Origin of the sequence: Lentilactobacillus diolivorans DSM 14421 (assembly GCF_001434255.1) — a bacterium.
Taxonomy (GTDB): domain Bacteria; phylum Bacillota; class Bacilli; order Lactobacillales; family Lactobacillaceae; genus Lentilactobacillus; species Lentilactobacillus diolivorans.
The window spans coordinates 173014-230684 of record NZ_AZEY01000020.1 but is presented as its reverse complement, the minus strand read 5'-3'; the positions used below and the strand labels follow the sequence as shown (position 1 = coordinate 230684).

The 57671-nt window shown below is 40.6% G+C and carries 50 protein-coding genes, 1 pseudogene and 1 riboswitch (2 of these 52 only partly in view); of the genes and pseudogenes, 45 read left to right on the top strand and 6 right to left on the bottom strand.

What is annotated here, in order from left to right; all coding sequences use genetic code 11:
* Positions 1-1700, top strand: the 3' portion of a protein-coding gene (locus FC85_RS02460) for an FAD-dependent oxidoreductase (protein WP_057863978.1). The gene continues 619 nt to the left of window position 1, outside the view; 1700 of the gene's 2319 nt are visible here — the last part of the coding sequence; its start codon lies off the left edge, out of view; the stop codon is at positions 1698-1700.
* Positions 1701-1798: 98 nt separating this feature from the next.
* Here the strand turns inward: FC85_RS02460 and pepI are convergent, their stop codons facing one another.
* Positions 1799-2677, bottom strand: a complete 879-nt coding sequence (gene pepI, locus FC85_RS02455) for a proline iminopeptidase (protein WP_057863977.1) — start codon at positions 2675-2677, stop codon at positions 1799-1801.
* A 99-nt stretch (positions 2678-2776) separates the two neighbouring features.
* On the bottom strand, positions 2777-3724 hold the full coding sequence (locus FC85_RS02450; protein WP_057863976.1) for a restriction endonuclease: 948 nt from the start codon (positions 3722-3724) through the stop codon (positions 2777-2779).
* A gap of 474 nt (positions 3725-4198) precedes the next feature.
* Here FC85_RS02450 and FC85_RS02445 point away from each other — a divergent pair, with 474 nt between their 5' ends.
* The 16 genes from FC85_RS02445 to FC85_RS02375 all read left to right on the top strand — a co-directional run bounded on the left by FC85_RS02445 (position 4199) and on the right by FC85_RS02375 (position 20873).
* Positions 4199-5110 (top strand): shikimate dehydrogenase, encoded by a 912-nt coding sequence (locus FC85_RS02445; RefSeq protein ID WP_057863975.1) that lies wholly within the window; start codon positions 4199-4201, stop codon positions 5108-5110.
* Between the two features lie 66 nt (positions 5111-5176).
* A complete protein-coding gene (locus FC85_RS16170; protein ID WP_263862663.1) occupies positions 5177-5311 on the top strand; it encodes a hypothetical protein in 135 nt (44 codons plus the stop codon).
* A gap of 235 nt (positions 5312-5546) precedes the next feature.
* The gene (locus FC85_RS02440) at positions 5547-6770 is read left to right on the top strand and encodes an MFS transporter (protein ID WP_057863974.1); all 1224 of its coding nucleotides are present in this window, start codon (positions 5547-5549) and stop codon (positions 6768-6770) included.
* Between the two features lie 298 nt (positions 6771-7068).
* Entirely contained in the window at positions 7069-7824 is a 756-nt protein-coding gene (locus FC85_RS02435; protein WP_057863973.1) for an SDR family NAD(P)-dependent oxidoreductase, read from the top strand.
* An 18-nt stretch (positions 7825-7842) separates the two neighbouring features.
* Positions 7843-8856 (top strand): 2-keto-3-deoxygluconate permease, encoded by a 1014-nt coding sequence (locus FC85_RS02430; protein ID WP_083484881.1) that lies wholly within the window; start codon positions 7843-7845, stop codon positions 8854-8856.
* A 147-nt stretch (positions 8857-9003) separates the two neighbouring features.
* Positions 9004-9151, top strand: a riboswitch (adenosylcobalamin (AdoCbl) riboswitch).
* Between the two features lie 267 nt (positions 9152-9418).
* Positions 9419-10558, top strand: a complete 1140-nt coding sequence (locus tag FC85_RS02425; protein WP_057863972.1) for a 1-propanol dehydrogenase PduQ — start codon at positions 9419-9421, stop codon at positions 10556-10558.
* A gap of 184 nt (positions 10559-10742) precedes the next feature.
* Entirely contained in the window at positions 10743-11312 is a 570-nt protein-coding gene (locus tag FC85_RS02420; RefSeq protein ID WP_057863971.1) for an ANTAR domain-containing response regulator, read from the top strand.
* The gene (locus FC85_RS02415; protein ID WP_057863970.1) at positions 11312-12751 is read left to right on the top strand and encodes a sensor histidine kinase; all 1440 of its coding nucleotides are present in this window, start codon (positions 11312-11314) and stop codon (positions 12749-12751) included. Before FC85_RS02420 ends, FC85_RS02415 begins: the two co-directional genes overlap by 1 nt.
* A gap of 116 nt (positions 12752-12867) precedes the next feature.
* Entirely contained in the window at positions 12868-14304 is a 1437-nt protein-coding gene (gene eutA, locus FC85_RS02410; RefSeq protein ID WP_057863969.1) for an ethanolamine ammonia-lyase reactivating factor EutA, read from the top strand.
* 33 nt (positions 14305-14337) lie between these two features.
* Positions 14338-15702 (top strand): ethanolamine ammonia-lyase subunit EutB, encoded by a 1365-nt coding sequence (locus FC85_RS02405; RefSeq protein WP_057863968.1) that lies wholly within the window; start codon positions 14338-14340, stop codon positions 15700-15702.
* Between the two features lie 17 nt (positions 15703-15719).
* Complete coding sequence (gene eutC, locus FC85_RS02400; protein ID WP_057863967.1) at positions 15720-16646, top strand: ethanolamine ammonia-lyase subunit EutC; 927 nt, start codon at positions 15720-15722, stop codon at positions 16644-16646.
* Positions 16647-16680: 34 nt separating this feature from the next.
* Positions 16681-17334: an ethanolamine utilization microcompartment protein EutL gene (gene eutL / locus FC85_RS02395; protein WP_057863966.1), complete on the top strand. Its 654-nt coding sequence runs from the start codon at positions 16681-16683 to the stop codon at positions 17332-17334.
* Between the two features lie 47 nt (positions 17335-17381).
* Positions 17382-18854, top strand: coding sequence for an acetaldehyde dehydrogenase (acetylating) (locus FC85_RS02390; RefSeq protein WP_057863965.1), 1473 nt, complete (start codon positions 17382-17384; stop codon positions 18852-18854).
* Positions 18855-18877: 23 nt separating this feature from the next.
* Entirely contained in the window at positions 18878-19186 is a 309-nt protein-coding gene (locus tag FC85_RS02385) for a BMC domain-containing protein (protein ID WP_057863964.1), read from the top strand.
* A 117-nt stretch (positions 19187-19303) separates the two neighbouring features.
* Positions 19304-20440 carry an ethanolamine utilization protein EutH gene (gene eutH / locus FC85_RS02380; protein ID WP_057863963.1) on the top strand — a complete coding sequence of 379 codons (1137 nt, stop codon included), beginning with the start codon at positions 19304-19306 and terminating at the stop codon, positions 20438-20440.
* Positions 20430-20873, top strand: a complete 444-nt coding sequence (locus FC85_RS02375) for a cupin domain-containing protein (protein WP_057863962.1) — start codon at positions 20430-20432, stop codon at positions 20871-20873. Before eutH ends, FC85_RS02375 begins: the two co-directional genes overlap by 11 nt.
* Positions 20874-21034: 161 nt before the next feature.
* Here FC85_RS02375 and FC85_RS02370 read toward each other — a convergent pair whose 3' ends face one another.
* Positions 21035-21799: a M15 family metallopeptidase gene (locus FC85_RS02370; protein WP_083484879.1), complete on the bottom strand. Its 765-nt coding sequence runs from the start codon at positions 21797-21799 to the stop codon at positions 21035-21037.
* Between the two features lies 1 nt (position 21800).
* A complete protein-coding gene (locus tag FC85_RS02365) occupies positions 21801-23237 on the bottom strand; it encodes an APC family permease (RefSeq protein WP_057863961.1) in 1437 nt (478 codons plus the stop codon).
* A 441-nt stretch (positions 23238-23678) separates the two neighbouring features.
* On the opposite strand from FC85_RS02365, the gene eutJ reads away from it, so the two are divergent.
* The 7 genes and pseudogenes from eutJ to FC85_RS02330 all read left to right on the top strand — a co-directional run bounded on the left by eutJ (position 23679) and on the right by FC85_RS02330 (position 32486).
* Positions 23679-24533, top strand: coding sequence for an ethanolamine utilization protein EutJ (eutJ, locus tag FC85_RS02360; protein ID WP_057863960.1), 855 nt, complete (start codon positions 23679-23681; stop codon positions 24531-24533).
* Between the two features lie 329 nt (positions 24534-24862).
* Positions 24863-25708 (top strand): NAD(P)H-dependent oxidoreductase, encoded by an 846-nt coding sequence (locus tag FC85_RS15365; protein ID WP_083484877.1) that lies wholly within the window; start codon positions 24863-24865, stop codon positions 25706-25708.
* 420 nt (positions 25709-26128) lie between these two features.
* Complete coding sequence (locus FC85_RS02350; protein WP_057863959.1) at positions 26129-27076, top strand: L-lactate dehydrogenase; 948 nt, start codon at positions 26129-26131, stop codon at positions 27074-27076.
* A gap of 114 nt (positions 27077-27190) precedes the next feature.
* Positions 27191-28573, top strand: a complete 1383-nt coding sequence (locus FC85_RS02345; RefSeq protein WP_057863958.1) for a class II fumarate hydratase — start codon at positions 27191-27193, stop codon at positions 28571-28573.
* A 65-nt stretch (positions 28574-28638) separates the two neighbouring features.
* The gene (locus FC85_RS02340; protein ID WP_057863957.1) at positions 28639-30036 is read left to right on the top strand and encodes a flavocytochrome c; all 1398 of its coding nucleotides are present in this window, start codon (positions 28639-28641) and stop codon (positions 30034-30036) included.
* A 61-nt stretch (positions 30037-30097) separates the two neighbouring features.
* Positions 30098-31518, top strand: a pseudogene (locus FC85_RS02335) (DASS family sodium-coupled anion symporter).
* 167 nt (positions 31519-31685) lie between these two features.
* Entirely contained in the window at positions 31686-32486 is an 801-nt protein-coding gene (locus tag FC85_RS02330; protein ID WP_057863956.1) for an alpha/beta fold hydrolase, read from the top strand.
* Positions 32487-32541: 55 nt separating this feature from the next.
* Here the strand turns inward: FC85_RS02330 and FC85_RS02325 are convergent, their stop codons facing one another.
* The gene (locus FC85_RS02325) at positions 32542-33507 is read right to left on the bottom strand and encodes a sugar-binding transcriptional regulator (protein WP_057863955.1); all 966 of its coding nucleotides are present in this window, start codon (positions 33505-33507) and stop codon (positions 32542-32544) included.
* Between the two features lie 495 nt (positions 33508-34002).
* Between FC85_RS02325 and FC85_RS02320 the strand changes: the two genes are divergently transcribed.
* The 18 genes from FC85_RS02320 (at position 34003) to FC85_RS02235 (ending at position 53535) form a co-directional block, all read left to right on the top strand.
* Entirely contained in the window at positions 34003-35181 is a 1179-nt protein-coding gene (locus tag FC85_RS02320; RefSeq protein ID WP_057863954.1) for an NAD(P)-dependent malic enzyme, read from the top strand.
* 18 nt (positions 35182-35199) lie between these two features.
* On the top strand, positions 35200-36258 hold the full coding sequence (gene citC / locus FC85_RS02315) for a [citrate (pro-3S)-lyase] ligase (protein ID WP_057863953.1): 1059 nt from the start codon (positions 35200-35202) through the stop codon (positions 36256-36258).
* Positions 36248-36541, top strand: coding sequence for a citrate lyase acyl carrier protein (gene citD, locus FC85_RS02310; protein WP_057863952.1), 294 nt, complete (start codon positions 36248-36250; stop codon positions 36539-36541). The genes citC and citD overlap by 11 nt, the downstream gene beginning before the upstream one ends.
* A gap of 2 nt (positions 36542-36543) precedes the next feature.
* Positions 36544-37458: a citrate (pro-3S)-lyase subunit beta gene (gene citE / locus FC85_RS02305; protein WP_057863951.1), complete on the top strand. Its 915-nt coding sequence runs from the start codon at positions 36544-36546 to the stop codon at positions 37456-37458.
* Positions 37448-38986, top strand: coding sequence for a citrate lyase subunit alpha (citF, locus tag FC85_RS02300; RefSeq protein WP_057863950.1), 1539 nt, complete (start codon positions 37448-37450; stop codon positions 38984-38986). Before citE ends, citF begins: the two co-directional genes overlap by 11 nt.
* A 106-nt stretch (positions 38987-39092) precedes the next feature.
* Entirely contained in the window at positions 39093-39665 is a 573-nt protein-coding gene (gene citX, locus FC85_RS02295; protein WP_083484875.1) for a citrate lyase holo-[acyl-carrier protein] synthase, read from the top strand.
* On the top strand, positions 39655-40545 hold the full coding sequence (gene citG / locus FC85_RS02290; protein WP_057863949.1) for a triphosphoribosyl-dephospho-CoA synthase CitG: 891 nt from the start codon (positions 39655-39657) through the stop codon (positions 40543-40545). Before citX ends, citG begins: the two co-directional genes overlap by 11 nt.
* A gap of 61 nt (positions 40546-40606) precedes the next feature.
* Positions 40607-41884, top strand: a complete 1278-nt coding sequence (locus FC85_RS02285) for a lactate racemase domain-containing protein (protein WP_057863948.1) — start codon at positions 40607-40609, stop codon at positions 41882-41884.
* Positions 41871-42620: a nickel pincer cofactor biosynthesis protein LarB gene (gene larB / locus FC85_RS02280; RefSeq protein ID WP_057863947.1), complete on the top strand. Its 750-nt coding sequence runs from the start codon at positions 41871-41873 to the stop codon at positions 42618-42620. The genes FC85_RS02285 and larB overlap by 14 nt, the downstream gene beginning before the upstream one ends.
* Positions 42621-42673: 53 nt before the next feature.
* Positions 42674-43912 carry a nickel pincer cofactor biosynthesis protein LarC gene (gene larC / locus FC85_RS15360; protein ID WP_083484873.1) on the top strand — a complete coding sequence of 413 codons (1239 nt, stop codon included), beginning with the start codon at positions 42674-42676 and terminating at the stop codon, positions 43910-43912.
* A gap of 68 nt (positions 43913-43980) precedes the next feature.
* Complete coding sequence (larE, locus tag FC85_RS02270; RefSeq protein ID WP_083484883.1) at positions 43981-44808, top strand: ATP-dependent sacrificial sulfur transferase LarE; 828 nt, start codon at positions 43981-43983, stop codon at positions 44806-44808.
* A gap of 18 nt (positions 44809-44826) precedes the next feature.
* Positions 44827-45456: an HAD family hydrolase gene (locus tag FC85_RS02265; protein WP_057863945.1), complete on the top strand. Its 630-nt coding sequence runs from the start codon at positions 44827-44829 to the stop codon at positions 45454-45456.
* 341 nt (positions 45457-45797) lie between these two features.
* Entirely contained in the window at positions 45798-47429 is a 1632-nt protein-coding gene (locus tag FC85_RS02260) for a peptide ABC transporter substrate-binding protein (protein ID WP_057863944.1), read from the top strand.
* Between the two features lie 16 nt (positions 47430-47445).
* Positions 47446-48558, top strand: a complete 1113-nt coding sequence (locus FC85_RS02255; protein ID WP_057863943.1) for an amidohydrolase — start codon at positions 47446-47448, stop codon at positions 48556-48558.
* Between the two features lie 257 nt (positions 48559-48815).
* Positions 48816-49826: a type I glyceraldehyde-3-phosphate dehydrogenase gene (gene gap, locus FC85_RS02250; RefSeq protein WP_057863942.1), complete on the top strand. Its 1011-nt coding sequence runs from the start codon at positions 48816-48818 to the stop codon at positions 49824-49826.
* 278 nt (positions 49827-50104) lie between these two features.
* On the top strand, positions 50105-50440 hold the full coding sequence (locus FC85_RS02245; RefSeq protein WP_057863941.1) for a hypothetical protein: 336 nt from the start codon (positions 50105-50107) through the stop codon (positions 50438-50440).
* Positions 50441-50466: 26 nt separating this feature from the next.
* Positions 50467-51618: a CobW family GTP-binding protein gene (locus FC85_RS15355; protein WP_162255407.1), complete on the top strand. Its 1152-nt coding sequence runs from the start codon at positions 50467-50469 to the stop codon at positions 51616-51618.
* Positions 51619-51870: 252 nt separating this feature from the next.
* Positions 51871-53535, top strand: a complete 1665-nt coding sequence (locus FC85_RS02235) for a peptide ABC transporter substrate-binding protein (protein WP_057863940.1) — start codon at positions 51871-51873, stop codon at positions 53533-53535.
* 153 nt (positions 53536-53688) lie between these two features.
* Here the strand turns inward: FC85_RS02235 and FC85_RS02230 are convergent, their stop codons facing one another.
* Complete coding sequence (locus FC85_RS02230; protein WP_057863939.1) at positions 53689-54036, bottom strand: hypothetical protein; 348 nt, start codon at positions 54034-54036, stop codon at positions 53689-53691.
* A gap of 247 nt (positions 54037-54283) precedes the next feature.
* Here FC85_RS02230 and cobT point away from each other — a divergent pair, with 247 nt between their 5' ends.
* From cobT to FC85_RS02215, 3 genes are all read left to right on the top strand, one after another.
* Entirely contained in the window at positions 54284-55327 is a 1044-nt protein-coding gene (gene cobT / locus FC85_RS02225; protein ID WP_083484863.1) for a nicotinate-nucleotide--dimethylbenzimidazole phosphoribosyltransferase, read from the top strand.
* Positions 55328-55796: 469 nt separating this feature from the next.
* Positions 55797-57077: a hypothetical protein gene (locus FC85_RS02220; RefSeq protein ID WP_057863938.1), complete on the top strand. Its 1281-nt coding sequence runs from the start codon at positions 55797-55799 to the stop codon at positions 57075-57077.
* Positions 57077-57671 carry the 5' portion of a tyrosine-protein phosphatase gene (locus FC85_RS02215; RefSeq protein ID WP_057863937.1) on the top strand. Its footprint extends 158 nt past the window's final position, so only the first 595 of its 753 coding nucleotides appear in the window; its start codon is at positions 57077-57079; its stop codon lies beyond the right edge, outside the window. Before FC85_RS02220 ends, FC85_RS02215 begins: the two co-directional genes overlap by 1 nt.

Below are 57671 nucleotides of genomic sequence, written 5' to 3'. Positions count from 1 at the left end.
TTGATTTTATCAGTGAATTTGCTGGCTTGGACTATCAGAAAGCGCAAACCCAAACTCCGGAACATTCAGTTGAACGTCAAATTGAATTACCAACAGCCAGCTCTTATGAATTCATTCAAAAAGTTTCTAAAGCGTTTGAGGCCAAGGGCGGTAAAATCCTTCTTGGCACCCGAGTTGAAGGATTAACCTTTGATAGCAAGGGGCGAGTTAATGGATTAACTGCTGAAGCTGATAACGAAACGGTTAAGATCAAAGCAGCTTCACTCGTTCTAGCCGCTGGTGGCTATGGTGCCAATAAACAGATGCGTGGTCCTGAAAGCAAGGGGATTGATTACTACGGTCCAATGACGTCGACCGGGGATGCTTATGTCTTTAATGAAGATCTGAATTTAAAGACTCACAACCTGGATTGGTACAAAGTCTATCCACATGGGGTTCAAGTTGAACCGGGAATTGCTAAATTAACCACGTATGCGTCTAAAAAGGCAACCGATATGGGATCCATTTACGTTAACTCAGATGGGAAACGAATTGTTAATGAATCGGATGTTTATACAACCTTTAGGGATGCCATTCTTAACCAATCTGATAAAATTGCATACTTGTTGATGGATGAACGGACTTGGAAAGAAGTCTATCAACTGCTTGTTTTACATGATTTCACGGAAAATGAAATCAAAAAGTTCTTTGAGGATCAAGATAACCGGCCCGTATTTGTTAAAGGATCATTAGACGACGTTGCTAAAAAAGCTGGGATCAATGTTACCAATCTCGAAAGAACCGTTGATAATTATCAAAACTTTGCTAAGGATGGTAAGGACCCCGAATTCGGCCGTGATAAACAATATTTGCACGAATATGAAGGTCACACTTACTATTTGATTGAACAATGTGCCCGATTTGCGACAACCTTGGGTGGGTATTCCGCTGATCCTAAGAATCTTGAACTGATTGACAAGCAAAACCAACCCGTTGCCAACTATTTTGGTGCTGGTGAGGTTGTTGGTGGTGCCAATGGTCATGATTCGATGCCAAGTATGATGAATACATGGGGGATCTCATCCGGATACGTTGCTGGTGCCTCGGCTACGCAAAACGCTAATCAGCATAAGGTTGAAGAGTCTGATGATAAGAAGATTACCGCCATTGTTGGCACTAATGCTTCGAAGTCATATAATCGTCGCTTGTTAAACGCAATGAAGAATTTGTTTGATTCAGAAGCTGATTTTGAAATTCATGAAATCAAAGACATTCCGTTGTTTAATGAAGATCTGATGAATGATGAACCATTGGCTGTCAAGGAACTTGCAAATACAATTGAAGAATCAGACGGCGTTGTCATTGCGGTTCCGGAGTACGACCATGCGATTCCTGCTGCGCTGAAGAGCACGATTGAATGGTTATCATGTGCTGAACATCCATTTAAGGATAAACCAGTTATGATTGTTGGGACGTCATTGGGGATTCAGGGAACCGTTCGAGCTCAGATGAACTTACGTCAGATTTTAGATGCTCCTGGAGTAGATGCAAGTATTATGCCAGGAAACGAATTTATGTTGCCACAGGCTGCCAACCAGTTTGATGAAAATGACAATTTGGTTGATGCAGGCAGTGAAGATTTCTTGAAACAGTGTTTTGACAACTTTATGAAGTACATTGCAGCTTCAGAGGTTGAGGAGAAATCGGTCAGTGTTTCATAAAGCTAATTAAAAAATAATTGATAATAAGAAAAACGATCACTAATGTCTATTTAAAGTGAGGTATACCTCAAAGACATTAATGATCGTTTTTTGTTCAACTAGTCATTTTGGCTTAGCCAGTTATCTAACACATTAATAAATTCGTCGTGCTGATCCAACAGTGCCAAGTGTCGACTATTGGCAAACAAGTGCCATTTAGCACCTGGAATATGATCATAGACTGATTTGGCAATTAAAGGGGTGCACAGGTCATCAGTCCCGCTGGTGACCAAAACGGGGACGTGGACATTTTTAAGCTGATCGGTGACGTCAAAATCACTAATTGTCCCGTTTTCGGTAAATTCGTTGGGCCCTTCAGCGATTAGACTGGCTTTTTTTCCATTAGTCGGTCGTCTTAAAGGTTCTGGCGAATTTTCATCCGGGTCATCCCAGCAATAACGTTCCATATAGCGGTCATTAGCGGCTAAATATTTGGGGCCGGTGAAATCACCCGTTTTTTCAGCTTCGGCAATGGCCTGACGATCTTCATAACTCAGATATTTAATCAACCGGTGTTGTTCTTGGATCCATAATTTAATTGAGGCAGGGGAACCATCAATCATGACACTCTTAATCCCCTGAGGATCAAAGCTGGTTAAGTAGTACATTTCCAGCATGCCGCCCCAGGATTGACCAAGCATATGGATTTCATTTAGGTGAAGATACTTTCGTAATGCGATGAGTTCTTCTGCCCAAGTTTCTTTGACATAAACGGATTCGTCATCTGGAATGGATGATTTACCACAGCCAACTTGGTCATACATAATGAGCTGGCGACCAGTGTTTGCGTAGTCATCGATTAATTCGAAATAGTTGTGCGAAGATCCGGGGCCACCGTGAATAAGTAAGAGTGGGGCTTTGTCTTTACTTGGCTCACCAACAATTCGATAGTATGTTTTGTATCCGTGAAATGGCATGTATCCTTCTTGAATCTTCATATGTAATCTTCCTTTTAAATGGTTATCAATGATGCTATTGAGGTTGATTATACTACGAGTTTGATAATCAGAACGAATTGATTTAGTGAAGTTTCAGTGCTAGTCAAGATTAAAGAAGTCATCATCAATTTCATATAACTTATAGTCGTGCTTAACCTGAACACCCACTTCGTATTCAAGCATGAGATCAGTAAGAGTAAGACCGTCAATTAGAACAATTGAAAAGCGTCTGGCATAATCTGCAGCTGATGGAGAAAAGCGGGAAGTTGTGATAAACACGCCTCGTTGAGCGCCTTTACCCTGAAGAGCACCATAGAAGGATTGAATTTGAGGTCGTTGTACGGTGTTGTCTTTTGAATAGCGTTTGGCTTGCAGATAAACGGTACTTGTTCCAAGCGGATCTTGGTTAATAATGCCATCGATGCCGCCATCGTTACTAATTGGTGTCACAGTGGCACTACCATTAGGGCCCTTGTATCCCATTTTTGAAAGTAATTTAACGACTAAGTGTTCAAAAAAGACTGGGTCACTATCAATAATCTGTTGGCGTAGTTTGGTTGTCACTTCAATATTATAATCTTTTGTTTTTTGAGCAAGCAAATTAAAAATATCCTCTGGGTCATTTGTCGTGTTTTCTGACGCTTGCGACATAGTTGCTTTTCGGGATCGTCGTTCCTCAACTTCTCTTTGATGCTCCTGAAATAAAGGTAATTGATAAACCTCATTTCTCGTTAAATGTTTTCCATATTTTGAGAGCATCTGACTACCAAGGTCGGTGATTTGATAAACACCGCGGTGAGGTCGAGTAATTAATCCACCAATGGCTAAATCGCTAAGTGTCCAGCCAATGCGGCTTTCAACGATTGGAACATCGGGATTATTTGGATAAGTGCGATTCCGAGTTTTTTCGGGAAGATTAAATTGATCTGCTACGACTTTTCTTAAATCATTTCTTTTCCATAAGTCCCTTTCGCTGATTACTTGTAAAGTCATAGCAATTGTTTGATCCCAGCTTGGGAGCCCTGCAATGTTTTGATTTATCATCATATTGACGCCCTCGAATCCTTGATTTTTCTTTAGTATAGCATTCATTTTAATTAGACGAGGCAAAGTATAGGCCTTCAGAATTTAAAAATAAGTGTTCGAAGAAGAAACTAGTAGCAGAATATCTTTAACTGCTAACTCCTTCTCATATCGGTGTTTGAAAAATCACAAACAAGTTAATCAGATTGATTTGTTTGTCAAGTAGAATATCGTTGATAAGTAATTTAGGGTCGATTAAAGTTCGAGAAAATTTTTTTGATGTTGAAAATAGTCAGCGTTTACATTGCACGAAAATTAAGAATTACATTTATTAAACATCTAATTATCAATAACTAAATATCTTGGTGATTGATAATACTCATAGAGAGCATCTATTAATAAAGGTACGTTAGTTTATGTTTTTTAACCGTTTTCATCTCTATAATAGATTATGAAAAGTTGAACAAATACAGAAGATTTGAAAGGAAGTTTTCAACTATGGCTGACAATCAGAACGTTGCAGACCGGATCGATGGACACACAATTTTAATCGGATTAATGGCATACCCAATTCGTCATTCAATGTCACCAACAATGCACAATACTTCGTTTGTTAAATTAGGGCTTAATTATGCATACTTAGCATTTGAGGTTGGTAATAAAGAATTGCCTAATGCTATTCAAGCGATTCGATCATTAGGAATGCGTGGTTCAAATATTTCGATGCCGAACAAGCAAAAGGTAATCCCACTGCTTGATAAATTAGATCCAGTTGCCAAAATGGTTGGGGCAGTTAATACAATTGTAAATGACAACGGTGTCTTAACGGGATACACGACTGATGGGACAGGATTTATGAAGTCACTTGAAGATGAAAATTTGGATATCACTGGTGAGAAAATGACTATCTCCGGTGCTGGTGGTGCTGGAACAGCGGTTGCAATTCAAGCTGCAACTGATGGTGTTAAAGAAATGTCATTATTTAATATTCGAGATGCTGAATGGGAAAACGCTAAACGCAATGTTGATATCATTAATAAAAATACTGATTGTAAAGCAACTTTATATGATTTAGCTGATCAAGATGCTTTTAAACGTGAACTGGCTGACTCTAGAATTTATTGTGATGCAACCGGGGTTGGCATGAAGCCACTAGAAGACAAAACGTTGGTCAGTGATCCCTCATGGTTCCATAAAGACATGATTGTTTACGATACAGTCTATGCACCACGAACAACCAAATTAATGACTGTTGCCCAAGAAGCCGGAGTTGATCATGTTTTCAACGGTCTTGGTATGATGCTAGAACAAGGTGCCGAAGCATTTAAGCTTTGGACTGGTGAAGATATGCCCGTTGATTATATCCGCGATTTACTATTTAGTGAGGATCCCTCAAAAGTAAAAAACTAAAATTTGTAAATTAGATTCAAAACTTCTTATTTTAAATACCTATTGGGGAATGGGATGAATATTGAAATGACGAAAAAAAAGCAATCAACTAATAATGGGCTGAAATCAAAAGCGGGTGTTCAATTTGTGGATTTACTGAAACATTTTACAAACCCGCACGTCATTGTTTTTGGTATTTTGATTGATCATAATTTTCGTTAATATTGGATTCACCATTAGAAACGTTTTTGAATCGAATTAGACCTCAAATTCTAGTGAAGTTATCACATCAAAATAGGTAGCATTAGTTTGTTTCCGATTAACAGAAGGCTAATCTACGTGAATTTGGAATGGAGGTGCAAAATTCGCACTTCTATTTTTTTATCAAAATTGCCATTTAAAGAATTATTTGTTAATTTATTTAATTTTGAAAATTGCTTATAAAGAAGGAGATCACATGAAAAATAAATATATGCCCACTGCGATAAGCCTGTATATGAATTATTTTATCCATGGAATGGGTGTTATCATTTTGGCACAAAATATGACCGCTTTAGCAAATAAGTGGGGAACTGGTACTGGCGGCGTTGCTGTTGTTATTTCGTCTTTAGGAATTGGCCGAATTTTAGTTTTACTTGTTTCAGGAGCTTTATCTGATAAATTTGGTCGAAAACCGTTTGTAGCTTTAGGAATATTTACGTATATACTATTTTTTGCAGGAATTGTTATGAGTCCATCAATTTGGATTGCATATATTTTTGGTATTTTAGCCGGGATGGCAAATTCGTTTTTGGATTCCGGAACTTATCCGGCACTTATGGAAATGTTTCCTAAAGAAAAAGGGACAGCCAATGTTATTATCAAGGCATTCATTTCAGCTGGACAATTCCTACTACCATTAATTGTCAGTCTCTTGGTTGCCAGCAAAATCTGGTATGGTTGGTCATTTATCTTTTGTATTGCAATTCTTGCCGTTAACTTTTTGTTCGTCCTTAGCATGGGAAAATTTCCTCGTCCAGGTCAAGATGTTGTAGAAGCTAAAGAAGAAAAGTCAGCAAATGGTCAAACAAATATTAAAACTGGGAATCTTTGGATAGATGGCACGTTATTCATTCTTTACGGATATATTTCACAAGCAACATTCTATTTAGTTAGTCAATGGTTAAGCGAATATGGCGAAAAAGTTGCTAATATGGGATCGACATCTGCTCATGCACTTATTAGTTATTATAGTGTTGGTTCAATTGTCTGTGTGCTGGTTACTGCTGCTTTAGCTAAACGTGCTGTTAAAGAGATTCAATTTATAGGTGTTTATACATTGCTTTCATTCATTTCGTTGCTTCTAATGTACTTAATACCTACGCCAATGATGTGCTCAATCATGTCCTTTGTTGTTGGATTTTCGGCGGCTGGTGGTGTTATGCAACTGGGTCTCACTGTAATGTCTTCTTTCTTTCCAAAAGGGAAGGGAACAATTACTGGTGCCTTCTACACAGCAGGTTCAATTGCCTCATTCACAATTCCTTTGATCACAGGGATGATGGTTGCAAATCTTGCTAATATCATTCTCTTTGATGTTATTATTTCATTGATAGGATTCATACTAGCAGTATTAATCACTATTAGATATCGTCACCTGTTTACTGCCAAAGATAAATTGGCAGTTAATTCCAAGGAATGATAATTATACTTTAAAAATTAGTTCAGTAGCTCCAGGAATATGAAATCCTGGAGCTTTTTTATGTGCTCAGTTAGCAATTTTTATAATAAATTCAAATGATTTAATTTTATGAGAATTAAAGATTACTAGAGTAATTCATTAGTCTGCGCGGGAATATGAGTCCCGTAAAAATTGAATAATAAGACTTTAAATTAAAATATTTTGTGAAATATGTAGCAAAAATTAAAACAATATGATAATCTATATTTGTGAAGCGCTTACACAAATAGATCGAAAAATCTGAAAGGGTGAAGATAATATGCGTTACGATTTTGACGGTAAAGTTGCAATTGTTACAGGTGGGGCAAAAGGAATTGGAAAAGAGATTGTCAAAGGAATCCATGAAGGCGGCGGGATTATTGCGCTATTAGATATCGATGATGAGGCTGGTTCAAAAACATTGAAGGAATTAGGGATCCAAGATAAATATTATCATATGGATCAATCTAATCGTGATGAAGTAAACAAAGTATTTAATCAAATCATAGATGATTTTGAAAAAGTAGATGTTTTGATTAATGTTGCGGGGATAATAAGTGCCAAATCATTTGATGAATTAAGTCCTGAAGAATGGGACCGAACAATTAATATTAATTTGACAGGACCGTTCAATACTGTTAAAGCTATTTGGCGTCATTTTAAGGAAAATGGTGGCGGTCGGATTGTTAATGTTTCGTCAGTAGCTGGTAAAATTGGTGGCGGCCTTTTAGGAACAGTCGCATATGCATCATCTAAAGCCGGCGTTAACGGCTTTACGAAAGCAATTGCAAAAGAAGGAGGAAAGTATGGGATTTATGCGAATGCTGTTGCACCATCGTTTACCCATACTTCAATGACTAAATCTCTTTCTGAAGATCCTGTGAAGAATGAAAAAGTAATTAGTATGATTCCATTGGGTCGTCCTGCGGAGCCGGTGGAAATTGCACAGATGATTTTATTCTTTGCTTCAGATGCCGCCAGCTTTATTACCGGAGAAATTGGGGATGCTGATGGCGGTGTCGTTATGGATGGTTAAATTAAGGGAGGGACATTTATGGCTCAGGTGCTGAAGGAAAAGCATTTCTCAATTCCTGGTGGGAATATTATTATCCCAATGTTTATTGGGGCAACCATTAACAGTTTTTTTCCGGGCTTACTAAAGATCGGCGGTTTTACCACACCATTGGCAACTGGATCTGGAGCTTTGGTTGGTGCGTTTTTGTTTGTCATTGGGGGAACCATCTCATTTAAATCGACTCCGGCTGCTGCGAAGCGGGGTGGGACGATTATCCTTACTAAGGTTATTGTTTCAATCATCCTTGGCCTTTTAGTTGGTAAGTTTTTGAATAACAATTTTTTAGGACTGAGTGCTTTGGCAATTATTGGAGCAATGTCTGGTGCAAATAACGCAATGTATGCTGGAATTGTTCATGATTTTGGTGATGAGGTGGACGAAGGTGCTGTAGGAATTACGATTCTAAGTGTTGGCCCGTACGTCACCATGATTGCTTTGGCGTCTTCTGGACTCGCATCATTCTCGGTTGTCACGTTATTAGCCACAATATTACCGTTGTTAGTCGGAATGATTCTTGCAAACCTATTTCCAGCCGTAAAGAAAATTTTGAATGACGGGATGAACGCTTCAATAGTCGTTGTTGGTTTTGCACTTGGATGCAGTATGAATTTTAAACAAATATTTGTTGGTGGCGCAGCTGGAATATTATTAGGAATTGTTGTAACACTTGTTGGTGGTGTTATTACGATTTGGGCTGATCGATTAACCGGGGGCTCCGGAATTGCAGGAGCAGCAATTTCTAGTACGGCCGGTGCTGCTATGGCAACTCCCGCAGCGCTTTCAGCAGTTGATGCTTCTTATAAGGCAATTGAAGCAACGGCAACTGCTCAAATTACTGCGGCGGTTGTTGTAACAGCTATCCTGACCCCCATGTTAACCGCGTGGGTGGCAAGACGTAATAAAGTTAAAAATACTAAACATCATCTGGCTGTTACTGGGAAATCGACTGGGGGTATCGAGGAAGAGAAAAATGAAGATAAGTCATTAAGCTAACTGGTTTAAAATCCGGTAGGAAACAATCAATTTATGAAAACTATTTTTGGCTGAAATTGTGAATAGACAAGTCATTAAAAGTAAACGTAGATAAATTAGTTTCCTAAATAGACATCTACAAATGAGTATGATATTGTAAAAGTGTTGAATTGAATAAAAAAACATTTACTAAACGGAAATCGGTGAAAGTCCGATGCGGTCCCGCCACTGTGATTAGCTTTTTAAGCTATTAGTCAGATCTTTTTAGTAAAATGTCTGAACCGCATTCTGTCTCGTGGTATGGATAGGGTGTTTTTGTATTCATTCTTCGCTTGTACAATGGCGTACAAGCGTGTAAACATTGGTGTTTACTGATGAAGCCGCAAAATGATGCGGCTTTTTTTATTTGAAAAGTATTGACATTCACAAATGAAAGCGCTATATTTATGGCATAAATAGAAAAATACTAATTTGTACAATGGCGTACATAAAAGCAATGAAGCTTTGAAGGAACTCTTTTTTGAGTCCCTTTAAAGCTTCATTTTTTTATTTATTAAAGTTAACTACAAAGGAGGTCTTATGTTTGGAGAAAATACAGTTTAAGACTCAAATTTGGACCGGTGACCAAGCACTTGATGGACTTGATCAATTAAATGGTCAAAAAATTTTCTTGGTTACAGATCCATTCATGGTTGAATCGGGGGCCATTACCAAGATTACTGATCATTTGGAAAGCCAAAATGAGATTAAAATTTTTTCTGATATTCAGCCTGACCCGCCGATTACAAAAATTGTATTGGGGATCAAAGCTTTGGAAAAGTTTGAGCCAACATTACTTATATCAGTTGGTGGCGGGTCTGCAATTGATGCGACCAAAGCGATGAAATATTTTGCTAAAAAATTGGGTAAAGATAAAAAAGATCTTGATTTAATTGCCATTCCAACGACAAGTGGTACTGGTTCTGAAGTGACTAACTTTGCTGTTATTACAAACAGTGAAAAGGGAGTTAAGTACCCATTAGTAACAGATGAAATTCTTCCTAAGGTGGCGTTGTTGGATGCAAAGTTAGTTGAATCTGCACCACAGAATATTACTGTTGATACCGGCATGGATGTTTTAACTCATTGTCTTGAAGCATATGTTTCGATTAACGCGAATGATTTTTCAGATGCACTTGCTGAAAAAGGATTTCAAATGGTTTTCAAGTATTTGCCGAAGGTTAGTAAGGATGGGGCAGACATGGTTGCCCGTCAAAAAATGCATGATGCTTCATGCATTGCCGGAATGGCATTTAACATGGTTAATTTAGGACTTAATCATGGGATTGCCCATGCAGCAGGGGCACAATATCATATTCCTCATGGACGTTTGAATACCATTTTGATGCCTCACATTATTGCTTACAACGCAGAAATGGATGATGGTATTACTGGTAAACCAAATTTGGCCGCTTTGAAATATGCTAACTTGGCGAGATTGATTGGGATTCAAGCGATTAATCCTAAGATGGCAGTTAAAAGTTTGATTAACACTATCATTCAGTTAAGAAGGCAGCTCAAAATGCCTGCAAGCTTTAAGGAATATGGAATTAGTGAAGCACTGTTTGATAAGACTCAAGCAGAAATTGCGGGAGCTGCATTGAAAGATGGAACAACTGCGACTAATCCACGGAAGCCGAATTGTGAAGATGTGATCAAAATTTTGAATCTAAGCTTTTCCTGATTGACGCCATTCATTTAAACGTATTATAATTACTTCGTATATGTAAAATTACTAATTGGTGAAGAATTAGGTGGTTGTTACAATTCGGGGAACGACTGCCTAACAGATTATTGTCATTATTTTTGGGTGATTTAACAGAAGATACCTTAAATGAATTAGCATGGCGCTAGGGGAGTGTTTGACCATGAATGAACGAATTGTAATTGTAGATGATGAACCAATCACAAGAATGGATATTCGCGATATCGTTGAACAGGCAGGCTACGAGGTTGCCGGTGAGGGCAGCGATGGATTTGAAGCAATTGAGCTTTGTCAGGAGCAAAAGCCTGATCTGGTCATAATGGATATCAGAATGCCATTATTAGATGGTTTAAAAGCTGGTAAGAAGATCCTTGAAGATAATTTAGCAAATTCCATCATATATTTATCTGCTTACAGCGATGAAGAAGATACAAGAACTGCCAGCAGAATTGGTGCAGTCGGGTATTTAGTGAAACCGCTTTCAGAGAGATCTTTGCTCACTACGATACAAGTCGGACTTGCTTATGGTAAGCGTTCTCAGGAATTAAATGAAAAAGTACAAAAATTGTATACCAAGTTGGAAGAGCGAAAAGTAGTTGATCGGGCTAAAGGTGTGTTGATGGATGAAAATCATCTTTCGGAAGGGGCAGCTTATAAAATGCTTAGAGATTTAAGCATGTCGAAGCGGCGATCAATGACTGATATTGCTAAACTGATTGTGACTGATGCTTAATGAAACGACTGGTAGAATTGTGCAAGCAGTACACAAATTTAGATGAAGATGAAATCAGGCAGTTGATATTCGAAGCAAAACGCATTGAACAGGTCGACGACTACGAAGACTACGATGTCTTTATTGATGTTAAAAATCAGTTTAATGGACAGGCTGTGGTTGTTTATCATAAACTGCCTCAGAATGGGCGATCTCTATATCGTCAGCAAGTTGTTGGTAAGGATGCTTTGAGAGAAAATGAACCTGGCGTTTTTCATACATTTGAAACGAAGCTAAAGTCTGTGGATTTGCTGGCGGAGACGCAGGAACATCGGTTAATTCGCCAACGGATTTATCCAATTGCTTTCAATAATCGAACGATTGGGGTGACAATAGTGGAATCAGATGTTTCTCAAGATGTTCTCGATAATTTCCAGGGACGCGACTTAGAATCACGGTACAATGACGTCTCAGCAACGATCCAGTTGTTTGGTCGACTCGATAAAGCCGTTACAAATCAGTTGGCAGATGCCGTACTTGGGTTTGACCAATCAGGACATCTGGTTTTGGCTAATCGTACTGCAATTGAGTTATATCAAAAGGTTGGCTATATCGGCAATATCTTTGGACTTACTTATGATAATTTGTCTTTAGATGGATCGAATTTCGCTGAGGTTTCCAGTAAAATAAAGCAGGTTCAGGATGATGAACAGCCACTTGTCAGCAACTTTAATTATTTAAATTACTTTTTTAGATCAAGGAAGTTTTGGAATAAGCAGAACCGACAGTTAGTTATCCTGATCCAAGATAAGACCGATGTTAAACGGAAAGAAGCTGAAATTATTTCTAAGTCAGTTGCTATTCGTGAGATCAATCATCGGGTCAAGAATAATTTACAATCGGTTATTTCATTGCTGCGAATTCAACAGCGGCGTATTCAGAATCCAGAAGCCAAGAAAGCTTTAAATGAAAGTGTTAGCCGAATAATGGCAATTGCATCAACTTACGAACTGATGTCCAAACAATTAGATGATGAAACGAATTTGAAAGCAGCTATTCAATTGTTGATATCTCATTTTGTTCAACTCAATGATTCAGCAACGAAGCTGAAAATTAAATTGGATATTGATTCGACAATTGTGGTTGATAATGATCAAATTGTTACAATTTCAATTATTATCAATGAATTACTGCAAAATGTCGTTTCTCATGCTTTTCCAAATGGCATTCAAAAGGATAGTCAGGTTTCAATTATTGGACAGGCTGAAAATGGCATTATCACCATTCGGGTTCAAGATAATGGTGTTGGCTTTGACCTTGATCAAACTCGGTCTGGCAGCTTGGGATTAATGATTATTCGTAGTTATGTGTCTGATAAACTATTAGGGCGTTTAAAAATTAAATCATCAAGTCGAGGAACCGTGACAAGTTTCTCGTTTGATCAACAAACGCAACATTGATGTTGTGTGGAGCAATGGGGCTCAAGATCAAATCATTTTCTTTCACAAGTTGTTTTTAATGTGGAAGCAAACGGGTTTGATCTTGAGTCCCATTTTTTTGAAAGAAGGGGTGGTGTATGAACGACAATCAAATCTTAAGCGTTGGAATTGATTTGGGAACATCGACAACTCAGTTGATTCTATCTAGACTCACGATTAAAAATTTTGCTTCAGCATTTTCAGTTCCCAGAATTAATATTTCAAAAAAAGAAGTGATCTTTAAAAGTAATATTATTTTTACACCCTTAAAAACGCAGACCGAAATTGATGCCGATGCAATTAAAACTTTTGTCTCGGAGCAGTATCAAAAGGCCGGTGTTAATAAAGGTGATATTCAGATGGGGGCCGTCATCATTACTGGGGAAACGGCTCGAAAAGAAAATTCGGAGATTGTGACTCAGGCGCTAAGTGGCTACGCTGGTGACTTTGTCGTAGCAACTGCCGGTCCGGATCTTGAAAGCATCATTGCAGCAAAAGGCGCTGGAACCAATATTGTGGCTAAAGAAAATCGAAAAAACATTGTCAATATGGATATCGGTGGTGGCACCAGTAACTTGGGCCTTTTCAGTGATGAAGATGTGATTGATACAGCGTGTTTTGATGTCGGCGGTCGATTAATTAAAATTGATCCTCAGTCTCATCGAATTTCGTACATTGCACCAAAGGTCAAAGAACTAATTGATCGACTTCATCTAAATGAACTTTATGAGGAAGCTCAAGTTACTGATCAGCAACTTCAACCGGTAATTAACTGCTTGACCCAAATATTGGAAAATAGTATCGGGTTAGGTCAAAAAAGTCCCTACTTTGATTTATTCATTACAAATCATGGTTTAAATCCAGAAAATCAAATTGACGGTGTCACATTTTCTGGCGGTGTTGCTGACTGTCTAAATGAAACGTTGCCGGATGATGAATTTAGATATGGTGATATTGGCTTACTGCTGGGCAACGCAGTCCGCCATTCGTTAATTTTTAAAGAAAAAGATGTTTATCCTTCCATTGAGACAATTCGGGCGACGGTAGTTGGAGCCGGTTCCCACACGACTGATGTAACCGGCAGCACAATTGCCTACACAGAAGGGATCTTACCGTTAAGAAATTTACCTATTTTAAAAATTGCAAAAAGTGACGAGTCACTTGATGTGGATGACTTAGCGGCTAAAATTTCCGAGAAAATTAACTGGTATCGTGTTCAAAACGAGTTAAACAATGTCGCTTTGGCTTTAGTTGGGAAGCATAGCCCCAGTTTTGCGGATATCCAACGCTATGCGGCAGGAATCGTCAAAGGCGCAACTGTTTTAATCACCAAGCATGAGCCACTGATCATTATGGTTCATGAAGATATGGCGAAAGCCTTGGGGCACAGTATCTTTGCAAGACTGCCGGCAAAGTACCCATTTGTTTGTATCGATAGTGTCAAAGTGGAAAACGGCGACTATATCGATATTGGTGAACCGGTGGCTGGTGGCGAAGTATTACCAGTGATTGTTAAAACACTTGTTTTTGGATAAAAAGGATTTTGAAATTATGGAGGAGGCAGCAGAATGATTTTGCAAACAAAGTTATTTGATAAGTTATATCGTTTTGGATCTGTGAAAGAAGTTTTGGCAAAAGCCAATGAAGTGAAATCTGGGGACGAACTAGCAGGCGTCGCGGCAGAAGATGCCACTGAACGAGTTGCGGCAAAAGTTGTTTTGAGCAATCTTACTCTGGAAGATATCTACAATAATCCAGTTGTCCCTTATGAAGATGATGAGGTTACCCGAATCATTATTGATGGCGTTAATAAGCGAATTTATAACGAAATCAAAAATTGGACTGTTTCGGATCTCCGTGAGTGGGTATTATCAGACACAACCACCGATTATGATATTAAACGGATTCGTCAAGGAATCACATCAGAAATGGCTGCCGCAATTACTAAATTGATGACAAACATGGACTTGGTCATAGCCGCAAAAAAAATCATTGTTGAAAAGACAGCAAATACAACGATTGGTCGTCCAGGCACATTCTCTTCCAGATTACAGACTAATCATCCGACAGATGACATTGACGGTATCATGGCCGGCATTATGGAAGGGCTCAGTATGGGAATTGGAGACGCCGTGATTGGCTTGAATCCCAACGATGATTCAGTTGACAGCGTCGTCAAGATTCTCAACAAGTTTGAGGATTTCCGGGCGCAGTGGGATGTACCAACTCAGTGTTCAGTTCTGGCCCATGTCACCACCCAAATGGAAGCCATTAAACGTGGTGCACCGGTTGGCCTATGTTTCCAATCGATTGCCGGTTCTGAAAAAGGAAATACCGCATTTGGAATTAATGCAGACATGATTAGTGAAGCATACGATCTCACCCTTCATGAAGGTCAAGCAGCCGGACCAAATGTCATGTATTTTGAGACTGGTGAAGGTTCAGAATTGTCGGCTGAAGCCAACTTTGGTGCCGATGAACTAACGATGGAATCACGTTGCTATGGATTTGCCAAAAAGTTTGACCCCTACATCGTCAACACGGTGGTAGGTTTTATTGGACCGGAGTATTTGTATAACTCTAAGCAGGTTATTAGAGCTGGTTTGGAAGATCATTTTATGGGTAAACTTCAGGGAATTTCAATGGGCTGTGATGTTTGTTATACCAACCATATGAAAGCTGATCAAAATGATGCAGAAAACCTGGCTGTGTTACTTGGTGCTGCTGGATGTAACTACATTATGGGTGTGCCACATGCTGATGATGTGATGCTAAATTACGAATCAACAGGTTTCCAAGAAACTGCAACCATTCGTGAAATATTTGGCTATCATCCCATTAAAGAATTTGAGGATTGGATGGAGAAGATGGACATTAGCCACAATGGTCAGTTAACAGAACGAGCCGGTGACGCTTCGATTTTCCTAAACTAAGGGGAAGGTGATAAAAAATGAACGAACAAGATATTAAATCAATGATTGAAACAATTTTAACTGATATGACTTCTACTAAGGAAGCTGATAAAAATAATGTTGGACCCCAAACCGCTGACTCAGCACCTAAAGAAGCGACGCAACAAGATATTTCTGGCGATGTGTTGGATGACATTACAAAAATCGACCTAAGAAAACAATTTCTAGTTCCGCACCCTCATGATCGGGAAGGCTATTTAAAAATTAAATCATTTACACCAGCCCGATTAGGAATGTGGCGGGCAGGGTGCCGTTATAAAACCGCCTCGGTCCTTCGATTTAGGGCAGATCATGCAGCTGCTCAAGATGCTGTTTTTAGCGACGTTGATCCACAATTACCAAAAGAAATGGGGTTCTTGGAAACTCAAACAACTTGTCAGTCCAAAGACGAATATCTAACCAGACCGGATCACGGTCGAAAATTTTCGGATGAAATGGCCGAAAAAATCAAGCAAAGTGTCACACCGAGTCCAAAGATTCAAATGATTGTTGGTGATGGGTTAAGTTCAGCGGCCATTGAAGCAAACGTAAAAGATATTATTCCGGCAATTCAGCAGGGATTGAAAGTTTACGGGTTAAGTTTTGAAACGAAAGATGTGATTTTCGTTAAGTATGCCAGGGTTGGTGCTGAAGACCAAATTGGTGAGATTACGAATGCTGATGTTGTTTGTATGCTGGTGGGTGAACGGCCTGGGTTAGTGACCGCTAAGTCAATGAGTGCCTATATTGCTTATAAACCAACAGTTGGGATGCCAGAAGCAAATCGAACGGTTGTCTCAAATATTCATGATGGTGGCTTACCCGCTGTTGAAGCTGGGGCCTATATTGCTGAGTTGCTTGACAAGATGATTCGCCTTAAAAAGTCAGGAATTGATTTAAAAGCTGCAGAAAACGCCGGCAACTAATAACGCATGGTTTGAAGAAAGGAGGACTTGTAAATTGAAAAATGATCGGATGAAATCAAATGTTTTGAGTACCAGACTGATTCCCAATATTGATCCAGCTCTGGCGAAGTCACTGGAATTGCCAAATCATATTAAAAGTCTTGGACTAATTACTTCTGATTGTGATGATGTCACCTATGTGGCGCTGGATGAAGCGACTAAGACCGCAGATGTTGAAGTTGTCTATGGCAAAAGTATGTATGCCGGGGCGGGAAATGCATCTACAAAGCTGGCTGGTGAAGTGATCGGTATCATTGGCGGCCCGAGCCCTGATGAAGTTCGTAGTGGTTTAGATACTTGTATTCGAGTGATTGAGGAGGAGGCACATTTTATTAGTGCCAATGACGATGATAGCATTGTCTATTTTGCCCACACCATTTCTCGAACTGGTAGTTATCTGTCAAAAGTGATTGGCGTCCCCCAAGGAGGAGCGGTTGCTTATCTCATTGCGCCGCCATTGGAGTCAATCTATGCATTAGATGCTGCGATGAAAGCTGCGGATGTCCAAATGGGCATTTTGTACGATCCACCTTCGGAAACCAACTTCGGTGGCGGTTTATTAACAGGTAGCCAATCAGCTTGTAAAGCGGCTTGTGATGCCTTTGCAAGAGCAGTTGAGGAAATTGCTGATACTCCGAAAGCTGAGTAATGTTAATTTGTTTTAATGATGATAAATGTGCGAAGGAGAGATGACACGTGAATTTAACAGATGCTGATTTAGCTTCGATTCAAGAGGTTAGAACTTTACTACATCAAGCAACCCGAGCTCAGCAAATTTTTAGCAAATTTTCTCAAGAAAAAGTTGATCAAATTTGCCAGGCGATTGCTGATGCGGCGGTTGCTGCAAGCGAACGATTAGCAAAAATGGCACAAGAAGAAACCGGATTTGGAATTTGGCAGGATAAAGTTTTAAAAAATGTGTTTGGTTCCAAGACGGTCAATGATCGATATAAAAGTATGAAAACAATTGGGGTTTTATCAGAGGATCCGGAAAATAAGATTGTCAACATTGCGGTTCCTGTTGGTGTCATTGCTGGGTTGATCCCATCTACCAATCCAACATCATCTGTTTTTTACAAGGCTCTGATTTCTGTTAAATCCGGAAATGCAATTGTCTTTTCACCCCACCCCAATGCTAAGAATTGCACTTTGGAGGCCATTAAAGTCGTTGGTGAAGCGGCTTATAAGGCGGGAGCCCCGGCCGGGTTAATTGCTGGGATTACCGCGCCAACTTTGGAAGGCACCGATGAATTAATGCGTCATTCCGAAACAAAGCTAATCTTGGCAACTGGCGGCGGTGCGATGGTTCACGCGGCATATTCTTCGGGAACGCCGGCATTAGGCGTTGGGCCGGGAAACGGATCAGCTTACATTGAAAAAAGTGCCGATGTCTACCTGGCCGTTAAGCGGATTATGGATTCTGAAACCTTTGATAATGGGACAATCTGTGCATCGGAACAATCGATTATTGCTGAGGATGCCAATAAGTTGGCGGTTCAACAAGAGTTAAAAAACCAGGGTGGTTATTTCTTAAGTGAAGGTCAAATTGCTAAATTATCGAAGTTTATTTTACGCGCAGACGGGACGATGAATCCTCAAATTGTTGGGAAATCGGTTAAACAACTTGCTGATTTGGCTCAGATCGATGTGCCCGAGGGAACCCGTGTGTTGATTGCCCGCGACACGCCGGAGAATGTTGGCCCACAGGATCCATATTCAAGAGAAAAGCTAACGCCAATTTTAGCCTATTTCGAGGTTGAAAACTGCGAAGCTGCCGCCGCGTTAACGAATAAATTATTAATGAACGAGGGTGCTGGTCATACAGCCATTTTACACTCGGAAGATGAAGCAATTATTCGTAAATATGCATTGTTGGTACCCGCTTCTAGAATCCTTGTTAACACACCTGGTGCTTTAGGGGGCATTGGGGCCTCAACTAATTTGGACCCGTCACTGACTTTAGGATGTGGTGCGATTGGTGGGAGTGCAACTTCAGACAATGTTAATCCGATGAATCTTATCAATATTAAACGGGTAGCGGTCGGTGTCAGAGAGCTTCACGACATTCGTGGAGAAGAGAGCCAACAAGCTGACGAAGTGGTTGCAGTCCATGATCAAAAGCAACTAGTTGAAGCAATCGTTCGCCAAGTAATGGCCAAAATCAAGTAATTTAATAATAGGAGGAAACTGTTATGTCAAATACAAATGCATTAGGAATGATTGAAACAAAGGGACTTGTAGGATCAATTGAGGCCGCAGATGCGATGGTAAAAGCCGCCAACGTAACTTTAATTGGTCAACGAAAAATCGGAGCTGGCTTGGTAACGGTGATGGTGCGGGGCGATGTTGGGGCGGTTAAAGCAGCAACAGATGCCGGTGCTTCGGCAGCTGAGACCGTTGGCGAATTAATTTCAGTTCACGTTATTCCAAGACCTCATAGTGAAGTGGATGCAATTTTGCCACATATGTCAAAAAGTTTAGAGGATGGCGCTGACGAATAACGATATCGAATTTAAGGTAACGGCTGGGGCGTTGGATTGTCTTGGCCGTTTTATTTGAAGAAAGCAAGGCTGCATAAGAATTGACTAGAGGTAGTGAAGAAAGGAGGCAATTTTGCTATGGGAATTAATGAAATTATTATGTACATTATGGTATTTTTTATGGCATTGGGTGCGCTTGATCGAATGTTTGGCAATCATTTTGGTCTAGGCGAAAAATTTGAAGAAGGAATTATGGCAATGGGATCATTGGCAATGTCAATGGTTGGGATCATCATTTTGGCGCCGATTTTGGCGAAGGTCCTATCGCCAGTTGTTGTACCTGTGTTTCAACTGTTAGGTGCGGATCCGTCAATGTTTGCAACTAGTTTGATCGCAATCGATATGGGCGGCTTCCAATTGGCAACTCAAATGGCCCAAAATACTCAAGCTGGTTTATTTGCGGGTGTTATTTTGGGATCGATGATGGGGCCAACAATAGTGTTTTCAATTCCAGTAGCCTTGGGAATTATTGATAAAAAAGATCATCGCTTTTTAGCAACAGGTGTGTTGTCAGGGATGATTACCATTCCAATTGGCTGTTTTGTCGGTGGATTGGTGATGGGAATGCCGGTGATTGATGTCTTGAAAAATCTGGTTCCAATTATTTTGTTTGCCCTATTAATTGCATTGGGGATGTGGTTTAAACCAGAAGCAATGATTAAAGGTTTTTCCGTGTTCGGCCAAGCAATTGTAATTATTGGTACATTTGGATTAGCCCTTGGTGCGATTCAATCAATGGTGGGTGTGACGCTGGTTCCGGGAATTGGTTCAGTTCGAGAAGGTGTGCAGGTTGTTGGTAGTATTGCAATGACGTTAGCCGGGGCCTTTACGCTCGTATATGTTATTACCAAGGTCTTTAATAAGCCGTTGATTCATCTGGGAAAAGCATTGGGAATGAACGAAACCGCTGCGGCTGGGCTGGTTGCTACATTGGCTAACAATATTCCGATGTTTGAAATGATGAAGGATATGGATGATCGTGGGAAAATCATTAACGTTGCTTTCTCCGTTTCAGCAGCATTTGTGTTTGGAGATCATTTAGGCTTTACTGCTGGTGTCGCTAAAAATATGATTTTTCCAATGATTGTTGCCAAATTAGTCGCAGGAATTACAGCAATTGCGGTTGCAATGTTTATGGCAAATCGGGTTCTTGGCAAAGCAGACAAAGTCAAAAAAGGCGACGAAAAAGGTAAGGTGGAACTGAATGAACATTGATCGAGAAAAAATTGAGGAAATTGTTAGAAGAGTTCTGGCGGAAAATTTAAATGTTAATGGGAATGCAACACCGGATGGTTTGATTACCGTTGACACGCCTAATTGGCACGTTACCGAAGAAAATAGGATGGATACGGGAAATCCTAGCGATCAAGTCTATACCAAGGACTTCTTTACCCTTGAAGAAAGTCCACGATTAGGTTGTGGTCTCATGGTAATGAAGCACACCACTTTTGACTGGAAATTAAACTATGATGAAATCGATTATGTGATTTCGGGGAGTTTAAGTGTTATTGGGAAAAATGGGACCGCCACTGCTAATGCGGGTCAAATGATTCTTATTCCCAAAGGGAGCCAAATTCAATTTTCTGCCCCTGATGAAGCTCGATTTATTTATACGACGTATCCTGCGGACTGGGCCGGACAAGCTTAATGCATAAATTTTAGATTGGTTAGCCTCTTAATCGTTAGGTATTATGAAAAAATTGTTATATTTTGATTGAATGGATAGTTGAACAAACCTAACAAAACCCATAATGCCAATGAAGAGGCTTTATGGGTTTTGCTGTCGATGGGAATTTTTAATTAGGAAATTTATGATATTAATGGATCTTGCCAGGTGAATGTTGGTCTAATTGAACCGTAAATGGCATATGGTGCACCGGATTTCCAAGCCCAATTTTGGTTACCATAATCATAATGCCACCATTCATCAGTATAGTTGGTAAAACCAACTTCAGTCATAATATTGTAAAGCAAACGACGATTTTGAAGAATCATTTCCTCATCAGACGTTAATTGATTACCCTGAGAAAGCTTTTCCTCAAAGTAAGATGTCCGGGCAACTTCTGTGTGATCATCGAAAGGGGTTCCGAATTTGAGTGGGTGACCGGTTTGATCAATAATCGCCAGATCCACAGCACCACCTGTATTATGGGGAGAAGGTTTATTTATGATATCATCCGAAGGTGGCGCAACCGTTGTTAAAACACGCTTTAATAATGCAGGCTGTGAAAGATCCGGGTATTGCTTTGATAATTTATTCTTTAAAATATCAAATAATGACTGCTGAGCTTCGTTTGAGCGCCAGACATCGAATAAAACAAATTTATAGCCTTCTGGCAAGAGTGTGGCCGCATTGATTAGCTTATCGTAGACTGACTGGCGAACGTAAATTGACATTAGTGTGCCATCAATTCCCTGATTGAAATATTCGGGACTGTTGATAATGCGTTCTGGATAAAAATTAGACGCAACAAGTGGCTCATTTGATTCCTGAATTTGCGGTTCATGCGATAAGCCCCGGTCCCATGCAACAGATGAAATTGGAATTGGACTTTCTATAATAGTACGATCCATGTTAAGACTCTCCTTTGCGTGTTATATGGTTTTTGTCAATCATCATATTTTCAATGCTGTTTCCTAATAAATCTTCGGAAACTGATAGTTCATGTCCCTTGATAAAGTAACTACCCAAACCAAGAACACACCAAATTCCTAAAATAACATATTCATACGGCCAAACCAGGGAAACTGGAGTTCCCGGAATGATTGTGAAGATGGCAATACTTAACGCAAAAATACCACCAATCATGGGTAGAATAAGGTGCTTGTTTCTAAAGCCACCATTGATATCAGGATATTTAAGTCGGATCTTCAGCAAGCAAAAAGCGTCAAATGACCACGCTAAAGCGATTGAAAATCCACCCATGTCAAGAAAATAGACTAGAGCTCCTTTACCAATCCAACCCAAGCCAAGAACGAGTGCCAACACTAGCCATAATGCATTTGTTGGTGTTCCATATTTAGGATGAACTTTAGCAAAGGCTTTGGGCAGAATGTTTCCACGGGCTAAAGAGAAGATAAGTCTTGGTGCAGCGGTAAAAAGCGTTAAAAACGCGGTTACTAATCCTAAAAACGACACAAGGTAAGCAAAAATACTTAGTACCGGATAACCGGCCGCTTTGAAAGCATCGATGGTGCCCATTTGCATGGTGGCCGTTTTTTCCCAAGGGAAAATCCATGCTGATGACAGTAAGACAAAGATATAAAAGAATGCGGATATAACAATGGAAAGGATGACAACAATTCCGATTTTTCGCTTTGGAATATTCGTTTCTTCTGCCAGAATCGCAACTGATTCCCATCCCGTTAAAAACGTCATTGCCGGCAGACTAAACCTAAAGATCGACGAAAAAACCGGTTGTTTGTCTGTGAAAGCAGGTAAAAAATTGGAAGGGCGACCCTTTGCCATCCCGACCACAATAATGACAACTCCTAAAAAGATCAGTAATGCCATGAGGACAATTTGGACGTTTCCAGTTAACTTAGCCCCAAAATAGTTAATTACAAAAACTGATACCGTAAATGCAATGCCAATGGCTAACTCGATTAAATAGACTTTAACCCCGGCAAAAGTATAGTAAGGACCAGTTGCGATTTCAGGAAAAATTGTTGAAATTAAGAAACTGGAGGCGGTCACATAAAAGGCCAAAATGCTGATATATGATCCCAAGAGTGCCCAACCCGCGAAAAGCGCGCCTTTTTTCCCAAAAGCAGCATAACCATATACAACTTCGCCGCCTGACTCCGGGAAAATGGTTGACAGTTCTGCAAATGATAGTGAAATTAGAACTGCTAAGACGGATGCGAGCGATAAGCCAAAGATTTCACCACCTGCACCATATTGTTTAAAGAATTGGCTATTAGTGTAAATCCAACTGCTGCCGATGACGCCGCCAACTCCCATTGAGATGAGGCCCCAAAAACCCATGCCGCGTTTAAGCGAGTTTGCCATAAAAATGCCTCCTAACATTCTTTGTGACTAATGTGATAAAACCTAACATGTTAGTTAAAGCCATTCTAGCAATAAAATAATCAAAGTCAACAAAAAAATTATACTTATTTTAGTTGCTTTAAAGAATAAATATGCATTTTGATGTTATAAAACATTACATCTAAGCAAATGTGAACGTTTTACAAATGTCAGCTTCTAGGTAAATATTAAGAAACAATGTGGTCTCAATTGCTTCTATGGTAAGCGAATGGCGTTAGAATTGGATTAATTGAAGAATGGGATGATTACCATTTTTGTGTCATTAATCAATTAGTTGACTTTTGATTTAATAGATTCGAAAATTTCGAGCTCATATTTAATTACCGACTCTGTGATAACGTTTACAAACGTGTTAAAATTAACAATGTAATCTGCAAAAGTAATAAAAAACGAGGGATTTGTATGCAAACAAGGACAAAACGATTCACAAATTTAAAGGCAGCCAATGAGCAACTGCAAAAGTTTGCTAAAGTGGTTAACAGCGATCATGCTATTCGAAAATTGCATAAGAATGAATCACTTCGGGTTGGCATTGATCTGGGAACGTCTTCAATCGTTTTAACGGTTTTAGATCATGATAATCAACCGTTATATGGTGCGTTTGAATATGATCATGCTGTTCGGGATGGCATTGTCGTTAATTATATGGAATCAGTTCAAATTCTTAAGCGACTTAAACAAAAGGCTGAAAAAGTATTGGGGATTGAGTTGACAACGGCTTGTGGGGCAATTCCACCAGGCACCGGCGAAAGTAGTGCCAAGATTGTTTCAAACGTGATTGAGGCAGCCGAATTTGTTTGTCGAAATGTTGTTGATGAGCCAACGGCGGCTGCACAGTTTTTGCATCTTGAAACAGGAACGGTTGTTGATATTGGTGGCGGGACAACGGGGATTAGTGTTTTTAAAAATGGTAAGCTTACCGAGGTTGTGGATGAGCCGACAGGCGGCTTTCATATGACCTTAGTTCTTGCTGGCAACCAACATATTAAATCTGATGAGGCCGAATTATTGAAACGAGATCCTAAAAAAGAGCAGAATATTTTTCCGATTATTCGACCGGTTGTTGAAAAGATGGCCACGATTACTAAGACCGCAACCAGTAAGACAATTGAACAGCCGGTAGTAGTTGTGGGTGGTGCGATTAATTTTAAGGACTTTATTCCAACGTTTAGCAAAACATTAGGAATGCCGGTGCATAAGCCAAGTTTTCCGCAGTTTGTAACACCGTTGGGAATTGGGATGTATGACCATGAGTAGAGAGTGTGAAAAGAAGCGGTTAACTCCCAGAATATAAACCGACCAACTCGATATTCTGGTTTTAGAATATCAAGTTGGTCGGTTTATATGGCCGGGAGTTGCTTCTCTTTTCACACGTTTTAGCAAAGTGCAGGTTTTGAATATTTGATTGAGAGACTTACATGGCCGGGAGTTACTTCTCAAGTATGCGATGCAATAAAAAATTTCAAATAAGCAAGTAAGACAATTAAAAGTAGACTTGCAAACAAATGATTAACGATACGAGTTATTTACGCGGCTTTTATTTATGATTTGACGAGTGGTTTATTTAATCCAAAGGGGGATTCATCTTGAAAAAGGTTGGAATTATTGTCGGCAGCCTTCGAAAAGAGGCTTATTCGAAGAAGGTTGCTCAAAACTTAGCATTAATGTTGCCAAATGAAATTATCCCAGAATTTATTGAGATTGGGACACTGCCTTTATTTAATGAAGATCTTGAAGATCAAGGCGTGTTGGAATGGACAGCATTTAAGTCAAAAATTACTGATGCTGACGCTTTATTGTTTGTGACGCCTGAATATAACCGCTCAATTCCCGGTGTTTTAAAAAACGCAATTGATGTTGGATCACGGCCGGCCGGAGATAATTCATGGAATGGCAAACCCGCGATGATTATTTCAAATTCGCCGGGTAGTATTGGTGGCTTTGGTGCCAGCCAGCATTTGAAGCAAGTCGCTTTAGCAGTTGGCATGACAATTATTCAACCGGCTGAAGTGTATCTCAGTAGAGCTAACGCACTCTTTGCTAAAAACGGGTTATTGAATAATGATTCGTTAGGGCGCTTTCTTAATCAAGTTATCACCAGTTTAGTTCAGCATATATTGTCTGCTCCAGCGACGGATAAACGATCCTCACAGTCCCAACTGGTCTCTTATCGGCCAACACCGACTCAATTAATTGTTCTTAACAGTCAGCAGCAAACCGTTGGTAACGGCATTTTTTCAATCAATAATCGTATCTTGACGATTACTGAAGTGACTGTTGATCCGGATTTTCGAGGCTTGGGAATCGCAGCGGAGATTGTTGTTAAATTGATTTTGCTGGCTCAAATTTTCAATCTGAAAATTGATCCCGTTTGCCCTTATGCGAAAACCTTCTTTGAAAAACATAGCGGTGCTCAAAAAATCTTAATTTAAACTAATTAAACATGACGAATAGTCCCTTCTCAATTAACAATCAAAGTAAATTAATTGAGAAGGGCTTTTTATTTGAAATCGGATTCATGAAATTTATACTTGAAGTGGAATTGATCGTGATATCTGCAGTAAATAACGGACGTTTTAGAAAGGGATGGTTAAAAATAATCGTGATTAAGATCACATCCATTCAAAAAACGGTTTATTGGGCACTCATAAAGATTTAAATAAATGTAAAAAATAACGATGAAAGCGATATATTCACGAACATTACTTCAAATTTATTAAAATATCACATTTATTTTGCAAAAGTTAAAAGAATACGCTATAATGTATCTAGTTTCACAAGACGGAATTTATAAGCCTTGTTATAGTAGAATTCTGGTGCAGTTTTGGAATCTAAATGGAGAGGTACTAATTATGTTTAACAATATTAATAAATCTAAAAAAGTCGTTCTTGTTGGTGACGGTGCAGTTGGTTCCTCATATGCTTTCTCGATGTTACAAGCTAATGTCGCTGATGAAATTGTCATTGTTGATATCCAAAAAGATCATTCCCAAGGTGATGTCCTCGACTTGGAAGATGTCTTACCATTGACTAATCCAGCTGGTATCCGGACAGGGTCTTATGAAGATGCCAAGGATGCTGACTTGGTTGTCATCACTGCCGGTGTCCCACGTAAACCAGGTGAGAGCCGGTTAGATTTGGTTTCCAAGAATACAAAAATTTTAGAGTCAATTGTTAAACCGATTGTTAACAGCGGATTTGATGGCATTTTCTTAGTATCGGCCAATCCGGTTGATATTTTGACCACCATTACCCAACGTATTTCCGGCTTTTCCAAGAATCGGGTTTTAGGAACGGGAACTTCATTGGATACTGCCCGTTTGGATGTTGCCTTAGCTAACAAGTTTAACGTGAGTTTACAAGATGTAAACGCGGATGTTATGGGCGAACATGGTGATACATCGTTTGCGGCATACGATGAAGCAACAATTGAAGGGCAACCACTTAAGGATGTTGCGTACAATCGTGAGATCACTTCCAAGGAACTAGCAAATATTGAAAAAGATGTCCGCGCAAAGGGTGGTCAGATTATTCGCCAAAAAGGGGCAACCTTCTACGGAGTTGCGATGAGCTTGATGAGAATTAGTAAAGCAGTTTTGAATAACGAAAACCTCGTAATGCCAATTAGCGCGCCACTAACCGGTGAGTATGGTTTGCATGATATTTACATTGGTAATCCGGCTGTTATTAATGCCCAAGGGATTGCCAAAGTCATTGAAGTGCCATTATCTAGTGATGAATTAGCCAAGATGCGTCATTCAGCTGGTCAGATGGCAGAAATTGTGGTGGCTACCAAGTAAGTTTAAGGCCTACACAGTTTCCTTAAAAACGGTTACAATAAAACCAAATATGGAAAATTTGGTTTTTATTTACTCATATTTGTTAACAATATCACAAAAATGGAGGCTTTTATGATGTCAGATTATCGTACAGAAGAAGATACTTTAGGTCCAGTTAAAATCCCAGCCAGTGCTTTATGGGGTCCTCAAACAGAAAGAAGTCGGAATAATTTCCCAACTGGTCAATTTATGCCGCTTCAAATCATTAAGGCGCTATTACAGATTAAAAAAGCGGCTGCACAGGCGAATGCCGAAGAGGGCGCACTAAGTTCTGAAAAGAGCGAGTTGATTGTCAAATCTATTGATTCACTTTTAAGCTTATCAGATGAAGACTTACGTAAAGATTTTCCATTGAAAGTTTATCAAACGGGCTCTGGTACTCAAACAAACATGAACGTTAATGAAGTTGTTGCTCATAAGGCAGCCCAGATTGATGACAGTATTGAAATCTTGCCAAATGATGACGTTAACCATGGTCAAAGTTCAAACGATATTTTTCCAACTGCAATGAATATTACCGCTAGTGAAGCGGTTCAGGATCTTGAAAAGGCAGCTCAACATTTAATTGATGAGCTGAAGGTAAAACAGGATAAGTATTGGCGAACAGTCAAAATTGGTCGAACCCATCTCCAAGATGCAACGCCACTCACATTTGGTCAAGAAGTCAGTGGCTGGGTCAGCATGATCGAACATGACCTCGGTTATTTAAAGAGCTTGGATGGGACGTTACTTGAATTAGCAATGGGCGGAACAGCTGTTGGAACCGGGTTAAATGCTGCCCCTCACTTTGCTGATGATATTGCCGAAAGAATGAGCAAGGTTTATGGCTTGAAATTTACTGCCGACACTAACAAATTCGATGGATTAGCCGCTCATTCCGGGTTAAACGTTGTTCATGGTGCCATGAAGACATTAGCAGCCGATCTATTAAAGATTGCCAATGATGTTCGCTTCTTAGCAAGTGGTCCTCGTGCCGGATATGATGAATTAAATATCCCAGCTAACGAGCCCGGTTCTTCTATTATGCCTGGTAAAGTCAACCCAACTCAGGCCGAAGCTATTACGATGGCAGCCGTTCGAGTAATGGGTAACGATGTCGTTGTTGACTTGGCGGCCTCACAAGGTAACTTTGAAATGAACGTTTACAAACCGGTCTTAATCGACGCTTTCTTGGAATCCGCTGATTTACTTCGTGGAACGATGATGGGCTTTGCCGATAAGATGATTCATGGTTTAACTGTCAATGCAAAACGGATGCAGGAATTGACTGACAACTCGTTAATGACGGTTACGGCTTTATCACCACACATTGGATATCATGACAGTGCTAAAATTGCTCAAGCTGCTGACAAAGCAGGGACAAAGTTAAAGGATGCTGCTGTTAAGTCAGGTAAGGTCACGGCAGAACAATTTGATGAATGGGTCGATCCATTAAAGATGACCAACATTGATAAATAATCATCATTTAATTTCGGTATTTAAGTAAATGATTAAGTCCGCGTAAATAAAAGGAGATTCAATATATGGCCGCAAAATATGTATTTACACCAACTCCAATTGAACAACTAAAAGATCAGTACGATTTGGTGATTGTTGGTTCCGGCGCCACCGGTTTGGTTGCTGCTTTACAAGCACATGAACTGGGGGTCAAACCAGTTATTTTCGAAAAGATGGATCGCTTAGGTGGCAATTCGACTCGTGCATCTTCAGGGATGAACGCTGCTGAAACCGATGTTCAATTAAAGCATCATATTGTTGACAGCTACGAAGACTTTTATGAAGACACTTATAAGGGTGGAGGTGGTCTCAACAACACTGATATGCTCCATTACTTTACCAGTCACGGGGCGCTGGCAATTGACTGGTTGGCTGAACACGGCATTCATTTGGATGATCTGACAATTACCGGTGGGATGAAGATTAAACGAACTCATCGACCGGCTAGTATGGCACCTATTGGCAATTTTCTTGTGACTGAATTGTTAAAATTGATTGAGAAGGCTGAAATCCCAGTTTTTGATGACGTTCACGTGGATGAATTGGAAAAAAATGCTGATGTGATTAGCGGTGTTAAGGTAACGTTACCAGATAAAAGTCAAAAGACGATTGATGCTGGGGCGGTTATCTTGGCAACCGGTGGCTTTGGTGCCAGCAAAGACATCATTAAAAAATATCGCCCTGATTTGGTTGACTACAATACGACTAATCAACCAGGTGCAACTGGTGATGGCATCAAACTTGCCGAAGCTGCCGGGGCCGGCTTAGTCGATATGGATCAGATTCAAGTTCATCCAACTGTCCAACAAGATACTGATCATGCCTTCTTAATTGGTGAAGCAACTCGTGGTGAAGGCGCCATTCTGGTTAACGGCGAAGGAAAACGTTTCGTCAATGAATTGGATACCCGTAAAAATGTGACAAATGCCATTAACCAGTTACCTGAAAAGAGTGCCTACCTTATTTTGGATACCGGTATTCGTGCGCATGTGAAGGCAATCGAATTTTATGATCATATTGGTCTGGTTGTTCACGGCAATGATATTGCTGATTTGGCCAAAAATATTAATGTGGATCCAGAGAATTTGGCAGCAACTGTTAAGACATGGAACAAAGCAGTTACTGATCAAAAGGATCCAGAGTTTGGCCGGGCAACTGGAATGGATCGGGATATTGAAAATGGCCCATTCTTTGCGATTCATATTGCACCTGCCGTTCATTATACGATGGGTGGCGTCAAGATTAATCATGATGCCCAAGTCTTAACGGATGACGGTAAAGTGATCCCAGGTTTATTTGCCGGTGGCGAAGTTGCTGGTGGTCTTCACGGCAACAACCGAATTGGTGGTAATTCAATTGCTGAAACAGTTGTCTTTGGCCGTCAGGCTGGGCAACAATCGTACAAGTTTTTACAGAACAAATAAAACAAGGTTGGAGTGAAGTTAGCGCTTTGCCTCTGCCTCATTACTGAGGGAGATATGCGAAATGCAGCATTTAAGTAAAGTAAAGTATTCAAAATTTATTTGGCCGGTTATCATCGGCTTGGCTATTTGGTTGTTAACGCCATTTAAACCGGTTGGAATTCCAGTTGCCGGTTGGCATATGTTAGCGATTTTTGTTGCGACGATCATTGGCTGTATTACCCAGCCACTCCCAATTGGTGCCACGGCACTTTTAGGAATGACGGTAACCGTATTGTTGGGGATCGTTGATATTGATACTGCTACTGCCGGATTTGGAAATAGTACTGTCTGGATGATCGGAATGGCTTACTTCTTGTCACGAGGTTTCATCAAAACCGGTTTTGGTCGACGAGTGGCATTAGTCTTTATTCGGCTATTTGGTAAACGGACGCTTGGATTAGCTTATTCGCTAATTGGTGTTGATTTGGTTACCGCACCGGCGACACCAAGTAATACGGCTCGTTCCGGTGGGATTGTTTTTCCCATCATCGATTCGTTGGCGCACACATATAAATCATTACCAGATGATGAGAGCCGACGGAAGATGGGGGCATACCTGGTATTTTCAGAGTTCCATGGTGACATTATTACGTCAGGAATGTTTATGACTGCCATGGCACCCAACCTGGTTGCCGCAACACTTGCCAAGACGTTACATGTCAATATTCCTTGGATGACTTGGTTCTTAGCTGGTTTAGTTCCCGGAATTATTTGTTTAGCTATTGTTCCCTGGTTGATTTATAAAATGTATCCACCAGAAATTAAGGAGACCCCAAACGCTAAAGAGTGGGCTGACTCAGAATTGGAAAAAATGGGTAAAACCTCTAATCCTGAAAAGTCATGGCCAGCGTCTTCGTTTTAGCATTGGTATTATGGATTTTATCCAGCTTCATCGGTCTGGATGCCGCAACAGTTGCTTTCTTAGCTGTCGGATTGCTCTTGCTTACCGGTGTTCTAACAATGAATGATATTCTTCACGAAACTGGTGCTTGGAATACAATTCTCTGGTTTTCAATCTTGATTTTCATGGCTAATGAATTAAACGCATTGGGCGTTGTCCCTTGGTTATCAAAGTCAATCGGAAGTGCATTAAATGGTGTTAGCTGGATTTGGGTGCTACTAGTTTTGGTTCTTGTCTACTTCTATTCTCACTATCTATTTGCTAGTGGAACGGCACACGTTTCAGCAATGTATTCAGCTTTGCTGGGAGTTGCTATTTCAGCTGGTGCACCAGCACTACTTTCTGCCATTATTTTAGGATTCACGGGTGCAATCTTTGGTTCAACGACTCATTTTGCTAATGGTCCAGCAACCGTTCTCTTTGGTTCCGGATATGTCAAACAAGCTGATTGGTGGAAGATGAATGCCATTTTAGGTCTCTTTTACCTGGTCGTTTGGATTGGAATTGGTGGCCTTTGGATGAAGGTTATCGGCATCTGGTAGCAGCTTGACAATAAGCATTTTATGATCGGTAAAATTAAATAAAACAACATTATCGAGACGAAAGGGGATTGAGACAAAAGTAAAATTTTGTTTTGATCGCCTTTTGTTGTTGCAAGAATTGGCTGGTTTAGCCTTGCGCTGAAAATAAAAATGTAAGAAGGGAACTTATGAAATTTACAACTAGTGACCATGTCGCACTTGATTACACTGATCAAGGTGAAGGCCCCACCATTCTTCTTTTGTCTGGGATTGGTGGCTATAAAGAAGTATTTGAACCAATTATTTCACCACTATTGAGTCATCATTTTCGAGTCATTAATGTTGATGCCAGAAATCAGGGAGCCTCTGAGCATACCATTAGGGGCCGCCGGATGAGTCGTCATGCTATCGATATTAAAGAGCTGCTTGATTCACTAGCTATCGACAAAGTAATCGGAATTGGCAATTCAATGGGGGCCGCAACTCTGTTTGCCTACATCTCATTGTTTGGCGATGACCGTTTTTTGACCATTATTGACATTGATCAAAGCCCTAAAATGATTAGTGATGAGACTTGGCAATTCGGATTCAAGTCTCTGGATTGGTCGAGCTTTCCGGATTATCTCAAATTTCCGTTTGGCAAGGCAGCTGTTCATAAAATTAACGATGATGTGTTTGCGGATATGAAAGCTGCTGCAAAAAAATATCCCTACAACCCGGAAATTAACTATCCATTATTAGTGGATCATGCATTTCAGGATTGGCGGGATATCATTTTAGAACTGAACCGACCTTTATTGATTGTAGCAGGTGAACAGTCACCTTATTTTGATCCGAATTTTGCGGCAACCACTGCCAAAATTGCCAAACGGGCATCGGCTAAGATAATTGCCAATGCCGGTCACTTGGTCATGGCCGAACAACCAGTCGATTTTTTAAAGTTGGCTTTGAAATTCTTAAAACAGAATCATCTCCCGCCAGCTCGGTAATGCTTACAGCCTACGCGGCTAAGAATCTGCAGCATGATTTAATAACCAACAATGATTACTGGGCGATGACAGGATTCTCGTTTTCTTCGAGTAGCACTCGGTTGGCAACGGCTTCATTTGTGACGACCTCTGTAAGCAATTGGCCACGAAGAGCACCTAATAGTGCTCGCGCTTTGAACTTACTTTTAACAATTCCGATTCGATGGGTGGTGGTCATAATATTGTCCACCGAAATACCAAATGTCTTGTCATCGGTCATGTTAAGAATGTTGCCATTAATATCATATGGTCGGCCATAGAGCATCCCGGCAACTTGCTCAAGGTCAACACCTTTAAAGATCTCAGCCTGATGTTGTTTCCAAACCGGAATGGTATCGACGGATGATAAGGTTCCGATTCCGGTAAATAAAAGATCCATTCGAGATGCGGTATTAAATGCCGGGAATAGCGCAGGTTCCTTTTGCAAGGCAATTCGGGCATCATTATTCATGATATAAAGTGGTCCAGGCATGGTTAGATATGGGGCACCAAACTTTGTTGCCGCTTTTTCCACAATGGGGGTGGCACCAGATAATGAATTGTATTTCATGTTATCACCAACAAATTGCGTAAAGACAACATCATCCTTGAACTGGGTTTGAAAATGAGCAATAGTGCTTAAAACAGTATCACCCCATGTGAGCCCCACCACTCGGCTTTTACGAATTAGATTCTGAATTTCTTCAGCGGCATATTCGATAATATTTTCATTGTTGTCATTAGGCGTGTCGGAATCTTTGATAATGAAAGCGTCTCGGATACCAAATTCTTTCTTAAATCGCATTTCCAATTCGAGATTTCGGGTAATTGGTGTTGCCACACTTATCTTAACTAATCCGGATGATAAAGCTTCATCCAATGATTTATTAATCAGGTAGCGGCTAAGATCGTATTTTTGGGATAGTTCAGTTACGGTCATTTTTGAAATATAAAAATCTTGAGCAATATTTGCCAGAAATTCTTGATGTTTAACATCGTTCATGGGTTGTTTCCTCCATTATTGTGTGTGGGAGTAACGGGTATCTCTCGACTTTGCCAGGATCCCAGCCCCATTTGTGTAATCACAATTATTACCAAGAGAAAACGTGCGCCAAAAGGCAACTTCCTGCCGCGTAACCGAATTATCCAAACATTCAAGCCCGGAATATTCGGATAATCCGATTACGCTCTGGAAGTTAACCGCCTTTCGTCCCACTCTCGATTATCCGTGACGATATTGCGGGAAGGGTTACGTTGCCTTAAGTCGGGTTAGCTCACCAGGTACGAGGCATCTTAAAATCATTGAATATATTATAGCACAGCTTTTTAAAAATGAAAGCACACTTTAAATTATTCAACTAATGCGACCTACTCTTTTACAAATATAAAAATATCCCATGTAATTTGAAAAATATAAAAAGATGCAGTAAACTATGAGTGTAGTTTCAATTGAAATGAATCATCAGTCAATTTGGTGAATTAAAGGGAGAAAAAATATATGAATGAAAGAGAAGATATTTTAAGACTTCACGAACTGCATACGGGTGTTTTGGATATTCAATCCGAACTATCCGTTTCTGATCGCAAAGATTTGGGAAAAGCTTACACACCTGGCGTTGCAATTCTTTCAAAGTTAATTGCCAACCATCCTGAGTTGAAGAACCGGTATACTATGAGCGGTAAATTGGTTGCTTTAATCACAGATGGGACTGCCGTTTTAGGCCTTGGCAACATTGGCCCCGCGGGTGGTCTTCCGGTTATTGAAGGCAAAGCGCTTTTGTACAAAGATTTAGCTGGAATCAATGCAATTCCATTGTCGGTTGCCCAAGTTCCCGTTGACGATTTTGTTTCGACCGTGAAAAATATTTCCGGTTCGTTTGCCGGAATTCATTTGGAAGATATTGCGGCGCCACGATGTTTTGAAATTGAGCAAAAGCTTTCAGATGAACTTAATATCCCTGTTTACCATGATGATCAAGAAGGAACGGCAATCGTTGTTTTGGCAGGTTTGATTAACGCCGCCAAAGTAGCTGGGAAATCATTAAATTCATTGAAAGTTGTTATTAATGGTGTTGGGGCTTCTGGTTTGGCCACTGCCAAGTTGTTATTTGAAGCCGGCATTAAGAATTTAACCTTAGTCGATAAGTTTGGCGTTGTCACTGCTCATGATAATCGCTACAATGCTTATCAAACTGACATGGCCGCTAAACTAAATGTGACAGCTGATCTAAAAGACAAGCAATTGACCGATGTGATCGCTAATCAGGATGCCTTCATTGGGTTATCTGATGCCAACTTGATGACGACTGCGGATGTTAATAAGATGGCTGATTCGCCAATTATCTTTGCGCTTGCCAATCCAGATCCGGAGATTGATCCCGAGGATGCTAAAAAAGCTGGTGCCAAAATTATTGCCACTGGCTCAAGTCAATATCCTAACCAAGTTAATAACATCCTCGTCTTTCCAGGATTGTTTAGAGGACTTCTTGCGGCCGGCATTAATCATGTTGGTTATGAACTGCAGACGGTTGTTGCGAATGCACTGGCAGGGATGATTACTAAACCGACTGCCGAAAAAATAATTCCAGGTGTCTTTGATAAAGGCGTTGTCGATACGGTCAGTGCCGCTTTGATTAAGTATGCCAGTGAGCAGGAACAGAACCCCGAATTAGTTTAATGGGAGGTTGTTTGTTGGATGTATGAATCGATTATTCAACTAAACTTACATGATAAGAAAAAACGTGCTGAATGGATGACGTTCATGAAGTCGCTGGGGATTGCCGACTTCAGCGATAAAGAAGTTGACGCGATTGATTTTACCCTCGGTATGTATGATGGTGATCAGCTGGTTGGTACCGGATCAGCTTCTGGGAATGTCTTGAAATACATTGGCGTCTGCAATAAGGGTGTCACGCAAGGGAGTCGATTTAATGCGATTATTAATGCGCTTACCAGCCGGCTTTATCAGGATCAGGTCTTTCATATTCTGGTTTTTACCAAATTGAAGTATTCTGAAAGCTTTCAACATTTAGGCTTCACGGAATTAGCCCACACTGAGCTGGCAGCATTCCTCGAAACGGGCAGTCCGAATCTAACAGATTATTTAGCTGAGCTCCCTAAGATTGATCAGCCGGATCGTCAAAAAATTGCTGGAATTGTCATGAATGCCAATCCGTTTACGAATGGTCATCGATTTTTAGTTGAATCGGCGGCTAAAGAAAGTGATTGGGTTTATGTTTTTGTTGTCAGTACAGATGCTTCTCTGTTCACCACTCAAGAAAGAGTTAAACTAGTGAAGGAGGGGCTTTCCGACTTACAAAATGTGATGGTCGTTGATGGTGGGGCCTACATGGTGAGTTATGCGACCTTTCCATCTTACTTCCTGCCAAGCAATGTGAATAACGTCACGTATCAAACGATGATGGATGCGCGGATTTTTCGAGATCAAATTGCGCCGGCTCTTCACATCGGGACGCGTTATGTCGGAACCGAGCCGCTTTCTAAAACAACCAACATCTATAATCAAACGTTATTAAAGGAATTACCGCCAAAAGTTAATGTTAAAGAAATTCAGCGAAATAAAAATGAGTCTGGCCAATATATCACTGCGACTAATGTTAGAAGGGCCATTCAAGAAGGTGATGTTACTAAAGTCAAGGATTCGTTGCCAACTTCAACTTATCAATTTATTAAGGATCATTTGGGAATACTTCAGTCGCGAATTAAGAAAGGAATGAATATTGATGGAAATTAAGCAAACTGCTGTTGCAGGTACTTTAGAATCATCAGATATCCAAATCATGCTCTCAAAGGGTAATGACGGGATTCAAATTGATTTGGAATCGGATGTAAAAAAACAGTTTGGGGATCAAATTGAATCAGTCATTACTGAAACCTTGAAGAAGTTTGACATTGACAATGCAAAGGTGAAAGCCGTGGATAAAGGTGCCCTTGACTGTGTCATTAAAGCTCGGACAATTGCGGTTGCACAACGGGCATTAAAGACCGCTGATCAACCAGCATGGGAGGTATTGTAAAAATGGCTGATAATGGTGAACGTTTAAGAAGAACAATGATGTTTGTGCCAGGTAATAACCCGGCAATGGTTAAGGATGCCGGGATTTATGGCGCTGATTCAATCATGTTTGACTTGGAAGATGCCGTTTCAATGGCAGAAAAGGATGCTGCCAGAGATTTGGTCTATGAAGCCTTGCAGACACAGGACTATGGCAATGCTGAGCTGGTTGTTCGGGTTAACGGTTCTGACACGCCATACTATGCTAATGACGTGAAGGCAATGGTGAAGGCTGGTGTTGACGTCATTCGCCTGCCCAAGACTGAGGATGCCGGGATGATCGAGGATCTTGAAAAAGATGTCCTTGCTGCCGAAAAACAATTCGGGCGAGAAGAAGGATCAACTCACTTGATGGCCGCAATTGAAAGTGCCAAGGGTGTTTTGAATGCGCCAGAAATTGCCGCTGCTTCTGATCGAATGATTGGGATTGCCCTTTCTGCTGAAGATTACACGACAGATATGAAGACGCATCGTTATCCAGATGGTGCCGAGCTTGAATTTGCACGCAACATGGTCCTTCACGCTGCCAGAGCTGCTGGGATTGCTGCCTTTGATACCGTCTTTACAAATATGGACGATCCGGAAGGCTTTTATCGTGAAACGCGTTACATTCACCAACTTGGTTTTGATGGTAAGTCATTAGTTAACCCACGACAAATTGCTATGGTTAACAAAGTTTATGAACCAACTGAAAAAGAAATTGAAAACGCCAAAAATGTGATTAACGCAATTGAAGAAGCTCGTCGAAAGGGTTCCGGTGTTATTTCAATGAATGGTCAGATGGTCGATCGACCAGTTGTTATGCGGGCGCAACGAGTCATGAAGCTGGCCAAGGCATCCAACTTACTTGATGAGGAGGGAAATTACATTGAAAAATAGTGTAAACCGTGAGTTACCAGATGATTTGATGAAAAAATTAAACTATAAAGATTTTGAAACAACTGATATCGGCCATCCGGACATTCAGCGGGTAGCGCCAAAGGTTCATGTTACCACCGGTAATGATAAGGTCGTTGATTCGATTGAAGATGTCGTTAAAAAAACGGTTAAGGATGGGATGACAATTTCATTTCATCATCATTTCCGAAATGGTGATTTTGTATTCAATAAAGTCATGCGAATTATCATTGACTTGGGCATTAAGGACCTCACGTTGGCACCTTCCTCGTTGACTGGTGTGATGAATGATATGGTGATTGAAGCCATTAAAAAGGGCACCATTACGAATATTACAAGTTCGGGAATGCGTGGCTCATTAGGTGACTTTGTTTCACACGGCGGCTTAAAGAACCCGGTTATTTTCCGGTCCCATGGTAACCGGGCTCGGGCGATTGAGCATGGTGATATTAAAATCGACGTTGCCTTCTTAGGTGTTCCGAATGCTGACAAGTTGGGAAATGCCAACGGGATGCAGGGTGACGCTGTCTTTGGATCACTCGGATATGCGTTAATGGATGCCCAATATGCTGATCGGGTTGTCCTCTTGACTGACAACATCATGCCTTATCCCAATACGCCAGCTTCAATTAAACAGACCCAGGTTGACTATGTTGTGAAAGTCGACAAAGTTGGGGATCCTGACAAGATTGGTTCTGGTGCAACTCGATTTACGAAAGATCCAAAAGAATTAAAGATCGCTTCAACAGTTAATGACGTGATTGTTAATTCGCCATACTTTAAAGACGGCTTTTCATTCCAGACTGGTTCAGGTGGTGCGGCCTTAGCGGTTACCCGGTATCTGCGTCAGGCCATGATTGATAATAAAATTAAGGCTTCGTTTGCTTTGGGTGGCATTACCAAGCCAACCACTGATCTTCTTGATGAGGGACTCGTTTCCCGGGTTATGGATGTTCAAGACTTTGATAAGGGGGCCGCTGAGTCAATGCACACCAACCCCAATCAACAGGAAATCGACGCATCCTGGTATGCGGATCCAGATAATAAGGGTGCGATGGTTGATCAATTGGATGTTGTAATTTTAAGTGCACTGGAGATTGATACTGGTTTCAATGTCAACGTTATGACCGGATCCGATGGGGTCATTCGTGGCGCTGTTGGTGGTCACCAAGATGCTGCAACTGCCAAACTGACCATTATTTCAGCACCTTTGGTTCGTGGTCGAATCGCAACGGTTGTGCCAAAGGTAACGACTAATGTAACGCCAGGTGATTCAGTCGATGTTTTGGTAACCGAATACGGGATTGCGATTAATCCACGACGAAAAGATCTCCAAGAGGCATTTGCCAATTTACCTGGAGTTCCGGTTTACACCATTGAAGAATTGCAAAAGATGGCTGAAGCCAAAGTTGGTAAACCAAAGCCATTGGAATTCACTGATCGAACCGTTGCACTTGTTGAATATCGGGATGGTTCAATTATTGATGCCATTCATGAAGTTAAAGACTAATTATCCATAACTGGCATCAAACAAAAGGGGTTGGGAAAATAATCCCGGCCCTTTTTAATACATAGAACAATTCAGGTTACTTTTGTCGAATACGAGGAGGAAATTCATGAATTCAGTATTTACAACCGGAGAAAAGCAAGACATTGCTGCAATCTTAAATTCTAAGGACGAACGGGCTGCCTTCCAGCGAAAATTACTATCCGATTATCCAGATCAAGCGATTTTGGCGATTAAGTTAAATGTTCCGGGACCGATTAAAAATAATTCAGCACTACTTAAATTATTTGATCGGGGATTTACCCGGCTCGTAACTGAATTACAATGTCACTTTACGACAGTCGAACTAGTTGCCAAGTGGCAAAAATCAACTGGTAATGAGGCATTTCTGATTGTTAACGGCGACCCGACGATGGTTAAAAAATGGGCGGTCGATTTTGAGGATCACGATCGAATTGGCCGTTTGTTTGACGTGGATGTTTTTGGTAATGGCAATCCAATTGCCATTTCCCGCTCTGATTTTAATTTTCCAGCCCGACGCTGTTTTATTTGTGGGCGGCCTGCAAAGGTCTGTGCCAGATCTCGACGGCATTCGGTTACAACACTTCAGACGTTTATTCAACAGCAATTTGACAAAGAATTTTCAACTAATAATGAGGTGAATGACGCCAATGCCAAATAAATTGACAGTTGTTTGTCAACAACATCTTGTTTCGATGGCTCTCGAATCAATGCTTTATGAAGTGTCGGTAAATCCGAAGCCGGGATTGGTTGACCCGATTGATAATGGCACTCATCCCGATATGAACGTGTTCATGTTTATTGATAGCGTACTAAGCTTACGGCCTTATTTTGAGCAATGCGTGGCGGCAGCTCTTCAGTTCAACGACGTTGATTTAACCAAGTTATTTGATGCGATTCGTCCAGCAGGAATTGAGGCTGAAAGAGTGATGTTTAAGGCGACTAGCGGGGTCAATACCCATAAGGGGGCGATCTTTTCACTGGGGATTTTATTAACAGCAACAGCTTATCAACTCAAACAGGGCGGATCGAGACTGAGCGCTCTTTCTAAATTGATTCAGAAAATGTTGGCTAATTTGATTGATCATGATTTTAATCGAAGTGGTTTAACGAGTTCACATCATTTAACGGCCGGGGAGAGACAATTTATCAAATATGGTTTTCTTGGTATTCGGGGTGAAGCTGCTGCCGGCTTTCCAACTGTTTTTGAACATGCCTATCCATTTTTAAAAGAACGAAGCGGATCGATTAATCAACGATTGTTGGATACTCTGCTAAAAATTGTTCAATTTGCCGATGACTCCAATCTCATTAAACGTTCCGGAGATCCCAATATTTTAAACCAGGTTCGAAGGCAGGTTCAACGGTATTTCGACTTAGGCGGTAGTCAAACGATTGATGGTTACCAAAAACTGCTGGCGCTTAATCAAACCTTTAAACAGCAGCACTTAAGTCTTGGTGGGTCAGCTGATTTGTTAATATTAACCATTTTCTTAGGAATTAAGGAAAATACTGTGAACAGTACTCATAATATTGTGTAAAATGAGACTAAGCATTTTATTTTGCTGGCACCGTCTACTTACTTGAGAGGAGATCTTCAAATTGAAAGTAACAGTTCCTTATGGTCAAAGTGATAGTTTCCACATCGATGTTGCTGATAATCAGTTAGTTGGGGTTTTTAATCCAAATAAGGTCAAAGCTGTTAATGGGGATGATGCGATTGATTCAGCATTGAATCATCCCTTTGATAATGAAAGTTTTGATCAATTCATGGACACGGATGAACAGGTCGTTTTCATTGTAAATGATGGGACTCGCCCAACGCCAACAGCCAAAGTTTTAAAACATATTTATCCAAAGATTAAAGATAAGAACATTTTCTTTATTGTAGCAACCGGCGTTCATCGGGAGCCGACTGACAGTGAGTATCGCTTCATTTTTGGCGATGATATTTATGAAGATTTAGTTGCCAAACACCGGCTGCACTGCCATGACAGCCGCCACGATCCAATGGCGTATCTCGGTGACTCATCGAACGGCACCAAAATGTATATCAATAAAATTGTCGCTGATGCCCACAAAGTTGTCCCAATTAGTTCGATTGAGCCCCATTATTTTGCTGGCTATACGGGTGGGCGCAAGTCATTTTTACCGGGAGTTGCGTCGTATGAAACGATCTCAGAAAACCATTACCTGGCACTGCAAGATTCGGCTCGGGCATTAAAATTAAAGGGAAATCCGGTTCATGAAGATATGATGGATGCGATGCAAGTCCTAAATAAAATCGATATTTTTGCAATTGAAATGGTGCTCGACAGTCATCATGATATTTACGCTGTTACAGCAGGGGATTTAAGCAAATCATTTTACGCCGGAATTGATAACGCTAAGGAAGTTTACGGGGTTAAGATTCCGCAAAAAGCCGATATTGTGATTTCAGTAGCACCATACCCAATGGATGTCGACCTTTACCAATCACAAAAGGCGCTTGATAACGGCAAATTAGCATTGAATAAGGGCGGTATTGAAATTTTGGTTGCCAAATGTCGGACCGGGATTGGTCCCAAGCCATTTTATGATCTGCTGAGTTCAGAAAAAGAACCTGAACAGGTTTTAAATAAAATTAAGCATAGTTGGAAGCTGGGATTTCATAAAGCTGCCAAAATGGCTCAAATTGATACCTGGGCCTCAACTTGGGCGGTTACTGACCTGAGTGATGAACAAATGAAAAATGTTCATTTCAAACCTTATCATGATCTCCGATTAGCGTTCAGTGATGCCGTTCAACAAAAAGGGTCAAATGCATCGGTGATTGTCCTACCTGCCGGTTCGATGACGGTTCCTGAGTTGGCTTCGGAGGTAAGTGATGAAAAAGCCTGATATTACGAAAATTTTGGAAGCGGTTGCGGATGGCACTTTATCAGTGAAAGAAGCAACCAAACAACTTGGTCAGAATCAGGCGCAAAATATTGGTTTCGCGGATGTTGATTTAGGTCGAACCCAACGAACCGGTTATCCTGAGACTATTTTTGGATCAGGTAAAAGCGCCAATCAAATTGTTGGCATCATCAATGTTCTTAAGGAACAAGAACCGTGTGTGTTGTGTACGCGAATTGGAAAAAGTAAGGCGGCAAAGATTGTTAAAGCCATCCCCGCAGTTCATTATTTTGAGGAAGCCAAATGTCTGGTTGTCGGTCAAATGCCCAAGCCGATCACTCGAGGTTCGATTGCGATTGTCACAGCAGGGACATCTGATATTCCAGTGGCTGAAGAAGCTGCCGTGACAGCAGAAGTATTTGGTAACCGGGTTGAACGGGTTTTTGACGTCGGGGTTGCCGGGATTCAACGCTTATTTGCGAAATTAGATGTGATTCGCCAGGCCAACGTCATTATCCTCGCGGCCGGAATGGATGGCGCCTTGGCAAGTGTTGTTGGTGGTTTGGTTAGCCAATCGGTGATTGCATTACCCACGAGTATTGGTTATGGCAGTAATTTTCATGGTGTCAGTGCTTTACTGACCATGTTAAATAGTTGTGCGGAAGGTGTCAGTGTTGTCAATATTGACAACGGATTTGGCGCAGCATATTGCGCAAGTGTGATCAATCGAAATAATTAGCGGGTTGTGCAATCAGTGATTATGATCGAATTTATTGAGGAGATGGTCAGTCAATGCGAACGTTATATTTAGATGCTTTTTCCGGAATTAGTGGTGATATGATGATTGGCGTCCTTTTAGACTTGGGGGTCAAGATTGAAGACCTTAAGGCTGAATTACAGAAACTTCACCTAACGGGTTATTCACTATCCGCGCAAAAGAAACCTAAGAATGCCATATATGGCACCGACTTTGATGTTGTCCTTGACCATGGCAGCAAGGATACCGGTTTCGTCGAACATCACCACGATCATCACCATGGCGGTGCCCGACATCTAACAGAGATTTTAACCATTATCAAAAATAGTGACTTGTCTGAAAAGATTAAGCGCCAAGCAAGTGGCATTTTTACTGAGATTGGCAAGGCTGAGTCGCAAGTTCACCAAGTCCCGTTAAACGAGGTTCATTTCCATGAAGTCGGGGCTTTAGATTCAATTGTTGACATCGTAGGAAGTTGTATTGCGCTCGACTTGTTACATGTTGATCATATTAAATGTTCAACAATTAGTGACGGCAGTGGTTTTATTAACGTTGCTCACGGACAGATGCCGGTCCCTGTTCCCGCTGTGATGCAAATGCGGGTTGGAACAAGTATTCCGATTAAGCAACGAACCGATGTCCATACCGAATTGATTACGCCGACCGGAATGGGGATTATTAAGGTTCTGGTGGATTCGTTTGGCACAATTAGTGAAACTGAAGCGGTTGAAAAAGTTGGCTACGGATTTGGTAAACGGGATACGGGTGGATTTAATGCGCTGCGGGCCATGATTCTTGATCGATCGGCGAGTAGGCGCACCATAGCGACTACCCATGATCAAGTGGCTGTCCTTAAAGCAAATCTGGATAATCAAACCGGTGAGAGTTTAGGGTACGCCGCAAAGCGACTGTTTGAAGCCGGCGCACTGGATGTCTTCTTGACGCCGATTCAAATGAAAAAAGGTCGACCCGGCCAACTGTTAACGGTAATTGCATCAGCTAATCAAGTCACGAAGTTTACCCAGTTGATTTTAAAGAATACGGCGACAAAGGGAGTTCGTTATCAGATTGTCAAACGCACCATTATGCAGCGTAAGGAAATTGTTTTACCAACCGATTATGGCGATGTTCATTTAAAAATTGCCCAATTTAATGGCATGGTTAAAGCGACCCCTGAATACGACGATGTTGCCCATTTTGCCATGCAAAGTGGGGAAACTTTTGATTATATTCAAACAAGGCTGCAGGCACTAATTGATACCAAAATTAGTTAAACTGATTTGTAAACAGATTAGTTATCGTCTCCAAACAAGTAAATGAAGGGAAGCAGATTATAATGGTTATGACAAAAATTGACAGCAAGCACGTTCAACTTGAAAATGAATTAAGAAAAATGGGCAAGGTAGTGGTTGCTTTTTCTGGTGGTATCGACAGTACTGTAGTTCTGGATACGGCGATTAAAACATTGGGTAAGGATAATGTGCTGGCAGTGATTGCCAACTCAATTTTGTTTAGCGATGATGAGTTCGAAAAAGCCATTCATTTGGCAAACCAACTGGGGGCAACGATTCGGACAATTGAAATTGATTATTTAAGCGAGGAACACGTTGCACATAATACGCCCGATAGTTGGTATTATGCGAAAAAGTTATTTTATAATCAATTAACTCAAATTAAAGACCAGTTGGGGTATCGGTTTGTGATTGATGGCATGATCATGGATGACTTGAACGACTACCGACCCGGATTGCGGGCTCGTGATGAAGCGGGTGCTAAGAGTCCACTTGAAATGGCAAAATTCTATAAATCGGATGTTCGTCATTTGGCGCAGCAATCCCATCTGGAAAATTGGTCTAAAGTTCCCTCATGTAGTGTGGCGTCACGATTTCCGTATGGCACGACATTAACTGAGGCATTGATTAACCGAGTGATGCTTTCGGAGAAATATCTGCGCAACCTTGGATTTTCAACTGTCCGAGTTCGCAATCATGGTGATGTTGCCAGAATCGAAGTGCCTCAATCCGATATCGAGGCCTTGATTAATCAACGAGAACAGATTAATCATCAACTTAAGCAATACGGCTATGGCTTTGTGGCAATGGACTTGGGCGGTTTTGTCAGTGGACATATGAATGAGCAGTTATCACATGAGCAGTTAGCAAAATTTTAGAGCAGGGGGGAATTACTGGTGGCTTATCAGCTCGTCCTTTTTGACATTGATGGGACATTGGTTGATAGTTTTGCAGCTTATCGACAAACAATGCAGGCCATCTTGCCAGCGTTTCATCAATCGGCGACAGTTGCAGCCTTACGTGAAACATTTTCGATGAGTATTGATGATGAAATGGCGGCTTTAAAGATTCCCGTCAATCAAAAAAGCGGATTGCTGGCCGCCTATGATCGAGAAACGAAACGTGCCAATCATCGTGAACCATTATTTCCTGGAATTATCGACATGCTGGATCAGTTGCGAAGGTATCGAATTCAGGTGGGAGTGGTGACGTCACGTCTAGATGCGGATATTACCAATCTTGATCCCAATGTTTTTTTAAATCGAATGGCGATTATCGTCACTGCAGATCAAGTGCCATATCCCAAACCGGATCCCAGGCCACTCCAATTTGCGTTAGATCAATTAAGTGTTCAACCGCAGGAGTCATTGTATGTTGGGGATGCCGGTAATGATGAAGTGGCTGCTAAAGCAGCTAACGTTGATTTCGGAGCTGCCTTATGGGGAAATTCCGAAGTACCCTTTTTACGGCCCAACTATCATTTTTATCATCCCAAAGACGTGATTGACGTTGCATTATCGAAATAAGGCTTTTTAATATCCTTGACAAAGTCGATATAAGCCTGTAAGTTATATTTAAATTAAAAAATGCCGAGATTAGTCTAAGTAGATTCTAATTATCAGAGATCATTCAAATGCTGAAAGAATGAGCAGAGTCGAAACACAGCTAATAGCAGATCAATTGAAAGGCAGGTTTTTATTAGATTGATCCGGATAAAACATCGTTAATGTTTTAAGTTTATTAAACTTACTGAGGCAATTGTCGTGAGGCTGTTGTAAATCAGAGGTGGAACAGCGAAATGTCGCCCTCTCAAAGAAATGATTTTCTTTGGGAGGGCTTTTTTATCGTCATAGGAGGGGAATTTAACATGCAAATGAAATGGATTGTTGGCTGGTTAATCTTAATGAGTGGGATTGGATTAACGGGTTGTGGTAATGCTTCAAAAAATCAATCATCTTCACAAAAGGCAAGTGTGATGGAGCCGGCTGATATTGAATCACTTGATTCGTCAATGATTACCGATGTTGGTGCGTTAGAAACGGTTAATAATTCTCAAGAGGGATTGTATCGAATGAAAAACAGTACAACGGTCGAACCTGGTTTAGCCACTAAGATTGTTAAGCCAACACAAAACGGGACTGTCTATACCTTTCATTTGAGGAAAAACTTAAAGTGGAGTAACGGCGATCCATTAACTGCTAATGATTTTGTTTACGCTTGGCGGCGAACAGTGACCCCAGCAACCAAAGCACCTGATTCATATATGTATTTGCCGATTAAGAATGCGGCAGCGATTGAAAAAGGAAAATTATCACCAACTAAGCTCGGGGTAACAGCAATAAACGCGACAACGTTTCGGGTTGAACTCGCACGAGTGACGCCGTATTTTAAATATTTGTGTGCGTCAGTGCCATTTTTACCCCAGAATCCCAAGGTTGTTCAAAAATATGGCAAGGCATATGGAACGGCCGCTGATAAAACCGTTTATGATGGGCCATTTATTGTGAGGGGTTGGTCACCCTCCGTTAGTAACTGGACCTTAAAACGGAATCCGAACTATTGGGATAAAAAGGCCGTGAAATTAAGAACAGTGCAGTTTTCAACGGTTAAGAGTCCTCAGACTGCACTGTCACTTTATCAATCTGGTAAACTTGATAACATCACTTTAGCAGGCCAACAAGCCGCCCATGAGAAAAATAACAAGGGATATATTAGCTACTCACATGGTGAAACCGATTATATTGCCTATAACTTTCGGAACCGAGCGTTAAGAAATCTTAATATTCGTCGGGCAATTTCGTTAACGATTAATCGTCAAAGCTTAGTTAATAATGTTTTGAAAAATGGTTCAAAAGCCCCAACCGGACTGGTGCCTGAAGAAATTTCCCAAAATCCGGCAAATGGTAAAGACTTTGCGAGCGACACCAAGTCTCAAACCGCAGTTGCTTATAATCCCCAGTTGGCGAAAAAACTCTGGCAAAAGGGTTTATCCCAGCTATATCTAAAAAAGCTGTCTTTGAACCTTGTTTGCTACGATGTTGATTCTTTCCGAAATTCGGCTGAATTTATTCAATCTTCAGCTGAAAAGAACTTGAAGGGGTTGTCGATTCATATTAACGTTGAACCCAAAGTTCAGGCGATTACCAAGATGCAAAGTAAGAAAGGCTACGACTTGGGTTTCACCAATTGGATTGCGTCGTATCCAGAGCTTAATGAGTTTTTCCAATTGTTAAATACTGGCAATGCTAATAATGCCGGCAATTATAGTAATAAGCAGTATGATACCTATTACGATCGTGCTAACGGTGTCGATTCGTTAAATGCTAAAAAACGGTATCAGGATTTTCAGAAGGCTGAATTAATTGCCATGAAGGACCAGGCTATTTTAGCTGTTAATCAAGGCCAAATGGCGCGATTAAATAATCCAGAGTTGAAAGGTGTTTCATACGCTGCTGCTTCTGGCATTTCATTAAAGAATGCCTACAAAGTATCTAAATAGTTTGGAGGAATCAGTCATGATAGAAACTAAAATTAAATTGAACCAATCACAAATGAAACGGGATTTTGATTATTTGCATGCCAACGCTGAAACTGCCTTTAATGAGGTGAAAACAACTGAATACCTTGCTGGGGAACTTGATAACATGGGGATTACCTATGAGCGTTTTGATCACATGACTGGTTTGATTGCAACATTGGGAAGCGGACATCCGGTAATCGGTATGCGGGCTGATATTGATGCTTTGAAGCAACACTATCAAGGAAAAACAGGTGTCTTTCATTCTTGCGGGCATGATGCGCATATGACGATTGTTTTGGCGGTTGCAAGGTATTTTCAGGAAAATCCGCAGGAACTTTCCGGGACTTTAAAATTAATTTTTCAGCCTGCCGAAGAAACAGTGACTGGTGCCGAAAAAGTGATTAAAAGTGGCAAGCTTGGTAAATTAGATTATTTGTATGGGTTACACGTTTGCCCGGAATCGGAAGTCGCCGACCACCAAGCCGAACCAATTATTTTAGATGCGGCCACTAGGACGTTATGGGTAACCATCAAAGGGCGAACCGCCCATGCCGGTAAGCCACAATTGGGCGCCAATGTGATTGATGCATTTAGCGAAATTAACCAACAACTTCGACAAATTTCATTGGATACTGCCGAACCCTATTCAGTAACTGCGACGATGTTTCATGCCGGTGAATCGTCTAATATCGTTCCGGATAACGGGACATTTGCACTTGATTACCGTACTCGAACCAACGAATTGATGGCAGTCCTTCAGGAGAAAATTTTTGCAATCCTCAAAGGGGTTGAAAAAGACGGCATCCAAATCACCATCGATGGTAACGACTTTTCACCAGCTGCCATTCCAAGTGAAAAGGCAATTGCAAACATGAAAACGGCTATTGTAAATGTTTTGGGGCAGTCAGGATTAGTTGAGCCGGTTGTGACACCGGGTGGGGATGATTTTCATTTTTATGCTTATGACAAAGCAGCAAAAAATTCCACGATGCTGGGTCTTGGCTGTGGGCTGAAGCCTGGTTTGCACATTCCGGCAATGACCTTTAACCACGATGCAATTTTGGCTGGTGCGCGAATGATGATCGACGCTGTTCGGGTGACTAAGTGAGTGAAAGGGTTCAAAGGGACAATGAAAGTCGGATTTGTGTGAAAGAACTTTTTTATTGAGATTACGGCTAATTCATTAACAATTTTCCATGTTGACGCAGCTGCCTCTTGAAGTCTAATTGCTTTGATAAAATGCATTTTGGGCATATACTGTTTTCGATGAAGTTGGGAAGCGTTTTGAAAGGCGCCTTCAAAGTACGCTTCAACTTGAATCGTTTCTGTAGATATCTGATTTGTATTCTAGGGAGGAACATTAATATGGTAAAAATTGGAATTAATGGCTTCGGTCGAATTGGTCGTTTAATTCTTCGACGAATTTTAGAAGTTGGCGATCCTAATATTGAAGTTGTTGCGATTAATGATTTAACAACGCCGTCAATGTTGGCATATCTTTTTAAATATGACACAACTCACGGCACCTCACCATACGATGTAAGTGCCACAGATGATTCAATTATTGTTGATGGTCATAAATATCGTGTGTATGCAGAACGTGATGCTTCCCAAATTCCATGGGTAAAAAACGATGGTGTTGAGCTGGTTCTTGAATGTACCGGTTTCTATACTTCGAAAGAAAAGTCTCAAGCCCATCTTGATGCCGGTGTTAAACGAGTCTTAATTTCAGCACCCGCAGGTCCAATGAAGACGATTGTTTATGGTGTCAATGATGACACTTTGGACGCCAACGACCAGATTGTTTCGGCCGGCTCATGTACGACTAATGCGTTGGCGCCATTAGCCTATTATCTGAACAAGGAATTTGGCGTTGAAGTGGGCACGATGACAACCATTCATGCCTTTACGAGTTCACAAATGATTCTTGACGGTCCTAAAGGGAAGAAAGCTCGTCCTAACCGAACCGCTTCTGCTAATACGATTCCTCATTCCACTGGTGCTGCTAAAGCAATTGGCTTGGTTATTCCTGAATTGGATGGTCATTTAAATGGTCATGCACAGCGAGTGGCTGTCATTGATGGTTCAATTTGTGAATTAGTGACTGTTTTGAAGACTAAGGGCGTTACAGCGGATCAAATTAATGCTGCGATTAAGCCTTACACTGAAAATAATGACTCGTTTGGCTGGAACGATGACGAAATTGTATCATCAGATATTATCGGTGATACCCACGGGGCAGTCTATGACCCAACGTTAACCGAAGTTACCACGAATGGCGATTTTCAAATTGTTAAGACCGCAACTTGGTATGACAATGAATATGGTTTTGTTTCAAACATGGTTCGAACTGCTAAGGCATTCGGCGAAAAATAATAAACTAAACCATTTTTTTAAGTAAAAAAATGTAATCGGGGCTGGGACAAAAGTAATTTTGTCCCAGCCCCGTTTTGTATAATCACGATTATTACCGAGTGGAAAAGTGTACCAAAAGGCAACCTCCAGAGGATAACCGGCTTTCGTCCCACTCTCTTTTGATTTTACGAATTGTGAACTACTTGAAGGTCATTTTAAAAATTTAGCTAACAAAATGAGTAAAATGTGTTATCTTTAAATAGTAATCAATACTATTTAAAGAAGTTGGAGGTTTTATCATGGCATCATATGAAATTGGTCGGCCGAATGAAGAAAAGTATCAGGATTTAATTTATGGAATGGTTTTTCTTGGCAACCAGAGCGTTCTGGCACGAACTGTAGACGACCCTGTCAAAGATGAGGAAATGTATCTGCATCATAATGGTGACAATATGACGTTATATCAAGAATCCCGTCGGGGTATTAAGATTTTGCTTAACTCATTGGATGGCGTGACAACCGTTTTATCCAATTATCCAATCAAGCAAAATGATAAAGGTGCTCTTTACATTGCTCACCCTTCCATTCCCAGTGATTTGACTCCGGTTCAAATTCAAGAATTATTTATCAGTTAATTTGCAATGATAGGGAGGATGGTTTCTTGGATAAACGAATTCCCGTTACAGTAATTTCCGGTTATTTAGGTGCAGGCAAAACAACGCTGATTTTACATTTATTAAAGTGTAAGGAACAGCGCCGAGTTGGTATCATTGTGAATGACTTGGCGGCTATTAATGTTGATGAAAAAACGATTCAAAAAAGTCCTTATTTTTCAAAAGCAGATCGGTTGGTGGCCCTCACAAATGGCAGTATTAGTGGATCGTTGCAGCAACGCCTAATTGATGCAATTTATCGGTTGGCTGATTCAGGCGATGTTGATTTAATTTTGATCGAATCATCCGGAGTGGTTCAACCTGACATGGTTGCGAAATTCGTTTCAAGAGGTGAGAATACGGATGGCCGGCCCTTAGACAAAATTTGCCGATTGGATACTAACGTGACAATTGTTGATGGCTTTCGCGTCTTGCAGCAATTTGTTCCAGGGCGTGGTGAATACAATCAGGATTTTACGCAAAGTAATCAACTGATTATTAATCAAATTGAATTTTGTGATGTTTTGTTATTCAATAAAACTGATTTATTAACACCTAATCAGCAAGATTATTTGGAAAAGTTTGTTCGCCAGCTCCAGTCCCATGCCCATTTTTTAGAAGCGAAGTTTGCGATTGTGCCGGTTAACCAGGTGATCAATACACATCTATTCAATGAAGAAACTGAACTGGCTGACTATGATCGATCTGATGATTTAAGTCAATTTGAAGAACGACATGATTTAACATTTGGAATTGAGTCCTTTGTTTACCGTCGGCGCCGGCCGTTTAATCCTCAGCGATTCAATCATTTCTTGGATCACTGGTCGCCAACAATTACCCGTTGTAAGGGCGTGATGTGGCTGATCACCCAACCAGCCCGAGTCTTCAACATTTCACAATCCGGTCGCGCAATGGACATTATTCCGTCCGGATACTGGGTGGCAACTTTGAAGGACTGGGAGATTAAAAAGATGTTTACGGTCCGAAAAAATTTGCGAGAAATCTGGGATAACCGATTTGGCGATCGCGTGATCGAACTGGTCTTTATTGGTCAAAACATGGATAAGCAAGCAATCATTCGTGATTTGGATCATTGCTTGGTCCGCGAAGACGAGGTTGTTGATTCACGGGATGATCCATTTAAACTTAAGCATGAATAATAAAATAAGTGATCATTAATTCAAAAAAGAAGTCCAGACGCTAATTTTACTATTTTGGGCTTCTTTTGTGTTACTTAAACCAGCTAAGCAGCTTATTTAAGAAAGTGTTAGATAAAAAGTGAAAGTGGTCTAATTCTCATCTCAATCTCATTTAATTAAAATACTTATTGACAGTCTCATTACTTATCTTTATCCTAATATTTATAAAGTTAATTGATTTTTATACAATGAGAAGGGGCATGGTGAAAAATTATGAAGAAGATTGGATTTATTGTCGGGGGTGTTGCTGTAAGCGCGTTACTGCTTGCCGGTTGTGGTCAAAAATCGTCTGGTGGCAGTGAAAATGATGGTCATTTAAAGGCAAATATGGCCGCAAAGCAAACTGTGAACTGGTCTGAGACAACAGAATTAACAACCATGGATCCTTCAAAAATAACCGAGCCAATTGATATTACAATGGTTGGTAATACAGATGAGGGACTATACCGGTTAGGGAAGAATCATAAATTAATCCCGGCAATTGCGACAAAGACTCAAGTGTCTTCAAATGGAAAAACATATACATTTACACTTCGAAAGGGCGTTAAATGGAGTAATGGTGATCCCGTAACCGCTAAGGATTTTGTCTATAGTTGGAAACGGACAATCAACCCCAAGACGGCCTCCCAATATGGTTACATATTTGACGGCATCAAGAACGCCAACAAAATTCAGGCTAATAAAGCCAAAGCCGGTTCGTTGGGGGTTAAGGCGCTTGGAAACTATCAATTGAGAGTCAACTTGGAGCGACCTATTCCGTATTTCAAGCTATTGATGGCTTTTCCAATATTCTTTCCACAAAATCAATCAGTTGTGACTAAATACGGTCAGGCATATGGCACGAGTGCATCAAAGACCGTTTATAATGGGCCATTTAAGATGAAAGGCTGGACTGGGACTAACGATAAGTGGCAACTAGTTGCTAATCAATCTTATTGGGATAAGAAGCACGTTTATCTGAAACAAATTAACGATCAAGTGATTAAGGATCCATCGACAACTTATAATTTATATCAGAGTGGCCAGGTGGACGTTGCCACTTTGTCCGGGACACAAGTTAAGAATGAACTTAATAACAAAGATATGCATGTTCTGAAGGATTCACGAATCTTCTATCTTGAATTTAATCAGCGCACGCGCCCGTCTTTTAAGAATAAAGCATTACGGCAAGCATTTGCTTACTGTATTGATCGTCAGTCATTCACCAAAAATGTGTTGGCGGATGGGTCAGTTCCCGCTCAAGGGTTTGTGACACCTGGATTAGCCAATAATCCCAAGACCGGCGAGGACTTTACCAAAGAAGCCAAGCAGGGGAGCACCGGGATTGAATATAATCCGACAAAGGCTCGGGCAAAATATAAAGAGGCTTTGAAACAATTAGGTAAAAAATCACTTAGTCTGCAAATTCTGTCTGGTGATACAACGGCGGCTAAACATTCTGCGGCCTATGTCCAAGGACAACTGGAAAAGATTCTGCCTAATTTAAAAATCAGCATTTCTTCGGTTCTATTGAAGACGTTAATTCAACGACAAACCCATCATCAATTTGACTTTTTCGTTTCAAACTGGGGAGCGGATTATTCTGATCCGTATACGTTCTTACAAATTTTGCAATCGAACAATACCTTTAACGAGGGTGGTTGGACGAATAAACAGTACAATAAATTAGTTCGACGGTCAGCTTCGGTTGATGCTAATCGACCTCAACAACGTTGGCAAGATATGCTTGCAGCCTCAAGGGTAATTATGAAAGACCAAGGTGTCGCACCAATCTATCAAGCAACCATTCCCCAAATGCGAAATCCAAAGATCAAGGGAATCGTTTATAACAGTGCTGGTTTATCGTTTAATTTAAAGGGAGTGTATGTCGCAAAATAGGTTTATCGGTTAATAACCGATGTTTGATAAGTATCGAAACAACAAGCGGATCGCCAAGCCATTTTGACTTGACGATCCGCTTGTTTGGTCACCCCATGAACAGGGTCCGATTATCAAACGCCAACGATCATCGGACGATATTTCAATCGATTGCTATCGATGCCACTTTGTCCACCGGCCGGCAGTGTATGTAGCGAGTGTATGCCCTTTAACAATCAATGTTACTGAAAGGAGATCCGTTGACCAAACGCGAATATGGTGGGCAGAATATACTTTAACTCGCTTGACCTTGGAACTGATCGTGTCATTGGCAACGTGATAGTAACCATGCTTAGCAGTGAATTGATTATAAATCTGGTGATTCTCACCGTACCATCGGTGTCGAAATACAGTTGGAATTGTCCGGGTATCATAACTTGCGTTGGCGGTTTGTGGTACTTGGGTGGCTAGTCCTAAGCCAACACTCATGATGACAATTATTGCGGCATGTTTAATAGTCATTTTTTGCATCTCCTGTAATTGAATTTAATTAATTGTTATTACTCTATATTATAGGTAAATATGAATCATAAAAACAATCATAGTCGCAATAATTTTTGTTGGCCAAACTGTTAACAGATTCTTTTGAAGCGTTTTAATTTAAATAGACAAAATAATTGTGACATCACCCTTTATAATGAAGAGGATTGTAACCGTTTAAAAACCGGTTGAGCTTTTTATCTATTTTATTAAGGAAGGTAACTTTAATATGAGTGTTTCCGAACCAAAATTAAGCACAATTTCCCAATCTGCAAGTTTTCAAATGCAGGAAAAGTTGGATAATTTGTCCAAACCAATTAAAGGTCTGGGTCAGCTTGAAGCGCTTGCTGATCAGCTGGCAGCAATTGAAGGTCGTATCGATCTCCAAACTGTTAAGCGGACCTGTTTGGTGTTTGTTGCTGACCACGGTGTTGTTCAAGAGGCGGTTTCGGCAACATCCCAAGAAATATCAAATGTTTTAGCAGATAATGTTGCAAACGGATATGCTTGTGTGAATGCCGTTGCTAAAAGTAATCATTGTAATGTTGAAGTGATTGATGTTGGTCTATTTGGCGATTCTCATAGCCCTAAAATGATTGATCGAAAAATCCAGCGCGGCACTCATAATATATTAGTGAAGGATGCAATGAGTCGCCAAGATGCCGTTAAATCCATTCAAGTTGGTTATGATATCGCGCAAGACGCAATTTCAAAGGGAAATCAGATGCTGCTCATTGGTGAGGTTGGCCTTGGAAATACAACAGCTTCGTCAGCAATTGTTGCGACAATGTTATCATTACCGGTTGATGTTGTGGTTGATAAAGGATCAGATATTTCAACCAAGCAATTTGAGCACAAAAAACAAATTATTAAAGATGTTTTGACCAATCGACAACCGAACAAGGCTGACCCAATCGATGTATTAAGCAAGGTTGGCGGATTTGAAATTGGTGCCAAAATTGGTGTGATGTTGGCAGCAGCGGAAAATCGAATTCCATTATTTTTAGATGGTTTTATTTCAGATGCAGCAGCGTTATTGGCTGAGGCAATGTATCCGGGAATTGCAAAACATTTTATTGCTTCTCATTTGTCTAAAGAAAAGGGAGCGGCGAAAGCACTCGATTATTTAGGACTGAAGCCATTACTGAATTTGGGCTTGGCAGTTGGCGAAGGCAGTGGTGCGGTTCTGGCACTGTCATTAGTGGATGTCATGCAGTCGATCCTGACTAATGAGAATACGTTGGGGGATTTGAAGTTCGAGTATGAGAATTAAAGAGTGCGAAATGAGACGCTTTGATCCCAGAGTATAAGGACCCCGGCAAATATTCCTGAATTTGGAATGTTTGCCGGGGTCCTTATACGGCCGGGATCAGTCTCATTTCGCACGTTTCGACTAGGTAGCCCATTCCTGAATTTGGAATACCGACTTGACTAGCTTATATGGCCGGGGTCTGCTTGCTGGGCGCACGTTTTAGCAAAGTAGCCATTTCTGAACTTGGAATGTTTGCCGGGGTCCTTATACGGCCGGGTCCTGTTTTAACCAAATAAGTTTTCACAGATTTAAACTGAAAACTAAATCCGATTAAGCAGAATACATGTCCATTCTTAATTAGAAACCCTTGTTATCAACGCAGGTCAAACCGCTTGATAATAGTTGTTAAATGGTCTTAAACTATGTAAAATTAGATTGTTCCACTGTTCGAATAATGTGTATTGAACCAACGGAGAAAGAAGGGATCGTTTTGACTAATTCGGAAAAAAGCAATCATTCAGTTGCTCAACTTGTCGCAGATCATATTTTGAGTCAAAGATTAAGTCAGCAGTTTTTCGACAAAAAGTCGACCAGATTGCGTCATAGTCAAGAGGACGCGTTAAACGCCTTTGAAACGATTAATCAAAATGGGAATGCAAAGAAGCCGCAGAAACTTAAAAGAGTTGAATTGGTTTTTGAAAACGCCGAATCCATTGTTTTAAATCCCAAATTTATTTCCAGGGTGATTCTGCAACATCCCTTTGATCGGGAAAACGATCCATTTAAGCTGATTGGTTTCTTTTTAATCTTTAAGGATACGGTAGCTACAATTGGTGAACTTCACACATATGGCGGCCCCGATGGTCTTGATCGGTTTAAATCCTATCAGGATATTGTCTCGATTGACCTTGCGTATAAAGATGGGTCTTTTGAAAGTTATGAGATTGATTGGTCACCGCTTGCTCATCAAAATGAAACTAACGATAATCAGCATACTGTTGTGATTGACGGCTCAACATATTTGTATGCACTACCGCAAACGCATTTTAAAATGACTGAAGTGATTAAGTCGGCATTAGAGGCTGACCATTTTGACCAAATAGTTCAGGAATTTAGTCTGACTAAACAAGATTATAACGTTGATGAAATTCGCCAAATCTTCCAGCATCAGCTTAGTGAAATGTTGAAAGTATCCGTAAACCTTGAGCAAAAGAAGCCAACTTCGCGTCAATTTGACTTGCTCGTTAATCAAATTGATGAGGATGAAGATTTTCAAGGTAACAATTGGGATCCGACGTTAACTGATCGTCAAACTCATGAGATATTTGGTGGTGTCAATCTCGAATCCTATCATAATTTGATGGCAATGGATGTGATTATTCCCGATGTTGATCAATTTTGGCAGGGATTTACCTGGTTATTGTGGGAAATCTCCTGGTATGGGATTGATGCGGGTGAACGTCAGGAAGCCATTGAGCAAGCACACCAAGAGCTTGAAGAATCTGAGGCGGAACTTCAGGAATTTGAAAAACAAACGCAACAAATGAAGCAGTTTATTGATTGGTATGTGACCCAGCATATTTCAGATATTAATTTACCTGACTTTGTTGCGACTTATTGGCCGTTGACTGATGGGATGAAGGAAAATTTAATTGACGATGATGATCAGACAGAAGTCACGGTTCTTAAGCAGGATCCGGATCTGTTAGCAGATTTTATGGCAAAATACGGTGCTGAATATCAGTTATTTGAAAGGGAGGATAATCAATAATGGATGTCGAAATAACCAATTTTAGAGGATTGGGTGGTTATCCGGTTGCTAACGGTAAAATGAAAAATGGCTTGTTGTACCGTGGCGGCCAAATTGATAATTTATCATCAGACCAGGTCACATTCTTAGAAGATGATTTAAACATTGCCAGAGTTGTCGACTTCCGCAGCTTGGATGAAGCCAAACAGTTTCCTGACACAATTTGGCCCGGCGTCATTTATCAACCAATTGATGTGTTGGTTGATGCCAAGAAGAGTGGGGTCAGTATTCAAGGAATGATCAGCAATGCCGGTGATATCAGTCAAGTCATGTTGGCAACATACGCTCAGTTGGTAACGAGTGATTCGGCTCAAAAGGGTTATCACCAATTTTTTGAAGAATTGGTTGAGGACCCCAAGCCGACTTATTTCCATTGTTTTGCTGGCAAGGATCGGACCGGAATTGCGGCTGCCGTTATTTTAAAAATGCTTGGTGCCAGTGAAAAAACGATTTTTGATGATTATTTACTGACTAATCAATTACGAAAAAAAGCGAATGCCCAGCTCATTAACCAATTGGCAGACAAAATGACCGCGGCACAGCAGCACGCCATGG

Bases quoted from the DNA above. Each gene is read 5' to 3' on its own strand.
- eutH (WP_057863963.1), top strand. From the start codon at position 19,304: ATGGGAATTAATGAAATTATTATGTACATTATGGTATTTTTTATGGCA.
- FC85_RS02245 (WP_057863941.1), top strand. From the start codon at position 50,105: ATGGCATCATATGAAATTGGTCGGCCGAATGAAGAAAAGTATCAGGAT.
- citG (WP_057863949.1), top strand. From the start codon at position 39,655: ATGCCAAATAAATTGACAGTTGTTTGTCAACAACATCTTGTTTCGATG.
- FC85_RS02430 (WP_083484881.1), top strand. From the start codon at position 7,843: ATGGCTCAGGTGCTGAAGGAAAAGCATTTCTCAATTCCTGGTGGGAAT.
- larB (WP_057863947.1), top strand. From the start codon at position 41,871: ATGAAAAAGCCTGATATTACGAAAATTTTGGAAGCGGTTGCGGATGGC.
- eutC (WP_057863967.1), top strand. From the start codon at position 15,720: ATGAACGAACAAGATATTAAATCAATGATTGAAACAATTTTAACTGAT.
- FC85_RS02375 (WP_057863962.1), top strand. From the start codon at position 20,430: ATGAACATTGATCGAGAAAAAATTGAGGAAATTGTTAGAAGAGTTCTG.
- FC85_RS02230 (WP_057863939.1), bottom strand. From the start codon at position 54,036: ATGACTATTAAACATGCCGCAATAATTGTCATCATGAGTGTTGGCTTA.
- FC85_RS02345 (WP_057863958.1), top strand. From the start codon at position 27,191: ATGTCAGATTATCGTACAGAAGAAGATACTTTAGGTCCAGTTAAAATC.
- larE (WP_083484883.1), top strand. From the start codon at position 43,981: ATGACAAAAATTGACAGCAAGCACGTTCAACTTGAAAATGAATTAAGA.
- FC85_RS02420 (WP_057863971.1), top strand. From the start codon at position 10,743: ATGAATGAACGAATTGTAATTGTAGATGATGAACCAATCACAAGAATG.
- FC85_RS02340 (WP_057863957.1), top strand. From the start codon at position 28,639: ATGGCCGCAAAATATGTATTTACACCAACTCCAATTGAACAACTAAAA.
- pepI (WP_057863977.1), bottom strand. From the start codon at position 2,677: ATGAAGATTCAAGAAGGATACATGCCATTTCACGGATACAAAACATAC.
- FC85_RS02445 (WP_057863975.1), top strand. From the start codon at position 4,199: ATGGCTGACAATCAGAACGTTGCAGACCGGATCGATGGACACACAATT.
- FC85_RS02435 (WP_057863973.1), top strand. From the start codon at position 7,069: ATGCGTTACGATTTTGACGGTAAAGTTGCAATTGTTACAGGTGGGGCA.
- FC85_RS02405 (WP_057863968.1), top strand. From the start codon at position 14,338: ATGATTTTGCAAACAAAGTTATTTGATAAGTTATATCGTTTTGGATCT.
- FC85_RS02260 (WP_057863944.1), top strand. From the start codon at position 45,798: ATGCAAATGAAATGGATTGTTGGCTGGTTAATCTTAATGAGTGGGATT.
- eutA (WP_057863969.1), top strand. From the start codon at position 12,868: ATGAACGACAATCAAATCTTAAGCGTTGGAATTGATTTGGGAACATCG.
- citC (WP_057863953.1), top strand. From the start codon at position 35,200: ATGTATGAATCGATTATTCAACTAAACTTACATGATAAGAAAAAACGT.
- FC85_RS02255 (WP_057863943.1), top strand. From the start codon at position 47,446: ATGATAGAAACTAAAATTAAATTGAACCAATCACAAATGAAACGGGAT.
- citE (WP_057863951.1), top strand. From the start codon at position 36,544: ATGGCTGATAATGGTGAACGTTTAAGAAGAACAATGATGTTTGTGCCA.
- cobT (WP_083484863.1), top strand. From the start codon at position 54,284: ATGAGTGTTTCCGAACCAAAATTAAGCACAATTTCCCAATCTGCAAGT.
- eutJ (WP_057863960.1), top strand. From the start codon at position 23,679: ATGCAAACAAGGACAAAACGATTCACAAATTTAAAGGCAGCCAATGAG.
- FC85_RS02450 (WP_057863976.1), bottom strand. From the start codon at position 3,724: ATGATGATAAATCAAAACATTGCAGGGCTCCCAAGCTGGGATCAAACA.
- FC85_RS02330 (WP_057863956.1), top strand. From the start codon at position 31,686: ATGAAATTTACAACTAGTGACCATGTCGCACTTGATTACACTGATCAA.
- larC (WP_083484873.1), top strand. From the start codon at position 42,674: ATGCGAACGTTATATTTAGATGCTTTTTCCGGAATTAGTGGTGATATG.
- gap (WP_057863942.1), top strand. From the start codon at position 48,816: ATGGTAAAAATTGGAATTAATGGCTTCGGTCGAATTGGTCGTTTAATT.
- FC85_RS02440 (WP_057863974.1), top strand. From the start codon at position 5,547: ATGAAAAATAAATATATGCCCACTGCGATAAGCCTGTATATGAATTAT.
- citX (WP_083484875.1), top strand. From the start codon at position 39,093: ATGAATTCAGTATTTACAACCGGAGAAAAGCAAGACATTGCTGCAATC.
- citD (WP_057863952.1), top strand. From the start codon at position 36,248: ATGGAAATTAAGCAAACTGCTGTTGCAGGTACTTTAGAATCATCAGAT.
- FC85_RS02365 (WP_057863961.1), bottom strand. From the start codon at position 23,237: ATGGCAAACTCGCTTAAACGCGGCATGGGTTTTTGGGGCCTCATCTCA.
- FC85_RS02325 (WP_057863955.1), bottom strand. From the start codon at position 33,507: ATGAACGATGTTAAACATCAAGAATTTCTGGCAAATATTGCTCAAGAT.
- FC85_RS02385 (WP_057863964.1), top strand. From the start codon at position 18,878: ATGTCAAATACAAATGCATTAGGAATGATTGAAACAAAGGGACTTGTA.
- FC85_RS02350 (WP_057863959.1), top strand. From the start codon at position 26,129: ATGTTTAACAATATTAATAAATCTAAAAAAGTCGTTCTTGTTGGTGAC.
- FC85_RS02415 (WP_057863970.1), top strand. From the start codon at position 11,312: ATGAAACGACTGGTAGAATTGTGCAAGCAGTACACAAATTTAGATGAA.
- FC85_RS02235 (WP_057863940.1), top strand. From the start codon at position 51,871: ATGAAGAAGATTGGATTTATTGTCGGGGGTGTTGCTGTAAGCGCGTTA.
- FC85_RS02370 (WP_083484879.1), bottom strand. From the start codon at position 21,799: ATGGATCGTACTATTATAGAAAGTCCAATTCCAATTTCATCTGTTGCA.
- FC85_RS02320 (WP_057863954.1), top strand. From the start codon at position 34,003: ATGAATGAAAGAGAAGATATTTTAAGACTTCACGAACTGCATACGGGT.
- FC85_RS16170 (WP_263862663.1), top strand. From the start codon at position 5,177: ATGACGAAAAAAAAGCAATCAACTAATAATGGGCTGAAATCAAAAGCG.